This window comes from Streptococcus sp. HMSC073A12, from assembly GCF_001812815.1.
Lineage (GTDB): Bacteria > Bacillota > Bacilli > Lactobacillales > Streptococcaceae > Streptococcus > Streptococcus vaginalis.
Genome location: NZ_KV810530.1, coordinates 1 through 57,671, shown reverse-complemented (window position 1 = coordinate 57,671; position 57,671 = coordinate 1). Strand labels below are relative to the sequence as shown.

Sequence of the window (57,671 nt, the reverse complement as noted above, 5' to 3'; positions counted from 1 at the left end):
TAAAGGGGATATTGTTCTTGTTCTAATTCTGGATAGGTGTAGTCTTCTTGATAGGGCTGATATTTTCTTGCAGTCATGTTCTCTCTCCTTACAGTACTCTCTTATTTTATCATGATTTTAATTAGATAAATATTACATAACGGTTACAAAAAGGCTAAAAATGCTTTTCAAATTAAAAAATAGAAGAGAAATCAAAAATATGTTATAATTTTGCTATGAAAAAGATTATCATTACAGCGACAGCTGAGAGCGTTGAACAAGTAAAAGAGCTTTTAGAAGCAGGCGTAGATCGCATTTATGTAGGTGAAAAGGAGTATGGTCTTCGGTTACCCCATACTTTTTCTTATGATGAATTGCGGCAGATTGCAGCCCTTGTACATGAGGCGGACAAAAAGTTGACAGTTGCTGTCAATGCTTTGATACATCAGGAAATGATGAATAAAATCAAGCCATTTCTTGATTTTTTAGTGGATATTCAGGCGGATTATATTACTGTGGGAGATGCCGGTGTCTTTTATGTGTTAAAACGCGATGGTTATCCGTTTAAGACGATTTATGATGCCTCGACTATGGTTGCTAGCAGTCGTCAAGTGAACTTCTGGGGGCAAAAAGCTGGCGCTTCTGAGGCTGTTTTAGCACGGGAAATTCCATCGGCAGAATTGTTTAAAATGCAGGAAGTGTTAGAAATTCCTGTTGAGATTTTGGTTTATGGTGCTAGCGTCATTCATCACTCTAAGCGTCCGCTTTTGCAAAATTATTATAATTTCACTCATATTGATGACGAAAAGAGTCGTGAGCGTGATTTATTCCTTGCAGAGCCGAGTGACCCAGATAGCCATTATTCTATTTTTGAGGACAATCATGGGACGCATATTTTTGCAAATAATGATTTGGATATGATGACGAAACTTGGAGAGTTGGTAGAACATGGCTTTACACATTGGAAATTAGAAGGGATTTATACGCCAGGACACAATTTTGTTGAAATTGCCAAACTCTTTGTGCAAGCGCGTGAGCTGATTGAGACCAATCAATTTACACATGATCAGGCTTTCCTTTTGGATGAGCAGATTCATCAATTGCATCCCCAAAATCGTTTCTTGGATACTGGATTTTATGAATATGATCCAGACCAGGTGAAATAAGGAATACAGGTGGTCGCGAGTTGTGACTGCTTGTTTAACATTCACAATCTGCTACCTTTAGTTTGCTTTCAAGCCTTTTTTGCTATAAAATAAAAAGGCTAAGTATTAGAATATGGAAAAGAGCGAGAATATGACAAAAACTTTGAAAAGACCAGAAGTTCTGGCGCCTGCTGGAACGTTGGAAAAATTAAAAGTCGCCATTCGCTATGGAGCGGATGCTGTCTACATTGGCGGACAAGCCTATGGTTTGCGCAGTCGTGCTGGAAATTTTACGTTTGAAGAAATGGAAGAGGGCGTTCAATTTGCTCGTGAACATGGCGCAAAAGTCTATGTGGCTGCGAACATGGTAACCCACGAAGGAAATGAAGAAGGAGCTGGGGAATGGTTCCGCACTTTGCGAGATATTGGCATTTCTGCCGTTATCGTATCTGACCCAGCATTGATTGCCATTGCTTGTACAGAAGCGCCAGGTTTGGAAGTACACTTGTCAACACAAGCTAGCGCAACAAACTATGAAACCTTAGAATTTTGGAAAGATTTGGGGTTGACACGTGTCGTTTTGGCGCGTGAGGTTTCTATGGAAGAACTAGCAGAAATCCGCAAACACACCGATGTGGAGATTGAAGCTTTTGTTCATGGTGCTATGTGCATTTCTTACTCAGGGCGCTGTACTTTATCTAATCATATGAGCATGCGGGATGCCAATCGTGGGGGCTGCTCTCAATCTTGCCGCTGGAAATATGATCTCTACGATATGCCCTTTGGACAAGAGCGCAAGAGCTTAAAAGGCGAAATTCCAGAAGAATTTTCTATGTCGGCTGTGGATATGTCCATGATTGACCATATTCCAGATATGATTGAAAATGGAGTAGACAGCTTGAAAATTGAAGGGCGCATGAAGTCTATTCACTATGTATCTACTGTTTCAAATTGTTACAAGGCGGCAGTAGATGCTTATCTTGAAAGTCCTGAAAAGTTTGAAGCAATCAAGCAAGATTTAGTAGATGAAATGTGGAAAGTTGCGCAACGTGAGTTGGCAACGGGATTTTACTATCATACACCAACTGAAAATGAGCAGCTTTTTGGAGCACGCCGCAAAATTCCGCAATATAAATTTGTGGCAGAAGTGGTGGCTTATGACCCTGATACGCAAACAGCGACTATTCGGCAACGAAATGTCATCAATGAGGGCGACCCAGTTGAGTTTTATGGTCCTGGTTTCCGTCATTTTGATGCAGTCATTACAGATTTATATGATTCAGATGGAAATAAAATTGATCGGGCTCCAAATCCGATGGAACTATTGACGATTTCCTTGCCATATCCGGTTTATCCAGGTGATATGGTACGCAGTCGTAAAGAAGGTTTGATAAATCTTTATAAAGAAGACGGCACAAGTGTCACAGTACGAGCATAAAAATCTACATTGAGAAGAGGTTTGAATGGTTAATTCTGTCTCTTTTCATTTGCAAAAAATATTTTAAAAATTTGGATGTAAACGCTTGCTTTTTTAAAAAAGAAGGTGTACAATATAATTAAAGAAAGATAAGAAAGGGCTGATTCCAATGGGTATCGGAACGTTCATATTTTAAATCGTTTATGATGTATTAGTTTCTATTTGCTAATTGTTTTTCTTAATTGGAGGTATTTGATAAATATTTCTGAAGATGTCATGTAGTGGTTTGTAGAATTGCATCGCGTATAAAGAACGCAAAGTAAGAATAAATAAGAATGTTATTTGATGCAGTCGGTAGAAGCTTTTTAATGATTTTCACGCTTTGGTATAAAACCGCTATTGTTTTAGATGAAAAAACTTGTTTTTGATATATTGTGGACAAGAAAATCATTCTTTAATAAAATAACGATGGAAACATCATAAGAATCTCTTTTCAGATAATTACTTTCTGAAAGTCTATCTATCACTTATTAGCAAATAGAGACGGCTCCTAGCTTTCTGTAGGTAAACAGTAACTAGGAGTTTTTTGTATGCTCTGTTCTTTGAAAAAAATCATGAAAAGTAGTATAATAAATTGGATATGCAAAAGATTTGCAAAACTGTAATTCGACTTGGGATTCCAAGGACCGTTAGTAAGAAAAATTTGAAAAGGAGAATCAATGAGCAATATTAAATTGATTGCTTTGGGCGGTGTACGTGAAAATGGAAAAAATCTTTACATCGCTGAAGTGGATGAATCTATTTTCGTCCTGGATGTCGGATTAAAATATCCAGAAAATGAACAGCTTGGTGTGGATTTTGTTATTCCAAATATGGACTATTTGTTTGAAAATAAGGACCGTATTGCAGGGGTCTTTTTGACACACGGGCATGCAGATGCAATTGGTGCCTTGCCTTATTTACTTGCTGAAACGAAAGTTCCTGTATTTGGCTCAGAATTGACGATTGAGTTGGCTAAGTTATTTGTCAAAGGAAATGATACGGTCAAAAAGTTCAATGATTTTCATGTGATTGATGAAGACACAGAGATTGATTTTGGTGGTACGGTTGTATCTTTCTTTAAAACAACGCACTCTATTCCAGAGAGTTTAGGGATTGTTTTGAAAACGTCTGAAGGCAATATTGTTTACACAGGTGATTTCAAGTTCGACCAAACGGCTAGTCAGTCTTATGCAACAGATTTTGCTCGCTTGGCGGAAATTGGTCGTGAAGGCGTTCTAGCTCTTCTTAGTGATTCTGCAAATGCGGATAGTACGATTCAAGTGGCAAGTGAGAGCGAAGTTGCAAAAGAAATTAGCAATACGATTGGTGATTGGGAAGGGCGCGTGATTGTTGCGGCGGTTGCAAGCAATCTTTCTCGTATTCAACAGGTTTTTGAAGCTGCTGCTAGGACAGGTCGTCGTGTTGTGTTGACGGGGTTTGACATTGAAAATATCGTTCGGACGGCTATTCGCTTGAAGAAATTATCACTTGTGGATGAACGTCTGTTGATTAAACCTAAAGAAATGTCCAAGTTTGAAGATTATGAATTGATTATTTTGGAAACTGGGCGTATGGGTGAACCAATCAATGGCTTGCGCAAGATGTCTATTGGTCGTCACCGTTATGTAGAAATCAAAGAAGGCGATTTGGTTTATATTGTTACAACACCGTCTATCGCAAAAGAAGCTTTGGTGGCGCGTGTAGAAAACATGATTTACCAAGCAGGTGGTGTTGTCAAACTAATTACGCAAGATTTACGAGTGTCTGGACATGGAAATGAGCGCGATTTGCAATTGATGTTAAACCTCTTGCAGCCGAAATTCTTGTTCCCAATTCAAGGAGAATATCGTGAATTGGCAGCACATGCTAAAGCTGCAATGGCAATTGGTATGTTGCCAGAGAACATTTTTATTCCAAAACGTGGTAGCATTATGGAATATGAAAAGGGTGATTTTGTACCTTCTGGTGCGGTATCTTCTGGTGATGTCATGATTGATGGAAATGCGATTGGTGATGTCGGAAATATCGTTCTTCGTGACCGTAAAGTTCTGTCTGAAGACGGTATCTTTATCGTCGCCATTACAGTAAACCGTCGTGACAAGAAGATTATTTCCAAAGCCAAGGTTCATACGCGTGGATTTGTTTATGTCAAAAAAAGCCGTGATATTTTGCGTGAAAGTTCTGACTTAATCAATAAAACAGTGGAAGATTATCTTGCAAAAGATAACTTTGACTGGGGTGAACTGAAAGGAGCTGTACGTGATAATCTTGCGAAATACCTCTTTGAGCAAACTAAACGTCGTCCAGCGATTTTACCCGTTGTAATGGAAGTGCGTTAAGCAGGTTAAATTAGCACATTTTATATAGTGACAAAATAGTGGGGTCAGGACATTTGTTCCACCCCCTTTCTTACATTTATATGAAAAGGAGACAAAATGGCATTTTTTGAAATAGAATATCATTCAGCAGTACTAGAAATGGAGCGTCGTGTCAATGTCATCTATCCCGATGCGGATACAGTAGCTCCCAGTCAGGTAGTAGATACGGATATTCCCGTTCTTTACCTTTTGCACGGTATGGGAGGCAATGAAAATTCGTGGCGAAAACGGACGAATATTGAGCGTTTACTGCGCCATACAAATTTAATTGTCATTATGCCATCAACAGATCTTGCTTGGTACACCAACACTGCTTATGGGTTGAATTATTATGATGCCATAGCAAAAGAATTGCCTGAGGTTATGCAGCGATTCTTCCCCAATATGAGTCGGAAACGGGAGAAAACATTTATTGCAGGCCTGTCGATGGGAGGTTATGGAGCTTATAAAATAGCCTTGACGACAGATCGATTCTCTTATGCAGGGTCATTTTCAGGTGCTATTGGGCTCGGTTTGGATGATGTGGATATAGAGGAACTTCCAGGCGGAACGCTTAACTATTGGCAAGGTGTGTTTGGCGATTTGAAAGCAGCTGATGTTAAGCGACATTTTTTGACGACAATGGCAAAGAAGTCAGATAAAAAGACTAAATTTTACGCTTGGTGTGGGGAGCAAGATTTTCTCTATCAAGCAAATGAAGTAGCTGTTAAACAATTGCGCGAATGTAGCTTAGATATCACCTATCATCATAATCTGGGAAAGCACGAGTGGTATTACTGGGAAAAACAATTAGAGGAATTCCTGAAATGGCTGCCGATTGATTTTGAAGTAGAAGAGCGCTTGTCCTAAAGTTGCTTGAGAGATGCCCTTTTTGATAGGAAATTACATTTTCCTATCAGTGATTTGTTATTTCTTTTACAAGCACCCATTTTAAGAATTTTTTAAGCGAATCTCATTATACTTACTCTTTATATTTTAGATTAGGAGGAGAGTATGAGATTTCTATTTCGATTGATTTCTGGGTTATTTCGATTGCTCTGGCGATTGGTTTACACAGTTGCATTAACAGCACTCTTTTTAGTGGGAATCTTGTATATCATGAGTCCTTCTAAAAGCAATTTTTCGACAACACTTCAGTAAGATGTCAGTCAAATTTATCGATATGTAAGTGGTCAAGATAGTCAACTAGGCCTTGGACAAAATGTAAAAGACCTGACCAAACAGCTATCGGACAATCATGTTCACCAAACTTCTGGTGCACGCTGGGATAAAGCGAGTGCTACGGTTTATATTGATACACAAGATGAGATATTTCGCTCAGCTTATCAGGAAGCCATTCGTACTTGGAATCAGACAGGTGCTTTTACTTTTCAGATTGTAAATGATAAAAGTCAAGCCAATATTGTGGCTACAGAGATGAATGATGGTACGGTGAGTGCGGCAGGTGAGGCAGAATCACAAACTAATTTATTGACAAAACGCTTCACAAATGTAACGGTTCGACTAAATCGTTATTATCTATTGAATAGTCAATATGGCTACTCTTATGAGCGAATCGTAAACACAGCAGAGCATGAACTGGGACATGCGATTGGATTGGAGCACAATGAAGAAAAATCCGTCATGCAGTCCGCTGGATCGTTTTATGGTATTCAAGCAGTAGATGTTCAAGCAGTAAAGGAGTTGTATCAAGCATAAAATGATAAGAAATATGTTTAAAATCATCAGACGTTTCCCAGAGCAAGTTTTCTTGTTTGTCTTTAATTCCAGCATTTTTGCCTGGCTTTGGCAAAGTGGTTCTGATATTGCCGTTCGTATCGGTGTGACAGCTGCATGACAAGAACATGTTCCGACACCCATTCAGAATTTCTTTGGTCAAAGCAGTCAAGCTGTTCAAGGATTTTTCAATCATTCAGCCGTGATGTGGCTGATTGGTTCGATGATGATTCTTTGGGTCATTCGTTTTGTAAAAGGAATCATCAAATTAGGGCTTTTTGCTTTGATTATTCTATTAGGTGTTTACCTTGTGATGCAAAATCAAGAAATTTTAAATAGTTTTAAATGAAAATGCGGTAAAAATGAACCGTATTTTTGTTTTCTAAGATAGCCGTTGGGATAGGAATCTGCTATAATAGGGTTATGATTATTTTACAAGCAAATAAGATTGAACGCTCTTTTGCAGGGGAGGTTCTTTTTGATAATATCAACCTGCAAGTGGATGAACGAGATAGAATTGCCTTAGTCGGGAAAAATGGAGCTGGGAAGTCAACCCTGCTCAAGATTTTAGTGGGTGAGGAAGAGCCTACTTCTGGTCAAATCAATAAAAAACGAGATCTTTCCCTGTCCTATCTGGCTCAGGACAGCCGCTTTGAGTCGGAGAATACCATCTATGACGAGATGCTGCATGTTTTTGATGATTTACGTCAGCAGGAGCAGCGATTACGACAGATGGAGCTGTCTATGGGGGATTTGACTGGGACGGATCTGGAAAAACTGATGACAGATTATGACCGCTTGTCAGAGAATTTCCGTCAGGCAGGCGGATTTACCTATGAAGCAGATATTCGTGCCATTCTCAATGGTTTCAAGTTTGATGAGTCCATGTGGCAAATGAAGATAGAAGAGCTTTCGGGCGGGCAGAATACTCGGCTGGCTCTAGCGAAAATGCTGTTGGAAAAGCCAGATTTATTGGTACTGGATGAGCCTACTAACCACTTGGATATAGAGACGATTGCTTGGCTAGAGAACTACTTGAGCAACTACAGTGGAGCTCTCATCATCGTCAGTCACGACCGTTATTTCCTAGACAAGGTAGCCACTGTGACGCTGGACTTGACCCAGCATTCGTTGGATCGCTATGTGGGAAATTACTCTAGTTTTGTTCAGCAAAAGGAGCAGAAGCTCTTGACAGAGGCCAAGAATTATGAAAAGCAGCAGAAGGAAATTGCTGCTTTGGAGGATTTTGTCAATCGCAATCTGGTTCGGGCATCTACAACCAAACGCGCTCAATCCAGACGCAAACAGCTGGAAAAAATGGAGTGTCTTGACAAGCCAGACAGAGGCAACCGTTCTGCTAATATGACCTTTCGCTCAGCTAAACCTTCTGGAAATGTCGTTCTGACGCTGGAAGATGCGGCTATCGGTTATGATCATCAAGTGTTGGCCGAGCCTATCAATCTGGATATTCGTAAATTTAACGCAGTAGCTATTGTCGGACCAAATGGTATTGGCAAAACAACTCTTATCAAGTCCATTGTGGGACAAATTCCTTTTATCCGTGGTCAGGAGCATCTGGGAGCAAATGTGGAGCTGGGCTACTATGACCAGACCCAAAGCCGATTGACACCGAGCAATTCAGTCTTGGACGAGCTTTGGAATGATTTTAAACTAATACCAGAAGTGGAAATCCGCAATTGTCTGGGCGCTTTCCTCTTTTCAGGTGATGATGTCAAAAAGTCTGTCAGTATGCTGTCAGGTGGGGAACGAGCGCGGCTTTTACTGGCTAAGTTGTCTATGGAAAACAAGAATTTTCTGGTGCTGGACGAGCCAACCAACCACCTAGATATTGATAGCAAAGAGGTGCTGGAGAATGCCTTGATTGACTTTGACGGTACTTTGCTCTTTGTCAGCCATGATCGCTACTTTATCAACCGGGTTGCCACGCAGATTATCGAGCTTTCTGATACTGGATCTACTCTTTATCTGGGCGATTATGACTATTATCTGGAGAAAAAAGCAGAGCTGGAAGCTTTGAGAGAGGAGAAAGCTACTGCGGCAGAGCCCGCTCAGTCTCAGCCAGTCACCAACTATCAACTCCAGAAAGAAACACAGAAAGAAGCTCGGAAATTAGCTCGCCGTTTGGAGCAGTTAGAAGCTGAAATCGAAGAGCTGGAGATGCAAACTACCGAGTTGACAACAGCTATGCAGGCAACCAATGACGCAAGCGAACTCATGGAGCTTCAGCAAAAGCTAGACCAGCTGACTGAACGACAGGAAGCTGCCATGACAGAGTGGGAAGAAGTGGCAGAACAGGTGTGAGCGAGCTATTTTTAAGTCAAGAAAGTTTGTTCGAGACGGAGAAATTCCTCCCCAAGAGTAAATACCGAACGTTTAAAATGGGAATGAGAGTTTTTTGAGCAAAAAACCTCATCCTTCATGAAGGATGAGGTGACTTTTAAGTAATTTGCCATTTTTTACATTTTGGACGAGGAGTTTTAGGGTAAAATGGCTTTGTCCAGTTTTCGGAAGGAAGTTTTTGGAGCAAATTCCGAATATTCTCGTTTCGGACAAAGCTTTTTTGAAAAAATAATGTCGTCCGATTTTTGGACAAGAAGATTTTGATAAAAAAAGACGTATCCGAAAGTAAAATCCGAACTTTAAAAAACCAGGCTGGATTTCCAGCCTAGTTTTTATTTTTGAGTTCTTTTTTTGCTTTGGCTAATTCATTTCTGAGAGAGAAATTCTTCGGCATACTAATGAGGATAGTAGTGATAGCTCCAAGTAAGACAGAGAGTAAAATTAAGAAAATCAGTGGAATTTTAAAGCGAAAGAGAATAAAATTGACGGTGACGCTTTGCATATTAGCTAAGGACAATCCAGCGGTTAGGAGGATTGCGAGCAACAGTAAAATGTAGTTCATTCTTTCTTTCATCATTAGTCTCCTTTTGTATTTTATATCTCTATTCAAACTCTGCCTTGCTCTTGACGTCTCCGTATTCTTCTGGGACTTCTTGAGCTAGAATGTCCTCGTAGTTGGCGAGTGGAGTATCTTGGCCATATTTATTCTTCAGGGCGGTTGTCACTAGGCGGTAAGCTAGATTGGCATTGCGGGATAGGATAGGACCGTGGAAGTAAGAGCCAAAGACATTCTTGTAGTGCACGCCTTCGCTTTGGTCTTCCTTGTTGTTTCCATTCCCATAAATAATTCTGCCGAGCGGTTTTTCGTCTTCAGATAGGAATGTCCGTCCTTGGTGATTTTCAAAACCATAATAGGTTTCGTCAAATTCATCGTTATGAATCTTGATGTCGCCGATGTAGCGGTTATTTTTTTGATTGAGAGTATAATGTCCCATAATTCCAAGTCCCTCAATCCGCCGACCAGAAGCTTCAATGTAGTATTGACCTAGAAGCTGAAAGCCACCACAAATAGCTAGCACTACGCCGTTATGATTGATAAATTCCTCCAAGCTATCTTTTTTTGCAGGCAGATCTCGTGCCACAATGGTTTGCTCGTAGTCTTGCCCTCCGCCGAAAAACGCCAAATCATAGTAATCTTTATCAAACTCATCTTCAAGTGATACAATATCAATCTGAACGCGAGCGCCTAGCTTTTCAGCTACATATTTGAGCATGAGAATATTACCATTATCACCATAGGTATTCATGAGATTGCCATAGAGATGGGCAATTTTTAAATAATAAGTATAATCCCGATTTTCAGGAGAAGTTAGTGATGTATAAACCATTAGTTCATCTCCTTTCTGACGACTTGATGAGAAGCCAGCAATTCGCGAAACTCTAGCATGGCGGTGTAAGTAGCTAGGATATAGGCATGCTTGGTTTCTTGGTTTTTAATTTTTTCAAAGACCTGGCTTAAATCAGCTACTTCACTGATTTGTTCAGCATTATAGCCAGTCACCCGCAAGCGTCGGGCAATCTCAGAATGACGAACCCCGCCAGCAATCATATGCGGGATATCCATGTTTAAAATCTGCTCAAAATCTGCATCCCAGATCCAGCTCGTATCGATACCGTCCGCATAATTAGCATTGAGCAGAACTGACAAGCTAAATGGATAAGGAGCTAGTTTAATCATTTCTAGAGCTTGCGTGGCTCCAACAGGATTTTTAATGAGAACTAGCGTACACTCCTTGTCGCCAATCTTGAAAGTTTCCTGACGTCCGAAAACAGCTCTGCTCTTGTCAAAACCAGTCTTGATAGTAGTCGGCTCAACTTCAAAGAATTGAGCAACGGAAACGGCAGCTAAAGCGTTGTAGATATTGTAGAGACCACCGATATTGATGTGATAGCTTTGACCGTCAATGACAAAATCCGAACTGTTGTGACGAAGACTGGTCAATTGGGTTAGTTTGTAGTCTAATTCAGGGCGCCTAAAGCCACAGTGCTCACAAATATAATCACCTAGATTGGCATAAGTGTTGAGCTTGTATTTTAGAATGTGCTGACATTTAGGACAGAGAATACCCTCCGTATTGTAATGAGCTAGTTTTGGCTCTCCTTTTTCTGTATCAAAACCATAATATTGAACCGGATTTTTGAGAGTAACAGAGTTAAACAGCGGACTGTCTCCATTTAGCAAGACGGTTGCCGTAGGAACCTTTTGAGCAGCATCCAAAATCATTTGGTAGGTCGTGTAAATTTCTCCGTAACGATCCATTTGGTCGCGGAAAATATTGGTAAAGACGAAAAGGCTCGGTTTAATGTAGTCGCAAATGCGTGAGAGGCTAGCTTCATCAATTTCCAGTACAGCGATATTCTTGCCAGATTTTCCTTTTTTTGCGGTTAGGAAAGTGGTTGTAATGCCGCTAATCATATTGGCTCCGCTGGGATTGGTCACTACTTCGTCAAAAGCGTCTTTGAGGATTCCAACTGTCAGAGCAGTAGTCAAGGTTTTCCCGTTTGTCCCTGTAATCACCACTACTTCGTAATCACGTGCTAGTGTATTTAAAATGTCGTTGTCAAATTTCAGGGCAAGTTTTCCAGGCAGAGTTGAACCACGTCCCAGTTTGCTTAAAACAAAATGGGAGGATTTCCCTGCAAGAGTGCCCAACATAGTATTTATCTTCATAAGAAATATTTTATCATAAAAACTAAAGAAGGTTACAGAAAAATATCTTGAAAAGTGATATAATAATTAAGAATGTTTTTAGGTTGAGAAAGAGAGGACACTGGAAATGAATTTTCAGCAATTGTCCAATCTCCAATATTGGTCTAGTTTATTTTCTAGTCCTTGGAGTATTGTCATCAATATTATCGATATTGCACTAGTTGCTTGGATTTTATTTTATTTTACAAAAGCAATCGCTGGCACTAAGATTATGATTCTCGTTCGAGGGGTTTTAATTTTTGTACTGGCTCAGATTCTTGCCAATGCAATTGGTTTAACAACGGTTTCTTGGTTAATCAATCAAGTCATTACCTATGGAGTTATTGCGGCTGTTGTGATTTTTACACCTGAGATTCGTACAGGTCTGGAAAGGCTGGGGCGTGCTACCAATTTGTTTTCGACAGCACCCATTAGCTCAGAAGAAAGAATGGTGCAGGCATTTGTCAAAGCAGTGGATTATATGAGTCCGCGGAAAATTGGGGCTCTCGTTGCTATCCAAGGTAGCAGAACCTTGCAAGAATACATTGCAACAGGGATTCCTTTAGATGCCGATGTATCAGGTGAGTTGTTAATCAATATCTTCATTCCTAATACACCGCTACATGACGGAGCTGTCATTGTAAGAGACAATAAAATAGCCGTTTCTTGCGCTTATCTTCCGCTCACAGAAAACACAGGGATTTCTAAGGAATTTGGAACGCGTCATCGTGCAGCAATCGGTCTTTCAGAAGTGTCAGACGCTCTTACTTTTGTAGTGTCGGAGGAAACGGGAGGGATTTCAATTACACATAATGGAGTTTTCAAACACGATTTGACCTTAGAAGAATTTGAAGCAGAATTGCGGAAAGTGCTGATTTCAGATGAACAACCAAAATCACCATTTAGAAATCGTGTGCTAGGAGGTCGGAAACATGAAAAATCGTAAACAGATTTGGTATATCGTTTCTTCCATTTTTTTTGCTGCTGTTTTATTTATTTATGCAACAACGACAAATTATCAAAATAATTCAAGTGCTAGACAAACTACGTCTGAAACGTACACTAATACCTTGCCTAGTGTTCCAATTGACATTAAATACGATAGTGAAAAGTATTTTATTAGTGGTTTTTCATCTGAAGTATCAGTGGTGTTAACTGGTTCTAATCGTGTGACTCTTGCTAGTGAAATGCAAGAAAGTACACGAAAATTCAAGGTTGTGGCAGATTTGACAAAATCTACAGAAGGAATGAGAGAAGTACCTTTAGCAATTAAAAATTTACCAAGTGGGTTAACTGCGACTGTCACACCAGCTAAGATTACAGTGAAAGTTGGCAAGAAAGCAAGCAAGACAGTTGAAGTGAAAACAACTATCAGTTCAGCCCAGTTAGCAGATGGGTTGATGGTTGATCGCGTGACGGTTGGTGACAGTAAGGTAACTGTTACAAGTGACGAAGATACGCTGGCTAAGGTCGATCATGTAGAAGCGGTAGTGCCAACTAGTGAAAAAATATCCGCTAACTATTCAGGAAATTCCCCACTACAAGCAGTTGATGCAAATGGCACAGTTTTGCCAAGTGTGATTACTCCTTATGAGACAACCATAAAAATTACTGTTAAATCATCAAGTTCGTCTTCGAGTTCTACGAGCTCATCCAAATAAAAGTATTGAAAGGATTTTATAAAAATGGGAAAATATTTCGGAACGGACGGAGTTCGTGGAGAAGCAAATGTGGAGTTAACACCAGAGTTAGCTTTTAAATTAGGGCGTTTTGGTGGTTATGTATTAAGCCAGCATGAGAAAGATGTACCCCGTGTCTTTGTAGGACGTGACACACGTATTTCAGGAGAAATGCTGGAAAGTGCTTTAGTAGCTGGACTTCTGTCTGTTGGGATTCGTGTTTATAAGCTCGGAGTTATTGCTACACCAGGCGTTGCTTATCTGGTGAAATCTGAGAGAGCAAGTGCTGGTGTCATGATTTCAGCTAGCCACAATCCAGCACTTGACAACGGTATTAAATTCTTTGGTGGCGATGGCTATAAATTGGACGATGAGCGTGAATTGGAAATTGAAGCTCTTCTTGATGCCAAAGAAGACGATTTACCGCGTCCAAGTGCGGAAGGTTTAGGAACTCTTATGGATTATCCAGAAGGATTGCGCAAATATCAACAATATCTCGTATCTACTGGTCTTGATTTAGACGGAATGAAAGTTGCTCTTGATACAGCAAATGGTGCTGCTTCAACCAGTGCTCGTCAGGTATTTGCGGATTTGGGAGCTAGATTGACGGTCATCGGGGAAAATCCAGATGGGCTAAATATCAACTTGAATGTTGGCTCTACACATCCTGAAAAATTGCAAGAAACAGTCCGTGAATCAGGTTCAGCACTTGGTCTGGCATTTGACGGCGATAGCGATCGCTTGATTGCAGTTGATGAGAACGGTGAGATTGTCGATGGCGATAAAATCATGTATATCATTGGGAAATACCTCTCTGAAAAAGGTTTGCTTGTTCAAAATACAATTGTAACAACTGTTATGTCAAATCTTGGTTTCCATAAAGCTTTGGATCGTGAAGGCATTAACAAGGTGATTACAGCTGTTGGTGACCGCTATGTTGTAGAAGAAATGCGCAAATCTGGTTACAATTTGGGCGGTGAGCAATCTGGTCACGTAATCATCATGGATTATAATACGACGGGTGACGGTCAGCTGACAGCCGTTCAATTGACAAAAGTGATGAAAGAAACAGGTAAACCTTTGTCTGAATTAGCGTCAGAAGTAACGATTTATCCACAAAAATTGGTCAATATCCGTGTTGAAAACAGCATGAAGCACAAGGCCATGGAAGTACCTGCTATTAAAGCGGTGATTGAAAAAATGGAAGCGGAAATGGCTGGCAATGGTCGTATTCTTGTTCGTCCAAGCGGAACAGAACCACTTTTACGGGTCATGGCAGAAGCACCAAGCCACGAAGAAGTAGACTATTACGTTGATACAATTGCAGATATTGTGCGCGCTGAAATTGGTATTGAATAAAGTAAAGAAGCTCTTGTTTGTACGGCAAACGAGGCTTTTTTCTTTCTATTGCAACTTGTTTTGTCAATCAATTTTTTATATAATACAAGCAATATATGAGGTGATGATGTGAAAACAAGAGGATTATTGGTACTGGATGTAGACAGTACCTTGATTAGAGAAGAAGGAATCGATTTGCTAGGTGCTGCAGCAGGAGTTGGTGAGCAAGTCGCAGCTATTACAGAACGGGCTATGCAAGGGGAATATGATTTTGAAACGGCTCTGATAGAACGTGTGACTTTGCTCAAAGGACTTCCTGAAACAATTTTTAAACGAGTTTCTAAGAAAATTCATTTTAGCAAAGGTGCTCAAGAGTTGATAGAGGAAATGCATCAGCGTGGATACAAGGTTGGCATTGTATCAGGCGGATTTCATGAAATGGTAGACGAATTAGCCACGAAATTGAACGTAGATTATGTAAAAGCTAATCGTTTAGAAGTGAAAGATGGTAAGCTAACCGGCAAAGTTTTAGGAACAATTGTCACAAAAGAAGTCAAAAAAGCAATACTAAGACAATGGGCGGGGGAAAATAATTTGACTCTTGCTCAAACCATTGCTGTAGGAGACGGTGCCAATGACCTACCGATGATATTGACGGCAGGAATCGGGATTGCTTTTAATGCCAAGCCTTTTGTGAGAGAACAAGCGCCGTATCAAATCAATCAAACGGACTTGTATCAGGTCATAAAACTTTTGGAAGAGATAGAAAGTGAGGACTAAGCCATGCATATTTTAATTGTACCGGATTCTTTTAAAGAAAGTTTATCAGCCCAAAGTGTTGCAGAGGCTATAAAAGCAGGTTTTTCCAAGGCACTCCCTGAAGCAACATTTGACTTGCTACCCATTGGAGATGGTGGTGAGGGAACAATGGCAGCTCTAACTGCAGCCTTGCAGTTAGACACTTATACTCACATCGTAACTGGGCCTTTCGGAGAACCTGTTTCGATGAAATATGCTCGTAAAGGCGATGTGGCTCTCTTTGAAATGGCTGACTTGATTGGGTTGGCGAGTATCTCATCAGAAAAAAGAAACCCTTTGACTCTTGATACCAGAGGATTAGGAGAGTTAATTTTGTATCTAGCCAAGGAAGGTGTGCGGCAGATTTATATTGGTGTAGGGGGCTCAGCTACCAATGATGGTGGAATTGGAATGGCAGCTGGACTGGGTTATGAATTTTTTGATAAAGACAATCACCTGCTTCAAGCAAAGGGTATCTCTTTAGACCGTGTGGCTCGCATTTCAGCTGATAATGTTCCTGCAATTTTGGAAAATCTGGACATTCAGATTTTGACAGATGTCACGAATCCTCTCTGTGGTGAAAACGGCGCCACATACGTCTTTGGAGGACAAAAAGGTTTGCCCGCTCTGCTATTTTCTCAAGTGGATCAGGCAATGGCAACCTTTTATAAACAAGCTAATCCAACAATCTTTTCACTGGCTGGTGCAGGTGCCGGAGGAGGAATGGCGGCTGGTCTGGTGACATTTGCGCATGGAAAAATCGTTTCAGGAATTGACACTTGTCTTAACTTGCTTGATTTTGATAATCGTGTCAAAAAGGTTGATTTAGTCATCGTGGGTGAAGGACGAATGGATCAGCAAAGTCTGGCAGGCAAAGCTCCGATTGGAGTGGCAAGAAGAACACCAAGGAATGTCCCCGTTATTGCTATTTGTGGTAGTTTAAGCGATGACTTACCTTATTTTCCGGCAGAAAACATTCAAGCTGCTTTTCCAATCATTTCTCAAGTCGAACCTCTAGCTATTACTTTAGCCAAGGCAGAAGAAAATCTCATCCGAACAGCTCAAAATATTGGAAATCTATTAAAAATGAAAATATAAGATTTAACTCTATCGGCTGAATCTTGAGAAAGTGGAATTTGACCTATTTTCATTTTCGTTGAGGCGATTATCTCTATCACATCTGCCATTTTCGACTAATTTAATAAGGGATTAGAGCTAGTATTCTTTCACTTCCTTAATTTTTTCTTTTGTTGTCCAATCTCACTCCCATTTTTCTTTTTTTTATGATAAACTATATAAGAGGGGGTGTAGACATGATAAAGATATTTGGTCAGTTGCGCTATCATTGGCAACCAGATCTTTCTCTTCTAATCATTTATTGGTCTTTATCGGTCATTCCGATTTTTATAGGTTTTGCATTTTTATTTGAGAGTTCAGAAGTTCCATTTTTAGTTCTTTTCTCTTTCTTTTTGTTCATGGTATTATTGGGGATTGGTGTACATAGATATTTTGCGATATATGACAACGGGATTTTAAGAATTACTACGGCAAATCCATTTACACCTTCGAAGATTGAAATTTCAACAATTCGTAAAGTAGAAGTGACAAAAACTTCTATTACTCTTTTATTTGATGGCAAAGAAAAAGGCCGTACGTTTTGTATGCGTAAGTGGCCTAAGAAGTATTTTGTAAATGCTTTGGCTTTGAATGATCATTTTAAAGGTGAAGTTGAACTAATGGACAACTTCACCCACGTAGACTATTTTGAAACCTATTATGCTCATCCTAAAAAAACTACTCTTTCTTAAGAGCTTTTGTAGGACAGTTTTTGATAGCTTCAATAACATCAGGTGTTTCAGGAATTTCTTTTTCCAGAAGTTCATCGTCTTGATGAAATTTAACAATGCCATTGTCATGATAATCAAATAGTTCAGAATAGGTTTGGCAAAGCCCGCAGGCAATGCATCGTTCAGGAATGAGTGTCACTTTCATACTCATATTGTAATCGGAATTTGGAAAAAATACAAGGAGGAAGTCATGGCAAAGGATCCATGGGAAGAAGATATTTACGACAAGGGAGAAAAAGAATTGACGAGAAGTAAAAAAACGAGCGATGTAGCGGCCAATCGTGTGTTGACAATTTTAGCGGTTATTTTTTTCATCATGGTGATTACCATTGTAGGTATGATGATTTATTTATCAACTGGCGGAAGCAGCAAAAAAGCAGCAACACAGGGCTTTTATAATACTAAGGCTACCAGCAAACCAAGTGAAAGTTCTAGCGTTCCAGAGTCTTCTAAGGCAACAAGTGATAGCAGTCAAACGCAATCATCTGAAGGAACGCTTACTGTTCAAGCTGGAGAAGGTGAGGCGGCCATTGCTGCGCGTGCAGGGATTTCGATTGCTGAATTGGAGCGTTTGAATCCTTCTCATATGACAACAGGCGCTTGGTATGCCAATCCAGGTGATGTGGTGAAAATTCGATAGGAGTGTAGAATGAAACAAATTCAAATTGCCATTGATGGTCCGGCTTCAAGCGGAAAGTCAACGGTTGCTAAGATTATTGCGAAAGATTTCGACTACACTTACTTGGATACAGGCGCTATGTATCGTGCGGCGACGTACTTAGCTTTACAAAATGATTTATCTGCAGAAAAGTGGTCTGAAATTGTCGCATTATTAGACACTTATCCAGTTAGTTTTGGGCGTGATAAAAATGGGGAGCAGCTTGTTTTTGTGGGAGATGTAGATGTGACGCATCCGATTCGTGAAAACGAAGTGACCAACAATGTCTCTTGGGTATCTGCAATTCCAGAAGTACGAGAAAAGTTGGTGGATTTACAGCGAGAAATTGCATCTCAAGGTGGTATTGTCATGGACGGCCGTGACATTGGAACGGTTGTGCTACCTCATGCGGAATTAAAAATTTTTCTCGTAGCCTCAGTTGACGAAAGAGCTGAGCGCCGTTATAAAGAAAATCTTGAAAAAGGCATTCCGACGGACTTGGAAACTTTGAAAAAAGAAATTGCAGAGCGGGACTATAAAGACAGTCACCGAGCGGTTTCTCCTTTAAAACCAGCAGTTGATGCCATTCATTTTGATACAACGGGTATCGGAATTGCTGAAGTTGTGGCTTTTATCGAAGAAAAAGCTAAAAAAATCCTTGACAAATAATCTGAAACTTGATATTATATAAAAGTTGAGAAAAGCAGAAGTGAGAGCTTCTCGCCTTGCGACTAACGTTGTCTGGCTCTACGGATTAAGTTTCAGAGATGAAATACTATCATGTAGTGCGGGCTTGCGTTAGCAAGTCCGCTCTTGTTTTTCTCTAAAAATAAAAAAGAGGTGAAAACCATAGCAAAACAAGACTTATTCATCAATGATGAAATTCGTGTGCGTGAAGTTCGTTTGATCGGTCTTGATGGTGAGCAATTGGGCATTAAACCACTTAGCGAAGCACAAGCAATTGCTGACGATGCAAATGTGGACCTTGTTCTAATTCAACCACAAGCTAAACCGCCTGTTGCGAAAATTATGGACTACGGAAAGTTCAAATTTGAGTATCAGAAAAAACAAAAAGAACAACGCAAAAAGCAAAGTGTTGTTACCGTGAAAGAAGTTCGTCTCAGTCCAACGATTGACAAAGGTGATTTTGATACAAAACTTCGCAACGCACGCAAGTTCCTTGAAAAAGGAAATAAAGTGAAGGTTTCTATTCGCTTTAAAGGGCGGATGATTACTCACAAAGAAATCGGAGCTAAAGTATTAGCCGACTTTGCTCAAGCAACGCAAGACATTGCGATTATTGAACAAAGAGCTAAAATGGATGGACGTCAAATGTTCATGCAATTAGCACCAATCCCTGACAAAAAGTAATCTGTCAGAAGTTAGAAAAAGGAGAAAAATATCATGCCAAAACAAAAAACACACCGCGCATCAGCTAAACGTTTCAAACGTACAGGTTCTGGTGGCTTGAAACGTTTCCGTGCTTACACTTCTCACCGTTTCCACGGAAAAACTAAAAAACAACGTCGTCATCTTCGTAAAGCAGCAATGGTGCATTCAGGAGATTTCAAACGTATCAAAGCAATGCTGACAGGTCTTAAATAAGAGATTTTGTAGCAGATTATTCTAGGAAATATTGGAGGAAATATAAATGGCACGTGTTAAAGGTGGCGTTGTATCACGCAAACGTCGTAAACGTATTTTAAAATTAGCTAAAGGTTACTATGGTGCAAAACATATCTTGTTCCGTACTGCAAAAGAACAAGTAATGAATTCTTACTACTATGCATACCGTGACCGTCGTCAAAAGAAACGTGATTTCCGCAAATTGTGGATTACACGTATCAATGCGGCAGCTCGTATGAATGGTTTGTCATACTCACAATTGATGCACGGTTTGAAATTGGCTGAAATTGAAGTAAACCGTAAAATGCTGGCTGACTTGGCTGTCAACGATGCAGCAGCTTTCACAGCTCTTGCAGATGCAGCTAAAGCAAAATTAGGTAAATAATGAAAATAGGCTGGGAGAATGTTTTCAGCCTTAAATCATACTGTGTCATAAAATAACGATGCAGTGGTTGATTGTTCAAAGTATAGCTTTGAAGTTGCAAGATAGAATTTGCGAAACAAGTCTCAAGACTGTTCGTTTTTCAAACTCAGCAACTTTACAGGAGTGGGATGGAACTAAATGCTATCTCACTCCTTATTTTTTTAGCTAAAACTGGAGAAAATTCGTGATTTAGGATATAATGGAAAAAAGCAAAGGAGGATGCTATGGCTTCTAAAATGTTGCATACGTGCTTGCGAGTGGAAGATCTAGAAAAATCTATTGCATTTTATGCAGATGCATTTGAATTTAAAGAATTACGGCGCAAGGACTTCCCAGAACATCAATTTACAATTGTTTATTTGGGACTTGAAGGTGATGATTATGAGTTGGAATTAACTTATAATTATGGACACGGACCTTATGTGATTGGCGATGGTTTTGCTCATGTGGCTTTGAGTACGGCTGATTTGCTACAGCTTCACGCTGAACACACTGCTAAAGGATATGAGGTTACACAGCCAAATGGACTTCCTGGAACAAAGCCGAATTATTACTTTATTAAGGATCCGGATGGTTATAAAGTTGAAGTGATTCAAGAAAAAACTTTATAAGTTTGTAAATAATTGAAAATGAAAGGCTTGAAATTATTTTAGCCTTTTTTAGTAGGTAAAGTCTTTTTTAAACGAAAGAGACGAGGTAGAAAGGTAGTGTAGTGAAAAAAATACTTCTCATTGTCCTAAATGTCGCTTTTTTAATGATTATTATTTTTGGGAGTTTTCGGATTAGAAAATTGCTACAAGAAAGAAAATTAAATCGACAAATTTCACAAGTTCTGAAAAGGACAGATACAAAATATCATTATGGTTCAGTACGAAAGCAGACAGGACGTGTAGGAAGTCAGCTCATTACGTCTTACTATCCATTAACAGAGAGCAAGCAAGATATTGGTGTTATTAAAGAGAAAATCAATGCCGATATTCAGAAATTTTCAGATAAACAAAGTCAAGTATCGCAATACGATAACCTTATTTTTTATGTGAGTCATTTTACAGAGACAAATTTTTCTGGAGTAAAGCAAGTTGACATCAAGCGAATCTCTTATCCAGTGTTAACTACGAAAGTTGGAAAGGCTAGAGAAGAGGTTTTGGACTCGCTTTACATGTCGTCTGACAATAAATTGTTTAGCTTAAATCGACTTTTTAAAAATGTTGAGCAAGCCAAAAAGTTATTGCTAGAAGAAATGCAGCAGAAAATCACCGCTCTCCATAAAACAGAAGGACAGAAGATTCTACAAGCATTTCAAACAAGAGATATCTCCCAATGGACATTCAGTTATGAAAAAGGAAAACTCAATCTATTTTATAAAAACAATGAGCGAGTTTCAAAGGTGGAAATCGCCTTACCAGCCTTATATGAGGTAATTGATGAGCATTATTTAAAGGGAGAGGATTTGGCAGCTTATCAGTCCTATCAAGCTAAAAAACAGCAAAAATTAGTAGCTTTGACGTTTGACGATGGTCCCAATGCAGCAACGACACCGCAGGCTTTGGATATTTTAGCCAAATACCATGTCAAAGGAACTTTTTTCATGTTGGGGAAAAATGTAGCTGGAAATGAGCAACTTGTCAAACGTGTTCATGATGAGGGGCATGAGATTGGCAATCATAGTTGGAGTCATCCACAATTACCAACTCTTGCTCTTGAGCAAGCAAAAAAACAGATTGAGGATACACAAGCAGCACTTCGGGCTGTTATCGGAGAGAGTCCAAAAATGATGCGTCCACCCTATGGAGCTAGCAATGATGCAATCCGAAATGCTGTTGATATGTCTTTTATCATGTGGAATGTGGATAGCTTGGATTGGAAAAATCGCAATACTGGGTCTATCATGGAGCAAGTGAAAAAGCAGACTTGTCCAGGATCAATCATTTTAATGCATGATATTCATCAAACAACCATTAATGCCTTGCCGAGTGTGATTGAATATTTGCAAAAGAATGGGTACACTTTGGTTACAGTTAGTGAACTTCTGAATCATCAATTGGAAGGACATCGGCTGTATTACGGTGCAAATTAGATAGAAAAAAAGGATAGAAATGGTTACTTCCTATCCTTTTTCTATACTCTTTTTATTTCACATAGAGTTCACGATTTTTTAAGATAATTTCTTGAACGTGGGCATATTTTTTTAGTGTTTTTAATTCTTCTGGGTGGCTGATGAATGTAATGACATATCCCTCTTTGCCCATACGACCGGTTCGTCCGGCGCGGTGGGTATAGGTTTCAAAATCGCGAGGCAGGTCATAGTTGATGACACATTCGAGAGAATCAATGTCAATTCCTCTAGCTACCAAGTCAGTAGCAAGTAAGAGTGTAAGTTCGTCGTTTTTAAATTGCCCCAAGATGACTTTGCGGAATTTGACATTGACATCACTTGCCAGAGACACAGCTTGAATGTGACGATATTGTAGTTTTTCCTCAGCATTTCCTAAGTCTGAGAGGGCATTGAAAAAGATAAGCGCACGAAATTCTGAGACATAAGCGAGCTTTCGCAAATATTCAACTTTGTCGCGCTGTTTAACTTGCATATAAAAATGACGAATATTATCAAGTTGTTGATTTTCTGTTTTGATTTGGATTGTATTTTCAACAATTTTATCCTGCTCAAATTTAGCAGTAGCACTCATATAAATCAATTGATGTTCACGAGGTACATAGTGAATAATTTTGTCAACAAAGTGATATTGTGAATCACTAAGCAATTGATCAAATTCATCCAGAATGATTGTATCAACATTCATCATTTTGATTTTTCTTAGTTTGATGAGTTCAAAAATGCGTCCTGGCGTCCCGATGAGAATTTCAGGGCCTTTTTTTAACCGTTCAATTTGTCGTTTTTGGCTAGAGCCAGATAGAAAGAGCTGAGCTGTTAAGCCAAGTAGTTCAGCCCATGTTTTGGTGACGTCGAAAATTTGTCCAGCTAGCTCAGTATTGGGAGCCAAGATAAGTAATTGCTGGGATTTCTTAGGCTTTAGTTTTAGAAGACTAGGAAAAAGATAGGCAAGTGTTTTTCCAGTTCCGGTAGGGCTTATTCCAAGGACATTTTCACCCTCTGTAATAGGTTGAAAGAGTTGTTCTTGAATGGGAGTTAAATACTCAAAGCCAAGTTTGGTAAGTTGGTCTTGCCAACTTTGAGGGAAATTAGTTGTTGTCATGATCAGCCTCAAATCTAATACCAGCATCTTGCCGCATGCTAAACAGAGTTTTATGCACGGCAGCAGCAGCGTCTAGCCAGTTTTGGTAAATTTCTTGTTTTATCTCACCGCTCAATACTTGAGCGAATCGTTTGGCTTCTTCTGCCATGGTGTGAGAAGAGCGCACAATTTCAAGAGTCTTTTTCTCTTTATTTAAATCTTGAAAAACAGCCGAAGTAATGAATTCAATCGAATTTAAGGTCAGTGTACCGTCTGTTGTATAAATTTCAGCAGGGAAAAAACTATTGATATTTTTTCCGGTTTGGATAGTTACTTGAAATTCTGGATAGATTAAGCTTCCTACTCCATTTAGATCAACAGTATTTGGTAACTGCTGAGCGGTGTAACAGGCATTTTCTGGTGCTCCAAAAAGTCGTATGGCTGTATAGACAGGATAAATGCCTAAGTCCATTAGAGCACCGCCTGAAAATTTCGCCGAAAAGACGTTTGGCTTTTGTCCAGCTAACAGAGCTGGCATTTTGGAAGAATACTTCGCATAGGTGAAATGCGCTCCAAGAATGGTTTTGTTTTTGAGAAACTCTGAAATGACGTCAAATGATTGCTCATGATAGTTTCGAGCCGCTTCAAAAATGTACACATGTTGTTCTTGAGCTAATGCTACCAATTCAGCCCATTCTTCTGGGCGTGAGACAGCAGGCTTTTCCACAATCACATGTTTGCCTGCTAAAATAGCAGCTTTTGCTTGTGGGAAATGCAGAGAGTTGGGGCTTGCAATATAAATAATGTCTACATCACTAGTTAAAAAATCAGCCATATCTGTGTAGCAATCTACATTTTCATAATGACTGGCAAATGCTTGAGCAGCTTGTATCGTCCGTGAATACACCGTAGTCAATTGGTACTCTTTTGTAGCATGAGCAGCCTTGACAAATTGGTGAACAATGTCTCCAGTTCCAATCGTTCCGAGTTTTAACATCGTTTTCTCCTTATTTTTTATCTTGTCATTTATTTTGATTTACCTCTTTCATTATATCATGATTTGTTGTAAAATAGATAAGATGAGAAAAAATGGAGTGAATAATGCAAAATAGACCGATTATTATTGGCGTGACTGGTGGATCTGGTGGTGGAAAAACCAGTGTTTCGAGAGCTATTCTATCAAATTTTCCAAATGAAAAGATTGCTATGATTGAGCATGATTCTTATTATAAGGACCAATCTCATTTGACATTTGAAGAACGAATCAAGACCAACTATGACCATCCTTTTGCTTTTGATACAGATTTGATGATTGCGCAAATCAAGGAATTATTGGCAGGACGTCCGGTAGATATTCCGACGTATGACTATACAGCTCATACACGCAGTGATAAAACGTATCGTCAAGACCCACAGGATGTCTTTATTGTAGAAGGAATTATGGTTTTAGAGGACAAACGCTTACGTGATTTAATGGACATTAAGATTTTTGTGGATACAGATGATGATGTTCGGATCATTCGCAGGATTAAGCGAGATATGGATGAGCGTGGACGTAGTTTAGATAGTGTCATTGAGCAATATTTAGGTGTGGTAAAACCCATGTATCATCAATTTATTGAGCCTACCAAGCGCTATGCGGATGTGATTATTCCAGAAGGAGCTTCTAATACAGTGGCGATTGATTTGATTACAACGAAAATTGAAAAAATCTTGCAAGAAGCAAGAGAGCAATAGAAAGGAAGTCTAGTGAGGGAGTGCTAGACTTTTTAGGTGATGATGATAAATAATGTAAAAAGAAAAAGAGAGTTTCATTCGCGCTCGAAATTTTTTGCCTGTCTGCTGACTTTTTGTGCGGGATTTATTGATGCTTATACATTTATTGAAAGAGGCGGGATATTGGTTGCGGGCCAAACAGGAAATGTTGTTTTCTTGTCAGTTGAATTGATTCATCATGAGACAAGGGAAATAGAAGTGAAGTTGGCAACGATGCTGGCTTTTATGCTAGGCATTTTTGTGCTAACTATTTTCAAAAATAACTTTGAAAATTCTTTATGGCGCTTATCCAGCATTCTCCACTGATTTTGTTTTGTGGGCTTACAGGATTTCTACCAGCAACCGTGTCTAATCTTTTCATTGTTCCGCCGATTGGTTTTTGTATGGGGTTGGTGGCAACAGCTTTTGGTGAAGTGGACGGCATTGTCTACAATAATTCTTTTATGACAGGCAATATCAAAAAAACAATGGTAGCTTTTGGTACTTATGTGCGGACAAAAGAAAAAACTTGCTTAGCAGAAGGCATTTTCTTCGTTGCTTTATTAGGAAGTTTTGTGACAGGAGCGATTGTTTCCACTTATTTGATACAATTTTATTTGTTGAAAACAATCTGGCTCGTAGCTATTATTTTACTAGCATTTTTAACTTTTAGAATGGTGCAATACATTCGCAGAAGATAAATTAAAATTGCAACTCAGCTTTGATGAGAGTTGCAATTTTTTGATAGAGTTATGGAATGTTAGTCTTTGTAAGAAACGATACCAATAATAGTATCAACGGCGTGTTCCATTGTTTGCAGACTGACATATTCAAAGCGTCCATGCATATTTTCACCACCAGCAAAGATATTTGGTGTCGGAATGCCCATAAAGGAAATCTTTGAGCCGTCTGTTCCGCCACGAATAGGTTCGATAATCGGTTTGATGTCCAATTTTTCCATAACAGCCTTTGCAATATTGATAGGTGTCATGTCTTTTTCAATGACTTGGCGCATATTGTAGTATTGATCTTTAAGCTCTAACTGAACACGTTCGCCTCCAAGCGTTGCATTCATCTTATCGGCAATAGAGCGCATCAGTTCTTTGCGTTGCTCAAAAGTTGCTGTGTCGAAGTCACGAATGATATAACTTGCTTTTGCTTCTTCGACAGTTCCTTCTACATTCATAAGGTGGTAGAAGCCCTCGTAGCCGTCTGTCAGCTCTGGTCGAGCACCTTCTGGCAATTGATTATGAAAGTCAATGGCTAATTGCAGAGCGTTAATCATTTGTCCTTTGGCAGTGCCTGGGTGGACATTGCGTCCTTGGAAAGTAATGTCAGCTGCGGCTGCGCTAAAGGTTTCAAATTGAAGTTCTCCGAGCGGTCCACCGTCAATCGTATAAGCAAAATCCACATCGAAATCTGCCGCATCAAACTTGTCAGCTCCGATACCGATTTCTTCATCTGGACCAAAGCCAACTCGAATTTCGCAGTGTTTGATGTCAGGATGAGCTGCTAGATATTCAATTGCTGTCATAATTTCAGCAATACCTGATTTATCATCAGATCCAAGAAGAGTCGTTCCATCGGTTGTAATCAAGGTTTGTCCTTTGTATTTTTTCAAACTAGCAAAATCAGCAGGGTCAAGATTAAAACCAGACTGCCCAAGCGGAATCACTTCACCATCATAATTTTCAATAATTTGTGCATTGACACCTTCTGCGTTGAAATCTGCGGTGTCCATGTGGGAAATGAGACCAATCTTGTGTGTGAAACTTGAGTCATTTGCAGGAAGAGTACCGATAGCGTAGCCATTTGGTAAGTAGTAGACATTTTCCAAGCCGACCCGCTTCATCTCAGGGATAAGGATATTAGTCGCAAAGTCCACCTGACTCTGGGTGCTGGGAGTAGTAGCGGAGGTCTCGTCTGAGCGCGTATTTACTTTTACATAAGTCAAAAAACGTTCTAAAAGAGTAGGGTAGTTCATAAGTTCTCCTTTTTGCATAGATGTAATTAGTGTATCATATTTTGAGAGGGAAGGCTATTTACAAATAGTGAAAGAATGACAATATTCTCAATAAAAATCATGAACTTGAAAAGAATCTCATGATTCATCCTATTAGTTATTTAAAATGAGTTTTTCAATAGCTGTGGCAACACCGTTTTCATCATTGCTATCTGTAACGTAATCAGCGAGTTTTTTGACATAGTCGCTAGAATTTCCCATAGCTACACCAAAACCTGCAAACTCTAACATTTCGATGTCATTATTGGCGTCACCAAGTGCCATAATTTCTTGGGGCTTGATATCTAATCGTTGAGCTAATTCCCTAAGAGCAGTCGCTTTAGTAGTGCCTTTGGGCATGGCTTCGTAAATGACTGGTTGGGAACGAACGCCACTGAAATGCTGGCAAATCTGGCTTGCAAATTGCTTTTCAAAGGTATCTAACTCATCAGGCTGTGCTAGAAACATAGCTTGAAACATGATATTCTTGCCACTGATAGCTTCTTTGAGGCTGATTTCTGTGGGGGTTGTAAAAACAAGGCTAGCGTCATAAGTGACTAACTCACTTGGCTTTTCGTCTACTACTAAATAACGTTCTTCATCAAAAAGAGTCAATTGGACAGGAGTTTGCTTGGAAATTTTATCCAAGTAAAGAATGTCTTCCACACTCAACTCTTTCCAAGCAACAAGCTTCCAATCCTTTGTTTGATGAGTGGAGCAGCCGTTATTGATAATGACATATTCATTATCTCCACTCAGTCCTAATTGTTCATAATAAGGTTTCACTCCGACTAGAGGGCGACCTGTACAAAGAACCAGCTTTACTCCATGTTCGACAGCTTGATGAATTGCTTGAATATGTGCCTTGGGAATTTCTTTTTGACTATTTAAAAGCGTACCGTCCATATCTAATGCGATTAGTTTAATCATAGCATTCTCGTTTCTGTAAATATATTTATTTCTATTATAGCACAAATGAAACGGGATATAGAATGCTTTTTCAAGACTGGTAAAAGTCACCTTTCTTATGTTATAATAAATAGAATACCCGAAAAGGATGAGAAAAATGAACTTAGATGAATTAAAAAAGCGGCAGGAGAAAATTCGAAATTTCTCCATTATCGCGCATATTGATCACGGTAAATCAACTTTGGCAGACAGAATCTTGGAAGCAACGGATACGGTTTCGAGTCGAGAAATGCAGGCTCAGCTTTTGGATAGCATGGATTTGGAGCGGGAGCGGGGCATTACCATTAAGCTCAATGCGATTGAACTCAACTATACTGCTAAGGACGGCGAAACTTATATTTTCCACTTGATTGACACACCAGGGCATGTGGACTTTACTTATGAGGTCTCTCGTTCTTTGGCAGCTTGTGAAGGAGCTGTTTTGGTGGTTGATGCAGCACAAGGCATTGAAGCACAAACTTTAGCCAATGTCTACCTCGCCTTGGATAATGATTTAGAAATTTTGCCGGTTATCAATAAAATTGACTTGCCTGCTGCTGATCCAGAGCGAGTACGGACTGAGATTGAAGATGTCATTGGTTTGGACGCAAGCGAAGCTGTGTTGGCTTCGGCTAAAGCTGGTATCGGGATTGAAGAGATTCTAGAGCAAATCGTGGAGAAAGTTCCTGCGCCGACAGGAGATGTGACCGCTCCACTCAAAGCCCTTATTTTTGACTCGGTTTATGATGCTTATCGTGGAGTTATTCTGCAAGTACGCGTGATGGACGGAGTTGTGAAGCCAGGTGATACCATTCAGCTCATGAGCAATGGCAAGACCTTTGATGTGACTGAAGTTGGTATTTTTACTCCAAAAGCTGTTGGACGAGATTTCCTCGCAACAGGTGATGTTGGTTATATCGCAGCTTCGATCAAGACCGTTCAAGATACTCGGGTTGGCGATACGGTGACCTTAGTGGACAATCCAGCAGATGAACCACTTCATGGCTACAAGCAGATGAACCCGATGGTTTTTGCTGGACTTTATCCGATTGAGTCCAATAAATATAATGATTTGCGGGAAGCTTTGGAAAAACTTCAGCTTAATGATGCTAGTCTTCAATTTGAGCCCGAAACTTCTCAAGCTTTAGGTTTTGGCTTCCGCTGTGGCTTCTTGGGCTTGTTGCACATGGACGTCATTCAGGAGCGTTTGGAGCGTGAGTTTAATATTGATCTGATTATGACGGCACCGTCGGTTATCTACAAGGTTAATATGACAGACGGCGAATCCCTTGATGTTTCCAATCCGAGCGAATTTCCAGAACCGACCAAGATTGATTCCATTGAAGAGCCTTATGTCAAAGCACAGATTATGGTGCCGCAGGAATTTGTCGGAGCGGTAATGGAATTGGCTCAGCGTAAACGCGGTGACTTTGTGACTATGGACTATATCGATGAAAATCGAGTCAATGTCATCTACCAAATCCCGTTGGCAGAAATTGTCTTTGATTTCTTTGACAAACTAAAATCCTCAACTCGTGGTTATGCTAGCTTTGACTATGAAATCTCAGAATACCGCAAGTCGAGTCTCGTTAAAATGGATATTCTCCTTAATGGTGACAAAGTAGATGCTCTTAGCTTCATTGTTCACAAGGAATTTGCCTATGAACGCGGAAAATTGATTGTTGAAAAATTAAAGAAAATTATTCCGCGTCAGCAATTTGAAGTGCCGATTCAGGCAGCAATTGGTCAGAAAATTGTGGCACGGACAGATATTAAAGCTTTGCGCAAGAATGTCTTGGCAAAATGTTATGGTGGAGATGTTTCCCGTAAACGTAAGCTCTTGGAAAAACAAAAGGCTGGTAAGAAGCGGATGAAAGCCATCGGATCTGTTGAAGTGCCACAAGAAGCGTTCCTCAGCGTCCTCAGCATGGATGATGAGTGATATTGTACCAAAGCTATAAAGAGAGTGGAATGCTCGCTTTTCTTGTGCCGTAAAATAGTTGTGAACTTCAAATAAATATGCTGAAATAAAAATATAGAAGGAATTGGTTATGAAGAAGAAAAAGAGCTGGCTGATTTTATTTTTAGCAGTACTCCTTATCTTTACACTAGAGGCATGTAGTTCAAGCGGAGGGAATAAACCAAAATCATCACAACAGTCATCTTCGTCAAGTAAAGTATCTGCAAAAGAAAGCAGTAGCTCAAGTTCATCAAATGTTATGAAAAAAGATGTGAAGATGGAAGAAATGCAACGTGTAGGCTCAGATGATTATGGCTATATTGACATTCCAAAAAATTGGTTGAAATTTAGGGATGTTGATGGTGGCGACAGTATTCAATATACGGATGGTTCTGGCTACAATATTGTAACTATGAATGCTTACACGAAAGAAAAAGCTAAGATTCAAGAAAGAGAAGAGTTTACAGCTCAGACAATTGCCAATCGTATTTATTATAATTGGCAAAACAATAAAAATGTAAATAGAGTTTGTGGCTCAAAAGGAGCGGTTGCAGGTAACGAAGCCTATCAAGTAAATATCATCATGAAATCAGGGCAGTATCTGGTTAGTTGAATTTTCAAAAAGGACGAGAAAGTTTATCTTATTGCACTTGAAGGCAATCGAGAAACCCTAATAAAGCTTCCTCCTTATATTGAAAAGACATGGAGTTTACGTAAATAGAAAGTTTAAAAGAAACCTTTAAGAACTGAGAGAATGTGATATTCAAACTTAAATTGAAAAGAGTGAGAAGAAGTTGGTTTCTATGCAATAACAGCTTCCCCGCTCTTTTTTCATAGCTCATAAAAATCACGAATAAGGACGTACAAGCATTTTTCGGATTCGTAAGGGAAATATTTTTCTTTATTCTATCGTAAATATTTGCTAAATTTGGTATAATAGATTGAATTTTGTTTAAGAGAGAGAAAAAATGTCAACTTTAGAAATGTTAAAATCAGAATTGAACGGAATTGATATCCGTTTTGATGAACCTTTGAAACAATACACTTATACAAAAGTAGGTGGAGCTGCCGATTATCTGGTTTTTCCGCGAAATCGTTATGAATTGGCACGAGTGGTGAAATTTGCTAATCGGGAGCAGATTCCTTGGATGGTACTAGGAAATGCTAGCAATATCATCGTTCGTGATGGTGGTATTCGTGGTTTTGTGATTATGTTTGATAAATTAAATGGTGTTGCAGTGGATGGCTACACCATTGAAGCAGAAGCAGGTGCTAATCTCATCGAAACGACACACATTGCACTTCATCATAGCTTAACAGGTTTTGAGTTTGCTTGCGGGATTCCAGGGAGCATTGGCGGAGCTGTCTTTATGAATGCTGGTGCTTATGGTGGCGAAATTGCTCATATTTTACTTTCTTGTAAGGTGCTGACACGTGATGGAGAAATCAAAAATATCAGTGCACAAGATATGAAATTTGGTTATCGCCGTTCATATGTTCAACAGACAGGTGATGTGGTGATTTCTGCCAATTTTGCCTTAGCACCAGGTATGCACCGTGTGATTCGTCAAGAAATGGAACGTTTGACCCACCTTCGTCAATTGAAGCAGCCTTTAGAGTATCCTTCTTGTGGCTCTGTTTTTAAACGTCCGGTGGGGCATTTCGCAGGGCAATTGATTAGTGAAGCAAATTTAAAAGGGTACCGCATTGGTGGGGTAGAAGTTTCGACAAAACATGCAGGTTTTATGGTCAATGTTGATAATGGAACTGCAGCAGATTATGAAAATTTGATTGCACATGTGATTGAGACAGTGAAAGTTCATTCTGGTGTGACTTTGGAAAGAGAAGTCCGCATTATTGGCGAGAAATGAGTGTCTCTAGCGGCAACATTCATATTATTCTCTAAAAAAATCAGTCAGGACAAGACTTTAATCTGTCAATCTATGAAAAAGAAGGAATTTATGGCAATTGAACAAACCAATCATTGAATTTAAAAACGTATCAAAAGTTTTTGAGGATAATAATACAGTCGTCTTAAAAGACATCAATTTTGAATTAGAAGAAGGGAAGTTTTACACTCTTTTAGGTGCTTCTGGATCAGGAAAATCAACCATTCTAAATATCATCGCTGGCTTGTTGGATGCGTCCAGCGGTGATGTTTTTCTTGACGGCGTCCGAATCAACGATATTCCGACCAACAAACGTGATGTGCATACGGTGTTTCAGTCCTATGCCCTTTTTCCGCACATGACTGTTTTTGAAAATGTGGCATTTCCGTTGCGTTTGCGTAAAGTTGAAAAACAAGAAATAGAGCGACGGGTTGCAGAAGTCCTGAAAATGGTGCGTTTGGATGGTTTTGAGAAACGCTCTATTCGTAAATTGTCCGGTGGACAACGCCAACGGGTTGCTATTGCGCGTGCTATTGTCAATGAACCGCGTGTCGTTTTGCTAGATGAGCCTTTATCTGCACTGGATTTGAAGTTGCGAACAGACATGCAGTATGAATTGCGGGAATTACAGCAGCGTCTAGGGATTACTTTTGTCTTTGTCACCCATGACCAAGAAGAAGCACTGGCCATGAGCGACTGGATTTTTGTGATGAATGACGGGGAGATTGTGCAGTCAGGGACACCTGTTGATATATATGATGAACCTATCAATCACTTTGTAGCAACGTTTATCGGGGAATCCAATATTCTTCCTGGAAAGATGATTGAAGACTATTTGGTTGAATTTAATGGCAAACGATTTGAAGCCGTTGACGGAGGAATGCGTCCTAATGAGCAGGTGGAAGTCGTCATTCGTCCAGAAGATTTGCGGATTACACTTCCGGAAGAAGGAAAACTGCAAGTTAAGGTTGATACGCAGCTTTTCCGTGGCGTGCATTATGAGATTATCGCTTATGATGAATTGGGCAATGAGTGGATGATTCATTCGACTCGCAAGGCCATTGTCGGAGAAGAGATTGGGCTGAACTTTGAACCAGAAGACATTCATATCATGCGGCTTAATGAAACAGAGGAAGAGTTCGATGCTCGAATTGAAGAATATGTGGAAATGGAAGAGCAAGAAGCTGGCTTAATCAATGCCATTGAGGAGGAGCGCGATGAAGAAAACAACCTCTAATCTTTTTGTTGCTCCTTATATTCTTTGGATTTTATTATTTGTATTGGCGCCTGTTGCCATGATTGTTTGGCAGTCGTTTTTCAATATCGAAGGTCATTTCACCCTTGAAAACTACAAGACTTACTTCACTTCGCAAAATCTGACTTATCTCAAAATGAGTTTGAACTCTGTTTTATATGCGGGGATTATCACAGTTGTCACTTTAGTAATCAGTTACCCAACTGCATTTTTATTGACGCAACTAAAGCACAGACAGCTTTGGTTGATGCTCATCATCTTGCCGACCTGGGTCAATCTGCTTCTCAAAGCTTATGCTTTTATTGGGATTTTCGGACAAAATGGCTCTGTCAATCAATTTTTAAGTTTTATTGGGATAGGTGCTCAACAAATCCTGTTTACAGATTTCTCTTTTATTTTTGTAGCCAGCTATATTGAGCTGCCCTTTATGATATTGCCGATTTTTAATGTTTTAGAGGATATGGATCAAAATCTGATCAATGCTAGCTATGACCTTGGTGCCAATCGTTGGGAAACCTTCCGTCGTGTCGTTTTTCCTTTATCTATGAATGGCGTGAGAAGTGGTGTGCAGTCTGTCTTTATTCCCAGTCTCAGTCTTTTTATGCTGACGCGTTTGATCGGTGGCAATCGCGTTATTACGCTAGGTACAGCCATTGAGCAGCACTTTCTGACTACACAAAATTGGGGCATGGGCTCAACCATTGGTGTTGTCTTGATTGTAGCCATGCTCGTTATCATGTGGGCAACGAAAGAAAGGGGAGAACGATGAAAAAAACTGCTAGTATTTATTTAACAGTCGTCTTCTTAATTCTTTATTTGCCGATTTTTTATTTGATTGGCTATGCGTTTAATGCTGGCGATGATATGAGCAAGTTTACAGGCTTTAGTCTGACGCATTTTCAAAATATGTTCAGTGATACTCGCCTGATGCTCATTTTGGCACAAACTTTTTTTCTAGCTTTTCTATCTTCTTTGATTGCAACAGCAATCGGAACGTTTGGTGCCATTTATATTTATCAAGCCAAAAAGAAATACCAAGATGCCTTTTTATCGGTTAATAATATCCTTATGGTAGCGCCAGATGTCATGATTGGGGCTAGTTTCTTAATTCTTTTTACAACTATCAAATTTCAATTAGGTTTTCTATCTGTTCTGGCGAGTCATATTGCCTTTTCAATTCCTATCGTCGTCTTGATGATATTGCCACGGCTAAAAGAGATGAATGATGACATGATTAAGGCAGCCTATGATTTAGGGGCAAGCCAAGTTCAGATGTTAAAAGAAATCATGTTGCCCTATTTGACACCAGCCATTATTGCAGGGTATTTTATGGCTTTTACCTATTCCTTGGATGATTTTGCAGTGACTTTCTTTGTGACAGGAAATGGCTTCTCAACCTTGTCTGTTGAAATTTACTCGCGGGCTCGGCAAGGAATTTCGCTAGAAATCAATGCTCTTTCTGCTTTGGTATTTCTGTTTAGTATTCTTTTAGTGATTGGCTATTACTTTATTTCTCGTGAGAAGGAGGATGCGGTATGAAAAAGCTCTATTCATTTTTAATGGGCATTGTTGCCATTATCCTTGTTCTCTGGGGAGTGAGTTATCACATTGAAAGTCGGACAAAAAGTGGCTCTGGTGACAAATTGGTCATCTACAATTGGGGAGACTATATTGATCCAGAGTTGCTGACGAAGTTCACCAAGGAAACGGGCGGCCAAGTCCAATATGAAACTTTTGATTCCAACGAATCCATGTACACCAAGATTAAGCAAGGCGGGACAACTTACGATATTGCCATTCCTAGTGAATACATGATTTCTAAAATGATGTCGGAACACTTACTAGAAAAGTTGGATCATTCTCAGATTAAAGGACTAGAAAATATTGGCAAACGGTTCTTAAATCAATCATTTGATCCTAAAAATCAATACTCTATTCCTTACTTTTGGGGAACGCTAGGCATTGTCTACAACACAGAATTAGTCAAAACAGCTCCTAAGCATTGGAGTGATTTGTGGCGACCTGAATATAAAAACTCTATCATGATGATTGATGGAGCGCGCGAGGTAATGGGTGTTGGGTTAAATGCTTTAGGTTATAGCCTCAATTCTAAAAATACTAAGCAATTACAAGAAGCAGTTGATAAGCTTTATACGTTGACACCAAATATCAAAGCAATTGTAGCAGACGAAATGAAAGGCTATATGATTCAAAACAATGCGGCGATTGGCGTTAGTTTTTCAGGTGAAGCACGGCAAATGTTGGAAAAGAATGACAAGCTTCGCTATGTTGTCCCAACAGAAGCCAGCAATCTTTGGTTTGATAATATTGTCATTCCTAAAACGGTCAAAAATAAAAAAGCTGCTTATCAATTTATTAACTTTATGTTAAGACCTGAAAATGCCTATAAAAATGCTTTGTATGTTGGTTACTCAACACCTAACATGCCTGCTAAGGCGATGTTGCCAAAAGAAATTCAAGAGGACAAAGCCTTTTACCCAGATGAAGAAACAATGAAGCACTTAGAGGTCTATCAACAACTCGGCGCTAAGTGGTTGGGAATTTATAATGACTTGTATCTTCAAGTGAAAATGTATCGGAAATAATGCTCCGTGAAAATTGTTTCGAGCCTTGTTAGCCACCGGACTGTTAAAGTCTGCGGATAGAGAAACTGAGGTTTCCATCAAAAACCTTCTGGAAGCCAGTTGGAGTTGTAGGACAGGATTCACGCAGTGAATCTTATTCAGACTTTTTGATTTTCATTGAGAGTATAAAATTAAATATAAAAAATAACGGAAGTTGAGCAACTCCTAGACCTTGGTCTGATTGGTTGTCTCGCTTCCGCTTTTTTAATTGCTAGAGCTTGAAGTAGTTGTATTTGTGTCGTTGTCAGTCGTTGTGCTGCTTGTCTGGCTAGAGCTAGTGTCGCTTGATGTATTACTAGACTGCGTGGTGTCAGAACTAGCGCTACTCGTTTCTGTCTCGCCTTGACTTGCAGCTGTTGTGTCGCTAGATTTAGCCCCGTCTGTTGTTGTTTCTTTCTGAATTTCTTTGATAATAGTTGTTTGTGTCGTCTGGCTACTTTTTGTCTTGGTATCAGATTTATTATTGTTCATGAAAGTCAAGATTGTAATTGTTGCAGTGATAATCCCAAGAATACTCCCAATCGTAGCAAGGGTCTTCTGAAAAGCAGAAAGTCCTTTTTTGATATGATGACGAGTAGGCGTTTTTTCTTCTTTTGTATTTGAAGTTTTGTTTTTTCGAGAATAATTTTCCATTGTGAGTTGCTAATCTCCTTTCTCATCTCCATTATACCCTCTTTATTTAAAATTGTCTTAAAAAAATTCAAAATGTTGAAAATTCCATGTAAAGCAATTGAAAATTGATTGAAAAAATTACCTTTTACAAAAAATCAGCTCCATCCTTGTCTGTCCTGTTAGCAGATAGAAAGAGCTGATTCACTCATAAGGAAGGAACTAGAAAAGATGTGCTTGCGCAACAGCTAATCGTGCAGCAGGAACGCGATAAGGTGAGCAAGAAACATAAGTAATGCCAATCTCTTGGAAGAAAGGAATAGAAGCTGGATCTCCTCCGACTTCACCACAAATGCCAATTGGAAGTTCTGGCTTCACTTGATGAGCTTTAGAAATAGCTATTTTCATGAGCTCGCCCACTCCAGCTCGGTCAATGGTTTGGAATGGATCAAATGACATGATTTCTCCCTCTTTGTAATGCTGGATAAATTTTCCAATATCATCACGAGAAAAACCATAGGTCATTTGCGTCAAATCATTGGTACCAAAACTAAAGAAGTCTGCTTCCTCGGCTAATTGATCTGCGATGAAACAAGCGCGTGGCAGTTCAATCATTGTACCGATTTCATAAGGGAATGGCTGCATGTGATGTTTTTTGAAAATGTTATCAATATGCTGACAAAGAGATGTTTTGATTGAAACCAACTCTGCCTTTTCTGCGATTAAAGGAATCATGATTTCTGGTTTAATGACCATGCCTTCTTTTGCTAGTCTTATAGCGCTATTAAAAACGGCTTCTACCTGCATTTTATAAATTTCAGGCTGTGTAATTCCCAAGCGGCAACCACGATGTCCCAGCATTGGATTCGTTTCTTGTAGAGAAGTGATTTTCTGCGTTAGTGTATCAAGAGGTACTTGCAATTTCCCGGATAATTGCTCAATTTCCTGTTGTGTTTTTGGCAAAAATTCGTGCATAGGCGGATCTAGTAAACGGACAATCATCGGTTTATCTTGAATGGTTTGATACATCTGATAGAAATCTTCTTCTTGGAAAGCTAAAAGTGTCATTAAAGCAGACTTAGTTTCGATTTCATTCGTTGATAAAATCAATCTGCGCATTTCTAAAATCCGTTCCTCACCAAAGAACATGTGCTCTGTACGAGCCAGACCAATTCCCTTGGCACCAAATTGAACAGCTGTTTTCAAATCTTGAATGGTTTCAGCATTCGCTCGAACGGTTAGCTGTGCAATTTCATCTGCCCAAGAAAGGAACATCTGTAATTCGTCATTATTATCAATCATAGTGGTTGGAATGCTTCCAATGTAGAGTTTGCCGGAAGTGCCGTCTACAGAAAGGATGTCTCCCTCTTTTAAGGTTACCTTACTGCATACAAGTGTTTTTCCGTCTTCATTGATAGATAATTCTCCGCATCCTGCGACACAACAAGTGCCCATGCCACGAGCTACAACAGCTGCATGAGAAGTCATGCCACCGTGACTGGTCACGATTGCTTGACTAACTACCATTCCTTCAATGTCTTCGGGAGAAGTTTCTTGGCGAACCAAAATCACTTTCTTTCCAAGTGCATGAAATTCTTTGGCGCGCTCGGCAGTAAAGACAATTTCTCCTGTTGCGGCACCTGGACTAGCAGGAAGTCCCTGAGTTAAGTGATGAGCTGATGTTAAAGCTTTTTCTTCAAAAACAGGGTGAATCAGTTGGTCAATGGTAGAAGGACTGACTCGTAGGAGAGCTTCTTGCTTTGAAATCATTTTTTCGTTCACTAAATCCAAAGCAATTTTTAAGCTTGCTTTAGCCGTCCGTTTTCCGTTTCGCGTTTGCAGAATATAAAGCTTTTCTTTTTCAATGGTAAATTCAATATCCTGCATATCTTTGTAGTGTTTTTCAAGAATCTTGGCGTAGTTGCAAAAATCTTCATAGGCCTGTGGTAAGATTCGTTTAAGAGAGTCAATCGGTTCTGGAGTCCGAATACCAGCTACGACATCTTCTCCTTGGGCATTGAGGAGAAATTCCCCAAACAGATGAGGTTCACCAGTAGCAGGATTTCTGGTGAAAACAACGCCTGTGCCACTTTTTTGATCGCTATTGCCAAACACCATACTCTGAACATTGACGGCCGTACCTAAATCATGTGGAATTTGGTTCAATTCGCGGTAAACTTTAGCGCGTGGGTTGTTCCATGATTTGAATACCGCTTTGATAGCAGCGTAAAGTTGCTCTTTAGGGCTTTGTGGGAAATTTTGATAGTGTTCCTGATAGACTTCTTTATATTGTTGAATAAGTGATTGGTGTTCTTCTTTTGAAAAGTCATTGACCTTCTTATTCAATTGTTTTTCGGTTTTTTCTAAACATTGGTCGAATTCTTCTTTGGGGATGCCGTAAACGACATCAGCAAACATCTGCAATAAACGCCGATAACAATTGTAAGCGAAATTGGCATTTGTCGCATCTGCTAAAGTCTGAACACGCAAGTCATTTAGTCCAAGATTGAGAATCGTGTCCATCATACCAGGCATAGAAATTTTAGCTCCGCTACGGACAGAAACCAGTAGTAGTGAGGGTTCATTCCCCATGAAAAATTTATTTGTTTTGGTTTCTAGTTTAGTAACCGCTTTCAAAACTTCCTCTTTTAAAATAGATTCGAAAAAGGAAGGAGTTTCTAAATAACGTAGACAACTTTGAGTTGTAATTGTGAATCCCTCAGGTACAGGCAGCTCCAAATGGGTCATTTCTGCCAAATTGGCACCCTTACCACCTAGTAGTGCCTTGTCTTCAGCGCGTCCTTCTTCAAAAGAATAAATCCATTTATCCATTTTTGCCTCCAATTTATTAAATATATGTCATAATAAAAGACAAATACATTGTAATATACATCATATATGTTTGTCAACAGAAAAGAATCAGTCATAAATCATTGACAATCAGAATCTATTTGTTATAATATGACACATAATGATGATTATTAAAGATTGAAGTTTTTAAAAGGAGTAACAGTTGAAATTAACAAAACGACAAAAAGAGATCGTTGAGATTGTAAAGAAAGATCAACCGATTAGCGGTGAAAAAATCTCAGAACTGTTAGATGTGTCTAGGGCAACTTTGCGCTCAGATTTATCCTTTCTAACCTTAGTAGGGATTTTAAAAGCAAGTCCGAAAGTTGGCTACACTTATGCTGGTTCGGATTTGGAAATGCTCTTTTTCTTTGATACTTTTCAGAAGAAAGTTGAAGATGTCATGACATCACCAGTATTGGTGGCGCACGATTCGTTTATTCAAGATGCCATTATTACTTTATTTATGTATGATGCAGATGTTCTCTATGTGATAGATGAAAAAAAGCAGCTACTAGGTATTTTGTCGCGAAAGGATTTGTTAAGAGCAGCGCTCAATGCCAATATTGATGTGACACCGGTAGCCGTTTGCATGACCAGAATGCCGCATATAAAAACCTGCCATAAAGATTTGAATATCCTTGAAGCTGCGGCACTTTTGCAGGATTTTGCCATTGATTCCTTGCCTGTTGTGGAGGAGCAAAATGAAGGTCATATTATCGGAACAATTACGAAGTCAGCCTTGTTGGACTTTATTATCCAAGAAGCTAGAAATGCAGAAGTGAATAGATAAAAAAGGAGTTTTCATGAAACAAGAGATTACCATTTACGCTATTTCTGATTCTTTGGGAGGAACATCCCAAAAATTACTGTCAGCCGTTATGGCTCAATACCCAGATTTGATTTTTAATAATAGCTATCGTTTCCCTTTTATAAATAAGGAGTCTGAATTGTTGGATATTTTGCAGGACGCTATCAAAGATGACGCAGTTGTGATTAGTACCTTAGTAGACAGTCATTTGGCAGCAACTGCGAGGGAATTTAGCAGAGTCAATCATTTGTCTTATCTGGATTTGATGAATCCATTTTTTGAAATCATCAAAGAAAAAACAGGCACGCAACCGATTGAAGTTCCGGGAGTTCTGCACCGTTTGGACACGGAATATTTCAATAAAATTTCAGCTATTGAATTTGCTGTTAAATATGATGATGGCAAGAACCCGCAAGGATTTTTGGAGTCAGATCTTGTGATTCTAGGAGTTTCTCGAACTTCCAAGACTCCGCTCAGTATCTATTTAGCCAATAAAGGTTACAAAGTGTCCAATCTTCCCTTGATTCCAGAGGTTCCGCTACCGCAAATCTTGGATAAAGTAGATAGAAGAAGAATGATTGGGCTGGTTTGTGAACCGGATAAATTGGTCAAAGTAAGAAGTAACCGTTTGGATGCGCTCGGTTTGACACAAGCTACAAGCTATACAGATGTAGAAAAAATTTATGAAGAATTGGATTATTCTAAAAAAGTATTTCAAAAATATCAAGCACATGTTATCAATATGACAGATAAATCTATTGAAGAAACGGCTTGCATCATTGAAGAACATTTAAAATCTCTGGCTTCAAAATAAGAATTAAAGTCCTAAGGTGCTGTATTTAAACGAGGTGAACGAATGGAACAATACAAACGAATTTTATTAAAAGAGTTTGATTCCAAGCAAAAAGTCATTACAGAGTTAATCAATCTGGAAGCTATTTTAAATTTGCCAAAAGGGACAGAATTGTATCTTAGCGATATTCACGGTGAGTTTGAGGCTTTTGACTACATCTTAAGAACCTGTGCGGGGAATCTGAATGAAAAAATCAATGACTGCTTTAGAGAGGATTTATCAAAATCGGAAAAAGACAAGCTGACCTTGTTAATTGCTTACCCTCAGGAAGTTTTGAGTGATGGTTTTCTTTATCCTTTGAAAGACAAGAGTTGGTATGGAGAAATTATTCAAAACTTGTTGACTTTGCTAACTTTTGTGGCAGCAAAATACACTCGTTCCAAAGTGAGAAAGGCGTTGCCACCACAATATGCTTATGTGATTGAAGAATTGCTCTATACAGATCGCAATCTGCCGGATAGCAATATTTATTTTGAAACGATTCAGAACTATTTGATTGATCTAGGCGAGGCAAGTCAGTTTATTTCGGCATTAGCAAAGGTCATTCGGCAGTTAATCATTGATCATCTTCACATAGTTGGTGATATTTTTGACCGTGGGGCAGCCGCAGATAAAGTAATGAATGAAATCATAGCTTATCATTCTGTTGATATTCAGTGGGGTAACCACGACATTATCTGGATGGGGGCTTTCTTCGGCTCAAAAGAATGTCTACTCATTCTCTTACGAATAGCTGCTAGGTACGGGTATCTTTACGATATTGAGCGAGCTTATGGTCTTAATCTAAGACCACTCGTCCTCTTTGCTGAAAAGACTTATTCGGAAAATGCAAAGTTCAAACCAAAATTAGGAAAAAGAAGCGATAGCTATTCTCCTAAAGAAATCCTCCAGCTGGAAAAGGTTCACCAAGCACTAGCAATCATTCAGTTTAAATTGGAAAATCAACTGATTAAAAGGCGACAGGAGTTTGATATGGCTCAACATCTTACTCTTGATAAGATTGATTATTGGGAAGAAAGTATTCTAGTTGGAGAAAAGAAGTATTTTTTAGCTAATACTTGCTTTCAAACAATCAATCCTCAACATCCAGATCAGCTGATAGCCGAGGAAGAAGAAGTGGTTGCTAGCTTGCTGGATTCTTTCCAACATTCTCTTCAGCTCAAGAACCACATCTCTTTTCTGATGAAGAAGGGCTCCATGTATAAGATTTATAATAATCATCTCCTATTTCATGGCTGTATTCCTCTAGAAGCGTCAGGAGAATTTCAACCCTTACAGATCAATGAAATCCGCTATGCTGGTAAAGAATTGCTCGACTTTTTTGAATACCATATTCGGGAAAGTTCTAAAAATCCAGAAATTCAGAACGATTTCTCAACGGATCTTATCTGGTACTGTTGGAATGGAAAACTATCTCCCTTGTTTGGCAAGGACAAGATGACCACCCTAGAACGTTATTTTATTGAGGATAAGGAAACGCACGTTGAAAAGGAAAATCCCTATTTCTCCTATCGGAATTCTGCTAAGATTTGCAAGTTGATTTTGGAAGAATTCGGTCTCTTTTCTGAAGATTCTAGGATTGTAAATGGGCATACACCTGTAAAAACATTGAAAGGCGAATCTCCAATCCGAGGAGAAGGCATGCTATTTGTCATTGACGGTGGGTTGTGTGAAGCCTATCAAAAGAAAACGGGTATTGCTGGTTATTCCTTGCTCAATAATTCATATGGTTTTCAAATTGTCACACACCAACCTTTTCAAAATGTGCAAAAAATGATTGAGAAGGCTGTGGATCTCTCATCCTTGAAGAAAGTGATTGAGCATGTCCGTGAGCGAACTTTGATAAAATCAACGACAATCGGGCAAAGCCTCATCGAACAACAACAGGAACTATCTGCTCTCTTGCATGAATTTTATGATTAACCTTTACGGCTCTCCAAGCCAAAACTTGGAGGGCCTTTTCATTTCAAGTTTTGCTGTTGTCCCCATTTCTTTTTCGTGTTACAATAGGAGTATTGAAATGGAGAGGTTTAAGATGATTTATTTTGACAATTCAGCAACAACCAAGCCTTACCCAGAGGCTTTGGCTAGCTATACAGAAGTTGCTTCTAAAATTTGGGGAAATCCTTCTAGTCTCCACAGTTTGGGCAATCAGGCGACCCGCTTGTTAGATGCATCTCGCAGGCAAATTGCGGAGCTTCTCGGTAAATCCTCTCAAGAGATTTTCTTTACGTCTGGCGGGACGGAAGGCGATAATTGGGTTATCAAGGGTGTGGCTTTTGAAAAAGCGCGTTATGGCAAGCATATCATTGTGTCTGCTATTGAGCATCCAGCAGTGAAAGAATCCGCTCTCTGGCTGATGCAGCAAGGCTTTGAAGTGGACTTTGCGCCTGTTGATAAAAAAGGTTTTGTAGATGTTGAAAAATTAGCTACCCTTATCCGATCGGATACGACTTTAATTTCAGTTATGGCGGTCAACAATGAAATCGGCTCTGTTCAACCAATTGCAGCTATTTCAGAACTTTTAGCGGACAAGCCAACTATTTCTTTTCATGTGGATGCGGTTCAAGCCATGGCCAAGATTCCAACGGAAAATTATTTAACTGATCGCGTAGACTTTGCAACATTTTCCAGTCATAAATTTCATGGCTTACGGGGTGTTGGTTTTGTCTATATCAAGTCTGGTAAGAAAATCAGTCCGCTGTTGAATGGTGGCGGTCAAGAATCAGACAAGCGTTCTACGACTGAAAATTTGGCGGGTATTGCAGCAACTGCAAAAGCCTTGCGCATATCTATGGAAAATTTGGAAACTTTCACCACACGAACCGCAAAAATGAAAGAGATTATCCTAGAAGAGCTAGCGAAATACCCTGATGTGACGATTTTTTCAGGAATAGATGAGTTTGCGCCCCATATCCTGACTTTTGGAATTAAAGGCGTACGAGGTGAAGTAGTGGTTCATGCTTTTGAAGAGTATGACATTTATATATCTACTACGAGTGCTTGTTCCTCTAAAGCTGGCAAACCAGCTGGAACATTAATAGCTATGGGTGTTGAAAAATCCCTAGCTCAAACGGCTGTGCGAATTAGTCTGGATGCCGATAATGACATGAGTCAGATTGAGCAATTCCTGACAACGTTTAAACTCATTTATGAAAAAACTAGAAAAGTAAGGTAAACAATGCAATATTCAGAAATTATGGTTCGTTACGGCGAGCTTTCAACCAAAGGAAAAAATCGCATGCGTTTTATTAACAAATTGAAACGCAATATGCAAGCAGTCCTCTCTGTTTACCCAGATGTGCATGTGAAAGCAGACCGAGATCGTGCACATGTCTATCTTCACGGAACGGACTATCAACCTGTTGCAGAATCGCTTAAACAAATTTTTGGGATTCAAAATTTCTCTCCGTCTTATAAGATTGAAAAATCAGTTCCTTCTTTGGTTGAAGCGGTGCAGACAATTATGAAAGAAATTTATAAAGAGGGGATGACTTTCAAGATTGCCAGCAAACGCAGTGACCACAATTTTGAATTGGATAGTCGTGAATTGAACCAGGCCTTGGGGAATGCGGTCTTTGATGCGATTCCACATGTTCAAGTCAAGATGAAAGCGCCAGATATTACACTGCAAGTAGAAATCCGCGAAGAAGCAGCCTATCTGTCCTATGAAACGATTCGTGGAGCAGGTGGTCTTCCTGTCGGAACATCTGGAAAAGGCATGCTGATGTTGTCGGGTGGGATTGATTCACCCGTTGCAGGCTATCTAGCTCTAAAACGCGGGGTGGATATTGAAGCGGTGCATTTTGCTAGCCCCCCTTATACAAGTCCCGGTGCTCTCAAAAAGGCGCAAGATTTGACGCGCAAATTAACCAAATTTGGTGGCAGTATTCAATTTATTGAAGTGCCATTCACGGAAATTCAAGAAGAAATTAAAGCAAAAGCACCAGAAGCTTATCTGATGACCCTAACTCGACGCTTTATGATGCGCATTACAGATCGCATTCGTGAAGAACGTGGTGGGCTCGTTATCATCAACGGAGAAAGTCTTGGTCAAGTTGCTAGCCAAACGCTAGAGAGTATGCAAGCGATTAATGCTGTCACCAACACTCCCATTATTCGCCCAGTTGTGACCATGGATAAGCTGGAAATCATTGACATTGCTGAAAAGATTGATACCTTTAATATCTCAATTCAGCCCTTTGAAGATTGCTGTACCATTTTTGCCCCAGATCGTCCGAAAACCAATCCAAAGATAAAAAATGCAGAGCAATACGAAGCACGTATGGATGTAGATGCTTTAGTGGAACGTGCTGTTGCTGGTATCATCATTACTGAAATTACACCAGAAGCAGAAACAGACGAGGTGGATGAAATGATTGAGGGATTGTTGTAATAAGAACGGATTTTGAGATTGGAAGTTATTCTGGGAAATTATTAAAAATTACTAAAAGCTACTGAGTTAGTCTTTTGATAAAAAATACTTGTCAAATAATTCTAGAAATGCTATACTTAGAGAGTTGACTATGCACAGCCTGTGCAACCGCTCGAACATCGTCATAAGTGGTTCGTCCCACGATGCTAGGCGAGTCTTCACAAAATTAGGGGAAACCCGTAAAATTCATAGGAGGTGCATAATGAGCACATACGCAATCATTAAAACTGGCGGCAAACAAGTTAAAGTTGAAGTTGGTCAAGCAATTTACGTTGAAAAATTAGACGTTGAAGCTGGTCAAGATGTAACATTTGACGAAGTTGTTCTTGTTGGTGGTGAAAACACTATTGTCGGAACTCCGCTTGTTTCTGGAGCTACTGTTGTTGGAACTGTTGAAAAACAAGGAAAACAAAAGAAAGTTGTTACTTACAAGTACAAACCTAAAAAAGGTAGCCATCGTAAACAAGGTCACCGTCAACCATATACTAAGGTTGTCATCAATGCAATCAACGCTTAATTTTTAAGGAGAGCACATGATACAAGCAGTCTTTGAACGAGCCGAGGATGGTGAGCTGAGGAGTGCAGAAATTACTGGACACGCCGAAAGTGGCGAATACGGCTTTGATGTCGTGTGTGCGTCGGTTTCTACGCTTGCCATAAATTTCATCAATTCGATTGAAAAATTCGCAGGCTATGAACCAATCTTAGAATTAAACGAAGAAGAAGGTGGATTCTTACGGGTAGAGATTCCTACAGATATTCCATCTCACCAAAGAGAAATGACTCAACTTTTCTTTGAATCATTCTTCTTGGGTATGGCAAACTTATCGGAGGACTCAGCTGAGTTCGTCCAGACAAGAGTTATCACAGAAAACTAACACGGAGGAAAAACATTATGTTGAAAATGAATCTTGCGAACCTGCAACTTTTCGCTCATAAAAAAGGTGGAGGTTCTACATCTAACGGACGTGATTCACAAGCAAAACGTCTTGGAGCTAAAGCAGCTGACGGACAAACTGTAACTGGTGGATCTATTCTTTACCGTCAACGCGGTACTCACATCTATCCAGGTGTCAACGTTGGACGCGGTGGAGATGACACTTTGTTTGCAAAAGTTGAAGGCGTTGTACGCTTTGAACGCAAAGGTCGCGATAAAAAACAAGTTTCTGTTTACCCAATTGCGAAATAAGAATTGAAAGTCCCTACCTCATGGTACGGGTCTTTCTTTTGGAAATGATAATTTGAAAACAACAAAAGAAATGTAGATAAAACGAACAATCTTCATCTCATTATAAGATAGCTGTAAACAATTTTGCAGCTATCTTTATTTTAAGTACATTTCACATGTGTTTTTTATGTATTTTAGTATCATATTAGTTGAATAATTACAGTTATCAAAGTATAATATATATTGTAGGTTTATTCAATTTTTAGGAATGGGTAATGGTTTTTTATTCTCAACTTTACCCATCAGATAAAAATTATATAGATATTTTACTATGGAAGGAATATACTAAGTTAAAAGTTTTAAACTTTATAATGGAAAACGTGATAAATTTTCTTTACGGAAGAAAAGCGTGGGTCTTGTTTCCGTTGCGATAGCCACTTTAGCAATGTATGGAATTGTGGGAGGAAGTCAGACGGTTCAAGCTGATGAGCAGAGTAGTATGAACAGTCAAGTTACTAGTGTTTCAGATTCATCAGAGAAAACGGAAACTGAAAAAGCTGTTGTTCCAACTCCAATATCAGAAGATGCTTCTTCAGTCAGTAGTTCTTCAGTATCAGAAAATGAAATAATGGATGCGGCTCAATCTGTTTCAGGACTTCAAAGCTCAAGTACAGAAAGCACGTTATCAGAAGATTCATCTCCATCAAGCAGCAATAGCTCATCAACGGAAGAAGAATCTTCTAAACCATCTCCAACTCCGTCTCAATCAGAAACAACTCCGAAGACAGAAGAAACGAATACAGCACCTCAAACAAGAGCAGCTCGCAGTCGCAGAAGTGTGACAGAAGCTCTTTCTCAGATTTCAGATTTCAAAGTGACTGTTACAACAAAAGATGGAACAACTATGAGTTCTGGGGATGAAAAAACTTTATCCAATCAAGAAATAGCATTTGAGCAAATTTATATGAAATTTACTCTGACTCAAGATGGGACTCTAAAGGCTGGTACAAAGATTCGCATTCCAGTTAAATTGGTAAACAATGCTTATAGAGCGTACTACTCTAATCTTGGTTCAGGAACAGAGGAACCAATAAACGGTGTTGGAACAATTAAATTTGAACATTCTGATCCAAATAATCTTGCTTATGTGATTACTTTAAATAATCAATTTGAAGGACAAAAAATTGTTGAAATTACTCAAAAAGCAGCAACTATTGGAAAATTTACAGCAAAATCAAGTTATGAAAATATTGTTTTAGAAATAAATGGGAATACATTTACGTTTAAACCTCAGCCTAGGACGTTTGAAAAAGCACAGGCTCCTTTTGCAGTTTATAATAGCGCTAGTAGTGATAAAGCTGATTCAATAAAATTAGGTACTTCAACTGGTGATGCTAACTATTATAATAATCTATTATCTAGCGATGGCAAAAATCCTGGACAAACAGGGATTCCTCAAGGAGATATCATTTCTATTTACCGTATAAAACCAGATAATGGATCGAAAATTATTAGTATCAAACCTGATCCGAAAAGATATACTTCTACCTTAGCTATTAGCGAAGATGGGAAGTATCTTGTTAAAGGAGATACTCCTAGCTCTATTAGTATAAAGTCAGATCCAGATAATAAGTTAATAGATCTACCTGCAAATTCAACAAATGATACTCTTCTTAAAGCATTAAAGCAAGCAGGCAAAAATTCTTCAGTTGTTATTGATAATGGAGATGGAACTTATACAGTTGCCATCAATTTAGGGAAAATGATAGGTGAGGGTGCAACTACCTATCATGAAATTTGGCCAACTGATGATTATGCTCAAATGGGAGATAAGTATCAGGAAATCAACAGAACAGAAGAAGTCAATAAAAAAGTTAGTGCTATTTTAAAGGATGCTAGTGTCATTCAAGGAACTGGACATTCAACACGAATTACTTTTGCAGATTCCTCAATTAAGAATACTATAACGAATGAGTCAAGAAGTTATAGTTATAACGTTGATGACAATGGTAATGTAACTAAGCTTAAAGAAGAAACGATTTCTGCCGCAACAACTCCATCAAATGCACGTGCAGAAGGTCAAAAAAAGATTACAATACACTATGTAGATACTACAGGTAAAGAAATAGAAACACAAGATTATCAATTTGGTTTCCCAGCAGGGGGGAGTGTTCCTAAATCACCAGATTATAAGGCTACTCCGAAAACGATTGCAGGATATACTCTTGTAACGACACAGAATCCTATTACTTCAATATCAGGAAAACAGCTTACTACTAGTCAGTCCATAGCTTTTGAAAATAACGATCAAGATTTTTACTATGTATACGCTGTAAATAAATCTAATGCAAAAGTAACGTATATTGATGATACTGATGGAAATAAAGTTCTTGAAACAAAAGAATTGACTGGCGACTACAACACTACTGATTCATATAGAACAACCGAAACTATTAAAAAGTATACAGATCAAAATTATGAACTGGTTAAAGATGAGTATCCACCAACAGGTGTAAAATATAATGATAAACTTCAAACATTTGAGGTTCATTTAAAACATAAGACAAAAACTGAAACTCAAAAGAGAACTGTCAAAGAGACTATCAGATATGTCTATGAAAATGGTACAGAAGCAAAACCAACCTATGTTGCTACATTAGATTTCACTAGAACAGCAACAACTGACCTTGTTACAAATGTTACAACTGGTGATTGGACAGCGGAAAATGGAACAAGTTTTGTGGCCGTAACATCACCAACAATCAAAGGTTACACTCCAGATTTGGCGGAGGTTCCAGCAGTTGACAATATTACGGCTAACAGTTACAATATCGAAAAGACAGTTGTTTACAAAGCTAATCCAGCTAGTGCAAAGGTAACTTATATCGATGACACAACAGGAGAAACGCTTGAAACGAAGAATCTGAATGGACGTTATGGGCGGACTGATCCTTATCGAACAGCTGAAACCATTAAGACGTATACTGATCGAAATTATGAACTCGTTTCAGATGGTTATCCAGCAACTGGTGTAACCTATAATGAAAATCTTCAAACCTTTGAAGTTCATCTACGTCATAAGATGGATTTAGTTGAAGACAGAAGGACTGTCTATGAGACCATCAAGTATGTTTACGAAGATAACACAGAGGCAGCGGATACGACGGTTCAGATTCTGGACTTTGTCCGGCTTATCAAAAAGGATCTGGTGACTAATAAGATTGTCCGTAAGTATTCTTGGATCCCGTCTACCAGAACCTTCCCAGAGGTAGTTTCTCCAAAGGTTGATGGTTATACACCAGATAAGGCAACTGTAGCAGCCGTTGAACAGATTACGGGAGATAGCGCAGATATTGAAGAAACGGTTACCTATAAAGCAGATAAGCAAAAAGTAACCTATACCATCATTGACGACACTGCTCAAAAAACGCTGAAAGATAAGGAAGTACTTACCAGCGGAGGCTCTGATACTCCTCTTTCAGCTAGTGCCCGAGAAAAATATGATTTAATGGTGAATGCTTATCTAGCTCAAGGTTATGAATTGGTTTCGAAAGACCAGCTTCCAGCTAAGTTTGACCTTGACAGTAGCCACGATCAAAATGTAGTTGTTCACTTGAAGCATGGTATCACTGATATCCAAGAAAGCAAGGATGTAAACTTGACTGTTCGTTACCACGGTGCCGGTGACCAGACACCAGAAGACAAGGTGCAAACAGCGACTTGGACTCGTACAGTAACCAAAGATAAAATCACAGGCACAGAAGTTTCTGCCACAGCTTGGACAAGCGATAAAGCCAACTATGATGCTGTGCCATCACCAGTGATTCCGGGCTACAGTGTTGACATTGAGACGGTTCCATCAGAAGCCGTTACTCAAGAAAACATTGTCAAAGATGTGCATTACACTGCGAATCCAGTGACTCCAGACAAGCCAACACCTCCAGTAGTTCCGTCAGTCTCGGACAAACCAGCACCTCCAACTTTGACGGTTGTACAAACACCTCCGACCAAACTAGCTCCAGCGAAAGAAAAGTTTTTGCCAAGCACAGGTGATGTACAAGATGGTTCAACTTTTACAATGCTGACAGGTATCGGTTTACTTTTATCAGCTTTGGGTTTAGTTGGTCGTTGTAAAAAAGAGGATTGATGAACCTTTTGTAAACATATAAAAGTGATCTAAAGGTTGAATCATTCGATAGAAAGGATAAGCTTCACAAGCAACCTAATGTGGTTGATTTGTGGGGCTTCTTTTTTTATAAAAATATTGAAACAAGATTCTTGACAAAAGAAAAAGCTTCATGGTTTAATATACCCCGCAAGGGTATAAACGGAGGTGCTTATGTTTCACTTATTTACGAAAATAGATAGTATTTCTACAAGTGAATTGGAACAAAAATTAAAAGAGAAGATTCAACTGCTAGATGTACGAACACCGTCTGAATATCGGCGTGGTCATATCAAAGGCGCAAAGAATGTCCCACTCAATGAAATCGCAAGATACACGCTAGCAACAAATGAAACACTGTATGTCATTTGCCATTCCGATGTGCGGAGCAAAATGGCAGCCAAAAAGCTAAAGAAAAAAGGCTACGATGTTGTCAATGTTCAAGGCGGTATGAGTGCTTGGACCGGAAAAGTTGTTTAAAAGTGATAAAGGAGGAAGTTGAATGAAAATTATCATTGTTGGTGGAGTTGCAGGTGGAATGTCTGCAGCGACGCGTTTAAGACGGCTAAAAGAAGACGCTGAGATTATTATTTTTGAAAAGGGACCATTCGTTTCCTTTGCGAACTGTGGTCTGCCTTACTATGTTTCTGGAGAAATTGCTAATCGGGAAGATTTGTTAGTGCAAACGCCTGAGAGTTTAAAGGCACGCTTTCATCTAGATGTTCGTCCTTTTCATGAAGTGACGGCTATCTCACCAGATCAACATACAGTGACGGTTCGGCATGATGGAAAAGAGTTTACAGAGAGTTACGACAGGCTGATTTTGTCTCCGGGAGCAAAGCCTTTTGTGCCTCCGATTGACGGTTTGGAAACAGCCGAAAACACCTATACTTTGCGCAATGTTCCTGACCTAGATGAGATTATGTTAGCTTTGGAGAAACAGCCAAAAGAAGCTGTGGTGATTGGGGCCGGATTCATTGGTCTTGAAATGGCAGAAAATCTTCGGAGGCGCGGTTTGAAGGTGACGATTGTTGAAAAAGCACCGCATGTTTTGCCACCGCTTGATGAAGAAATGGCTGCTTTTGTTCAAGCTGAATTGTTGAAAAACGGTATTCAAGTAATTACTTCTCAGTCTGCTACGCGGTTTGAGGACAAGGGAAAGGTCATTGTACTGGAGAATGGGCAAAAAATTGTTTCTGATGTGACCATTTTATCTGTCGGGGTGCAACCGGAGAATGCTTTGGCACAGGCAGCAGGTATTGAACTGGGACTGCGTGGCGGTATCTTAGTCAATGAGCGTTACGAAACCAATCAACCTGATATTTATGCAGTCGGTGATGCGATTGTGGTTAAGCAAGAGATTACAGGAGAAGACGCGCTGATTTCATTGGCTTCGCTTGCCAATCGTCAAGGTCGCCAAGTGGCGGACGTGATTGCTGGGGTAGCTTGCAAGAATAAAGGTAGCATTGGTACAGCTATCGTTCGGGCATTTGACATGACGGCTGCTTCGACAGGGTTGAGCGAGCGCATTCTTCGTATGAATGGCCTGCCTTATCAAGTTATTCATGTCAGTGGTAAGGATCATGCTGGCTACTATCCGGGTGCGACTGATGTGACCTTGAAACTCCTCTTTGAGCCAACAAGTGGCAAAATTTATGGTGCACAAGGTGTTGGGAAAAAAGGCGTTGATAAGCGGATTGATATTTTGGCAACGGCTATCAAAGGTAATCTAACCATTTTTGACTTGCCAGAGTTGGAATTACCTATGCGCCACCGTTTGGCTCTGCTAAAGATCCGGTCAATATGCTGGGATATGCAGCCTTAAACTTAGTAGAAGGTTTGAGCGACAATATCCAGTGGTATGAATTGGAAGATGAACTAGCTGCTGGTAAGAAGTTCCTAGATGTGCGGACGGCCAGTGAGCTTCAACAAGGTCGTTTGAAAGTGGATACGGTTCACATTCCTTTAAATGAATTGCGTGAGCGTTTAGGAGAGCTAGACAAGTCGCAGGACTACATCGTGAGCTGTCATAGTGGACTTCGCAGCTATATTGCCGAGCGCATTCTTAAACAAGCAGGATTTTCTGTTAAGAACCTAGACGGCGCTTTTGCCTTGTATAAAATGGTGAAACCAGAGGGAGTAGAATATGGAAATTAATATCACTATGTCTGAATTTTATAAGAAATACCAAGCAGAAAAGCTGTCCATTATTGATGTGCGAGAGGTTTATGAGTTCGTGTCAGGGCACGTTCCGACAGCACAAAATCTGCCATTAAGCACTTTTGAGACGGGCTACAAACAACTGAGCCAGCAGGAGAAATACTATGTCATCTGTTAATCTGGTGCACGTTCTGCGGCTGCGTGTCAGTTTTTAAGTGCGCAAGGATTTGATGTAACCAATGTAGCTGGGGGCATGAATTTCTGGCATGGCGAGGTGGAATAAGGAAAGAGAAAATAAACTGAATAAAAACCTTTCAAAAATAGTAAAAAGCTTAAAATCAAGTTATCAAAAACGTTGATTTTAAGCTTTTTCTTGTTCATTGCTTCATTTTGACTAGAAATTGAGTTTTTGTCCAACCTATAACTCAATAATATGTGGATCATAACCAATAGCTTCTAGGAATTTGAGTAAGTCCGTTGTGTCTAAAAAGAGTGTTTTTTCATTGGTATTGGGGTGAAAACTCATTCGTTTTTCCGACATGATTTCTTTGTCAAAATAAACTTGAATGTCTTTGTCGGCATTGTTTAACAATCCAAATGGAGAAACAACACCTGCTGGCAACATCATTTTTTCAAACAGACTGTCAGCGGATGCCATGCGGATTCTATTGGCTTTTACCAGTTCTTTAAACAAGTCCATGTCCAAGCGTTTTTTGTCGTCCATAATGAGCAAGTAGTAGGCGGTTTTCTTCTTGTTAGTGAGAAACATCGTTTTGGTGCGGACGCCTTCAATGCCTTCGATAAAGCTGTCTGCCTGCTCGGTCGTAAGTGCCGGTTCGTGTTCCACGATTTCAAATGGAATGTTTAACTTGTTTAAGGTTTCTTCTACTTTTGCGTATAAGTCCATTTTACTTGCCTCCTTTGATTTGTTTTATTACTCTTATTATACCATATTGAGGAGGACTTTTCTTTCAATGGTTGGCAACCTGCCCCCAAAAGCAGTTCATTCCGTCGACTGGGTCGCTAGTCTGTCCCAAAAGCAGTCCACTCCGTCGACCGGGTCGCTAGTCTGTCCTAAAAGCAGTTCACCTCGTCGACCGGGTCGATAATCTGTCCTAAAAGTAATTCACTCCGTCCGCCGGGCTGACAGCTTGCCTAGAAACAAGTTTGCTCTGTCCGTCGGGCTGACGACTTGCCTAGAAATAAGTTCACTCCGTCCGCCGAGCGGATGGTTTGCTTAGAAACAAGTTTGCTCTGTCCGCCGGGCTGACGACTTGCCTAGAAACAGGTTCACTTTGTCCGCTGGGCGACCACTCCTTTAAGAGCTGCTTTTGCCCATTGTGCAGTTCTATTTTTCTAAAAAAGTAATAGTTGGAATCATCTCTTATATTGTGTACCGTAAATAAACAAACCTCAGCAGTTTTCGTCGCCTGCTGAGGTTATTTTCGTTTGATAAGGTATTGGACGGCTTTTTCTAGTCGCTCTTTTTGAGCTTCGGGATCGTCTAAAGGGTGGTCGAGACATTCGGTGAGATTTTCGGTAATCATCAACTCAATGACCCGCTCGACACTAGAGCGCACAGCGGTTAATTGGGTGATAATGTCCGAACAGTCACGCTCTTCTCCTATCATTTTTTGAATGCCGCGCAGTTGTCCTTCAGAGCGTTTCAGCCGCGTAATAAGCTTTGAATTTGCCATGTCCTTGTCCTCTGTTTATTTTTTTACATTATATCTTGAATAGACCTCTTTGTCAAAGTTCTCGCTCTTTCTTTATGATATAATGGGGAGGTATGATGTGAATGGTTTGTGTCAAACTTGGATGTTCACCATGATAGAAGCCGTCTATGTCGGTCAGTAACAGGAGGGAAACATGTGTCAAGAATGTTATTCTAGGGAAAGTAGAAGAACGCCTTTACTGAATCCTTTGGATTGTTTGCAACACCACAGGCAGTATATTTGCGGAACATGTGGGCGGTGTATCTGCATTGAAAAAGACCCAAAGAGAGGATTGCAAAGGTGGCATTTTCCGTTTAAATCCTTAGAAATCTCAAAGCTATACTTGCGAACCGCTGATTATACGATGAAAAAGCCATGCGGTATTTATGAAATAGAAAATAGCAAGGGAAGGCTGTCTTATAAAATTTTTGCGGCAAAAGAAGATTTACAAATATTTTTAAAAAAGAATAAGGATAAAACATGCCCATTGCTGACACCTGTTTTTACCGTTCATGAATACAAAGAGTATCCCAATACAGAAGTGCGAAAATTGACAGCTGATGAGATAAGCCACTACATGAGTGAAAGAACTTGAATGTCACTTGTAGCAGCCAAAAACAACTTGTTTTATCTGCTTTATTAGGAAGATATGAAAGAAGCGACGACTGGATTTCATGGGTGTATGAAGGTTTAGTTATGCCTTGATTTATGGTATAATGATAAAACACTTGAAAGAGGATAAAAGGATGAATATTCAACAACTGCGCTATGTTGTAGCCATTGCCAATAGTGGCACCTTTCGTGAAGCCGCTGAGAAAATGTATGTCAGCCAGCCTAGTTTGTCCATTGCGGTTCGAGAATTAGAAAAAGAACTGGGTTTTAAAGTATTTCGCAGAACGAGTAGCGGTACATTTCTGACACGTCGAGGGATGGAATTTTACGAAAAAGCTCAAGAATTGGTTAAAGGATTTGATGTCTTTCAAAATCAGTATGCCAATCCAGAGGAAGAAAAAGCAGAATTTTCCATTGCGAGCCAGCATTATGATTTCTTGCCGCCTCTGATAACAGAATTTGCTAAACGCTATCCAAAAGGTAAGAATTTCCGAATTTTTGAATCTACAACGGTGCAGATTTTAAACGAAGTTGCACAAGGACACAGCGAGATTGGCATTATCTATCTGAACAATCAAAATACCAAGGGAATGATGCAGCGGATGGATAAATTGGGGCTGGAAGTGGTAGATTTGATTCCTTTTCAGACACACATTTATCTGCGGGCGGATCACCCCTTAGCTGGGAAAGAGGAGCTTACTATGGAAGATTTGGCAGATTTGCCGACGGTTCGTTTTACACAGGAAAAGGACGAATATCTCTATTATTCAGAGAATTTCGTGGACACCAGCGCCAGTTCGCAGATGTTTAATGTGATGGATCGTGCCACTTTAAATGGTATTTTAGAGCGGACAGATGCTTATGCAACAGGATCTGGATTTTTGGATAGTAATAGCGTAAACGGCATTACGGTGATTCGATTACAAGACAACTTGGAAAATCGCATGGTTTATGTTAAACGCGAAGAAGTAGAGCTTTCACCAGTCGGTGCAGCTTTTGTTGCTGTTATGGAAGAATATTTTGCAAAAAGAGGTAAAAAATGAAACGAAAAGTGACCGTGCCGATTGTGATTGTGGCTTTGATTGCGCTGGATCAATGGGTCAAGTTTGAAATTGTCAAAAACATTCAATTAGGCGGAGTGAAGCCTTTCATTCCAAAGATTTTGAGTTTGACTTATTTGCGAAATACAGGAGCGGCATTTTCAATTCTGGAGAACCAGCAATGGTTGTTTGCGGTAATTACTTTAGTGGTGATTGGCGCTGCTATCTGGTATTTGAGCAAGCACATCAAAGGTTCTGTCTGGCTGCTGTCTGCTTTGAGTTTAATTATTGCAGGTGGAATTGGAAATTTTATTGACCGCATGCGCCAAGGTTTTGTTGTGGATATGTTTCAGCTTGATTTTATCAATTTTGCAATTTTTAATGTTGCGGATAGTTATCTGACGATTGGTGTGCTTGTACTGATAGTGATGATGTTAAAGGAAGAGGGCAATGCAAGTTAAAGTAGAGATTGGCGGTGTACGGTTGGACAAGGCGGTTGCTGATTTGACACCATTATCCCGCAGCCATGCCAATGAACAAATCAAAAATGGGCAAATCTTAGTCAACGGGCAAGTCAAGAAAGCAAAGTATGCTGTCAAGGCAGGTGATGTGATTACTTATGAATTGTCCGAACCAGAAGCGCTGGAGTATGTTGCAGAAAATCTGCCGCTAGATATTGTTTATCAGGATGAAGATGTCGCAGTGGTGAACAAGGCTCAAGGTATGGTGGTGCATCCAAGTGCGGGGCATACGAGCGGAACACTGGTCAATGCGCTGATGTACCATATCAAGGATTTGTCCGGTATCAATGGTGTTTTGCGCCCTGGAATTGTCCATCGGATTGACAAAGATACATCAGGATTGTTGATGATTGCCAAGAACGATGATGCGCATATCAAGCTTGCTAAGGAATTAAAAGATAAAAAATCCCTGCGGAAGTATTGGGCTATTGTGCATGGTAATCTGCCGAATGACAGAGGCGTTATTGAAGCACCGATTGGACGCAGTGAAAAAGATAGAAAAAAACAAGCTGTAACGGCAAAAGGAAAGCCAGCTGTTACACGTTTCCATGTTTTAGAACGTTTTGGCAATTATACGCTGGTGGAGTTGCAACTGGAAACAGGTCGTACACATCAAATTCGTGTGCACATGGCTTATATTGGTCACCCAGTGGCAGGTGATGAAGTATATGGACCACGTAAAACGCTAAAAGGGCACGGTCAATTTTTACATGCCAGAACGCTTGGATTTACTCATCCTAAGACGGCAGAAGTCATGGAATTTACAGCAGAAGCGCCAGCTATTTTCCAAGAAACACTAGAGAAATTGAGAAAAGGAATGGAGTGAGAGAATATCTCTTTCTGCTTCATTTCTTTTTTATTTTGCTCGAAATTTTGATATAATAATGTTATATTACCCGTGGTGCTATTTAATTTCAAAATACTATA

At 39.6% G+C, this 57,671-nt stretch carries 53 protein-coding genes, 6 pseudogenes and 2 other annotated features (1 of these 61 running past the window's edge); of the genes and pseudogenes, 46 read left to right on the top strand and 13 right to left on the bottom strand.

Annotated elements, in window-relative coordinates; translation table 11 throughout:
- Positions 1-77, bottom strand: partial view of a DUF3270 domain-containing protein gene (locus HMPREF2876_RS03145; protein ID WP_003032701.1) — the 5' portion only. It extends 217 nt beyond the left edge of the window; the window shows 77 of its 294 coding nt (coding positions 1-77); its start codon is at positions 75-77; its stop codon lies beyond the left edge, outside the window.
- A 138-nt stretch (positions 78-215) separates the two neighbouring features.
- Here HMPREF2876_RS03145 and HMPREF2876_RS03140 point away from each other — a divergent pair, with 138 nt between their 5' ends.
- From HMPREF2876_RS03140 to HMPREF2876_RS03110, 8 genes and pseudogenes are all read left to right on the top strand, one after another.
- Complete coding sequence (locus HMPREF2876_RS03140) at positions 216-1,145, top strand: peptidase U32 family protein (protein WP_024051831.1); 930 nt, start codon at positions 216-218, stop codon at positions 1,143-1,145.
- A 130-nt stretch (positions 1,146-1,275) separates the two neighbouring features.
- Positions 1,276-2,562, top strand: a complete 1,287-nt coding sequence (locus HMPREF2876_RS03135) for a peptidase U32 family protein (protein WP_024051830.1) — start codon at positions 1,276-1,278, stop codon at positions 2,560-2,562.
- 698 nt (positions 2,563-3,260) lie between these two features.
- Complete coding sequence (locus HMPREF2876_RS03130; protein ID WP_024051829.1) at positions 3,261-4,922, top strand: ribonuclease J; 1,662 nt, start codon at positions 3,261-3,263, stop codon at positions 4,920-4,922.
- 96 nt (positions 4,923-5,018) lie between these two features.
- Positions 5,019-5,810 (top strand): alpha/beta hydrolase, encoded by a 792-nt coding sequence (locus HMPREF2876_RS03125; RefSeq protein ID WP_024051828.1) that lies wholly within the window; start codon positions 5,019-5,021, stop codon positions 5,808-5,810.
- 144 nt (positions 5,811-5,954) lie between these two features.
- Entirely contained in the window at positions 5,955-6,101 is a 147-nt protein-coding gene (locus HMPREF2876_RS11115; RefSeq protein ID WP_024051827.1) for a hypothetical protein, read from the top strand.
- A 75-nt stretch (positions 6,102-6,176) separates the two neighbouring features.
- Positions 6,177-6,659: pseudogene (locus HMPREF2876_RS03120) on the top strand (matrixin family metalloprotease); the annotation flags it as partial.
- 1 nt (position 6,660) lies between these two features.
- Positions 6,661-7,026: pseudogene (locus tag HMPREF2876_RS03115) on the top strand (hypothetical protein).
- A gap of 74 nt (positions 7,027-7,100) precedes the next feature.
- Positions 7,101-8,999, top strand: coding sequence for an ABC-F family ATP-binding cassette domain-containing protein (locus HMPREF2876_RS03110; protein ID WP_070584152.1), 1,899 nt, complete (start codon positions 7,101-7,103; stop codon positions 8,997-8,999).
- Between the two features lie 364 nt (positions 9,000-9,363).
- On the opposite strand, the gene HMPREF2876_RS03105 is transcribed toward HMPREF2876_RS03110, so the two are convergent.
- The 3 genes from HMPREF2876_RS03105 to murT are packed head-to-tail and all read right to left on the bottom strand — an operon-like array spanning position 9,364 to position 11,769.
- Entirely contained in the window at positions 9,364-9,612 is a 249-nt protein-coding gene (locus HMPREF2876_RS03105; protein WP_024051822.1) for a LapA family protein, read from the bottom strand.
- Positions 9,613-9,640: 28 nt separating this feature from the next.
- Positions 9,641-10,426, bottom strand: a complete 786-nt coding sequence (gatD, locus tag HMPREF2876_RS03100) for a lipid II isoglutaminyl synthase subunit GatD (RefSeq protein WP_024051821.1) — start codon at positions 10,424-10,426, stop codon at positions 9,641-9,643.
- Positions 10,426-11,769 (bottom strand): lipid II isoglutaminyl synthase subunit MurT, encoded by a 1,344-nt coding sequence (gene murT, locus HMPREF2876_RS03095; protein WP_042753988.1) that lies wholly within the window; start codon positions 11,767-11,769, stop codon positions 10,426-10,428. The genes gatD and murT overlap by 1 nt, the downstream gene beginning before the upstream one ends.
- 106 nt (positions 11,770-11,875) lie before the next feature.
- Here murT and cdaA point away from each other — a divergent pair, with 106 nt between their 5' ends.
- From cdaA to HMPREF2876_RS03065, 6 genes are all read left to right on the top strand, one after another.
- Entirely contained in the window at positions 11,876-12,733 is an 858-nt protein-coding gene (cdaA, locus tag HMPREF2876_RS03090) for a diadenylate cyclase CdaA (RefSeq protein WP_024051819.1), read from the top strand.
- Positions 12,720-13,448: a CdaR family protein gene (locus tag HMPREF2876_RS03085; protein WP_024051818.1), complete on the top strand. Its 729-nt coding sequence runs from the start codon at positions 12,720-12,722 to the stop codon at positions 13,446-13,448. The genes cdaA and HMPREF2876_RS03085 overlap by 14 nt, the downstream gene beginning before the upstream one ends.
- 24 nt (positions 13,449-13,472) lie before the next feature.
- Positions 13,473-14,825 carry a phosphoglucosamine mutase gene (glmM, locus tag HMPREF2876_RS03080; protein WP_070584149.1) on the top strand — a complete coding sequence of 451 codons (1,353 nt, stop codon included), beginning with the start codon at positions 13,473-13,475 and terminating at the stop codon, positions 14,823-14,825.
- 108 nt (positions 14,826-14,933) lie between these two features.
- Positions 14,934-15,584 (top strand): phosphoserine phosphatase SerB, encoded by a 651-nt coding sequence (gene serB, locus HMPREF2876_RS03075; protein WP_024051817.1) that lies wholly within the window; start codon positions 14,934-14,936, stop codon positions 15,582-15,584.
- A 3-nt stretch (positions 15,585-15,587) separates the two neighbouring features.
- Positions 15,588-16,700, top strand: coding sequence for a glycerate kinase (locus tag HMPREF2876_RS03070; protein WP_024051816.1), 1,113 nt, complete (start codon positions 15,588-15,590; stop codon positions 16,698-16,700).
- A gap of 215 nt (positions 16,701-16,915) precedes the next feature.
- On the top strand, positions 16,916-17,410 hold the full coding sequence (locus HMPREF2876_RS03065) for an EbsA family protein (protein ID WP_024051815.1): 495 nt from the start codon (positions 16,916-16,918) through the stop codon (positions 17,408-17,410).
- On the opposite strand, the gene HMPREF2876_RS03060 is transcribed toward HMPREF2876_RS03065, so the two are convergent.
- On the bottom strand, positions 17,397-17,594 hold the full coding sequence (locus tag HMPREF2876_RS03060) for a ferredoxin (protein WP_106079221.1): 198 nt from the start codon (positions 17,592-17,594) through the stop codon (positions 17,397-17,399). The genes HMPREF2876_RS03065 and HMPREF2876_RS03060 overlap by 14 nt on opposite strands.
- 45 nt (positions 17,595-17,639) lie before the next feature.
- On the opposite strand from HMPREF2876_RS03060, the gene HMPREF2876_RS03055 reads away from it, so the two are divergent.
- From HMPREF2876_RS03055 to HMPREF2876_RS03025, 7 genes are all read left to right on the top strand, one after another.
- Positions 17,640-18,089 (top strand): SAG1386/EF1546 family surface-associated protein, encoded by a 450-nt coding sequence (locus HMPREF2876_RS03055; RefSeq protein WP_024051814.1) that lies wholly within the window; start codon positions 17,640-17,642, stop codon positions 18,087-18,089.
- A 9-nt stretch (positions 18,090-18,098) separates the two neighbouring features.
- Positions 18,099-18,776 carry a (d)CMP kinase gene (cmk, locus tag HMPREF2876_RS03050; protein ID WP_024051813.1) on the top strand — a complete coding sequence of 226 codons (678 nt, stop codon included), beginning with the start codon at positions 18,099-18,101 and terminating at the stop codon, positions 18,774-18,776.
- 26 nt (positions 18,777-18,802) lie between these two features.
- Positions 18,803-18,932: a sequence feature (ribosomal protein L20 leader region), on the top strand.
- A 15-nt stretch (positions 18,933-18,947) separates the two neighbouring features.
- Complete coding sequence (infC, locus tag HMPREF2876_RS03045; RefSeq protein ID WP_003025051.1) at positions 18,948-19,478, top strand: translation initiation factor IF-3; 531 nt, start codon at positions 18,948-18,950, stop codon at positions 19,476-19,478.
- Positions 19,479-19,511: 33 nt separating this feature from the next.
- Positions 19,512-19,712: a 50S ribosomal protein L35 gene (gene rpmI / locus HMPREF2876_RS03040; protein ID WP_003025048.1), complete on the top strand. Its 201-nt coding sequence runs from the start codon at positions 19,512-19,514 to the stop codon at positions 19,710-19,712.
- Between the two features lie 46 nt (positions 19,713-19,758).
- Positions 19,759-20,118, top strand: a complete 360-nt coding sequence (gene rplT, locus HMPREF2876_RS03035; protein WP_000124834.1) for a 50S ribosomal protein L20 — start codon at positions 19,759-19,761, stop codon at positions 20,116-20,118.
- Between the two features lie 263 nt (positions 20,119-20,381).
- Positions 20,382-20,768 (top strand): lactoylglutathione lyase, encoded by a 387-nt coding sequence (locus tag HMPREF2876_RS03030; protein ID WP_021001558.1) that lies wholly within the window; start codon positions 20,382-20,384, stop codon positions 20,766-20,768.
- A 101-nt stretch (positions 20,769-20,869) separates the two neighbouring features.
- Positions 20,870-22,234, top strand: coding sequence for a polysaccharide deacetylase family protein (locus tag HMPREF2876_RS03025; protein WP_042753984.1), 1,365 nt, complete (start codon positions 20,870-20,872; stop codon positions 22,232-22,234).
- Positions 22,235-22,286: 52 nt separating this feature from the next.
- On the opposite strand, the gene HMPREF2876_RS03020 is transcribed toward HMPREF2876_RS03025, so the two are convergent.
- Together HMPREF2876_RS03020 and HMPREF2876_RS03015 are read right to left on the bottom strand one after the other, a co-directional pair.
- On the bottom strand, positions 22,287-23,372 hold the full coding sequence (locus HMPREF2876_RS03020) for a DEAD/DEAH box helicase (protein WP_024051810.1): 1,086 nt from the start codon (positions 23,370-23,372) through the stop codon (positions 22,287-22,289).
- Positions 23,359-24,348, bottom strand: coding sequence for a Gfo/Idh/MocA family protein (locus HMPREF2876_RS03015; RefSeq protein ID WP_024051809.1), 990 nt, complete (start codon positions 24,346-24,348; stop codon positions 23,359-23,361). Before HMPREF2876_RS03015 ends, HMPREF2876_RS03020 begins: the two co-directional genes overlap by 14 nt.
- A 104-nt stretch (positions 24,349-24,452) precedes the next feature.
- Here HMPREF2876_RS03015 and udk point away from each other — a divergent pair, with 104 nt between their 5' ends.
- Positions 24,453-25,088, top strand: coding sequence for a uridine kinase (gene udk / locus HMPREF2876_RS03010; RefSeq protein WP_003032866.1), 636 nt, complete (start codon positions 24,453-24,455; stop codon positions 25,086-25,088).
- Between the two features lie 39 nt (positions 25,089-25,127).
- Positions 25,128-25,807: pseudogene (locus HMPREF2876_RS03005) on the top strand (YoaK family protein).
- 59 nt (positions 25,808-25,866) lie between these two features.
- Here the strand turns inward: HMPREF2876_RS03005 and pepT are convergent.
- Together pepT and HMPREF2876_RS02995 are read right to left on the bottom strand one after the other, a co-directional pair.
- Complete coding sequence (pepT, locus tag HMPREF2876_RS03000) at positions 25,867-27,090, bottom strand: peptidase T (protein WP_024051806.1); 1,224 nt, start codon at positions 27,088-27,090, stop codon at positions 25,867-25,869.
- Between the two features lie 132 nt (positions 27,091-27,222).
- Positions 27,223-28,038, bottom strand: a complete 816-nt coding sequence (locus tag HMPREF2876_RS02995; protein ID WP_024051805.1) for a Cof-type HAD-IIB family hydrolase — start codon at positions 28,036-28,038, stop codon at positions 27,223-27,225.
- A 136-nt stretch (positions 28,039-28,174) separates the two neighbouring features.
- Here HMPREF2876_RS02995 and lepA point away from each other — a divergent pair, with 136 nt between their 5' ends.
- The 7 genes and pseudogenes from lepA (at position 28,175) to HMPREF2876_RS02960 (ending at position 35,766) form a co-directional block, all read left to right on the top strand.
- Complete coding sequence (gene lepA, locus HMPREF2876_RS02990) at positions 28,175-29,998, top strand: translation elongation factor 4 (protein WP_024051804.1); 1,824 nt, start codon at positions 28,175-28,177, stop codon at positions 29,996-29,998.
- Positions 29,999-30,107: 109 nt separating this feature from the next.
- A pseudogene (locus tag HMPREF2876_RS02985) lies at positions 30,108-30,737 on the top strand (hypothetical protein).
- Positions 30,738-30,984: 247 nt separating this feature from the next.
- Entirely contained in the window at positions 30,985-31,887 is a 903-nt protein-coding gene (gene murB, locus HMPREF2876_RS02980) for a UDP-N-acetylmuramate dehydrogenase (protein WP_024051802.1), read from the top strand.
- Between the two features lie 97 nt (positions 31,888-31,984).
- Complete coding sequence (locus tag HMPREF2876_RS02975; protein ID WP_024051801.1) at positions 31,985-33,142, top strand: ABC transporter ATP-binding protein; 1,158 nt, start codon at positions 31,985-31,987, stop codon at positions 33,140-33,142.
- Complete coding sequence (locus HMPREF2876_RS02970; RefSeq protein ID WP_024051800.1) at positions 33,123-33,929, top strand: ABC transporter permease; 807 nt, start codon at positions 33,123-33,125, stop codon at positions 33,927-33,929. Before HMPREF2876_RS02975 ends, HMPREF2876_RS02970 begins: the two co-directional genes overlap by 20 nt.
- Positions 33,926-34,699, top strand: coding sequence for an ABC transporter permease (locus HMPREF2876_RS02965; protein WP_022525953.1), 774 nt, complete (start codon positions 33,926-33,928; stop codon positions 34,697-34,699). The genes HMPREF2876_RS02970 and HMPREF2876_RS02965 overlap by 4 nt, the downstream gene beginning before the upstream one ends.
- Complete coding sequence (locus HMPREF2876_RS02960) at positions 34,696-35,766, top strand: ABC transporter substrate-binding protein (RefSeq protein WP_070584147.1); 1,071 nt, start codon at positions 34,696-34,698, stop codon at positions 35,764-35,766. Before HMPREF2876_RS02965 ends, HMPREF2876_RS02960 begins: the two co-directional genes overlap by 4 nt.
- A 243-nt stretch (positions 35,767-36,009) precedes the next feature.
- Here HMPREF2876_RS02960 and HMPREF2876_RS02955 read toward each other — a convergent pair whose 3' ends face one another.
- On the bottom strand, positions 36,010-36,438 hold the full coding sequence (locus tag HMPREF2876_RS02955; protein WP_003034958.1) for a DUF6556 family protein: 429 nt from the start codon (positions 36,436-36,438) through the stop codon (positions 36,010-36,012).
- 198 nt (positions 36,439-36,636) lie between these two features.
- Positions 36,637-39,246, bottom strand: a complete 2,610-nt coding sequence (gene ppdK, locus HMPREF2876_RS02950) for a pyruvate, phosphate dikinase (RefSeq protein WP_070584145.1) — start codon at positions 39,244-39,246, stop codon at positions 36,637-36,639.
- A gap of 181 nt (positions 39,247-39,427) precedes the next feature.
- On the opposite strand from ppdK, the gene HMPREF2876_RS02945 reads away from it, so the two are divergent.
- The 12 genes and pseudogenes from HMPREF2876_RS02945 to HMPREF2876_RS02890 all read left to right on the top strand — a co-directional run bounded on the left by HMPREF2876_RS02945 (position 39,428) and on the right by HMPREF2876_RS02890 (position 53,139).
- Positions 39,428-40,057: a CBS domain-containing protein gene (locus HMPREF2876_RS02945; protein WP_024051796.1), complete on the top strand. Its 630-nt coding sequence runs from the start codon at positions 39,428-39,430 to the stop codon at positions 40,055-40,057.
- Between the two features lie 13 nt (positions 40,058-40,070).
- Positions 40,071-40,889 (top strand): pyruvate, water dikinase regulatory protein, encoded by an 819-nt coding sequence (locus HMPREF2876_RS02940; RefSeq protein WP_003032860.1) that lies wholly within the window; start codon positions 40,071-40,073, stop codon positions 40,887-40,889.
- 42 nt (positions 40,890-40,931) lie between these two features.
- The gene (locus HMPREF2876_RS02935; protein WP_024051795.1) at positions 40,932-42,851 is read left to right on the top strand and encodes a fructose-bisphosphatase class III; all 1,920 of its coding nucleotides are present in this window, start codon (positions 40,932-40,934) and stop codon (positions 42,849-42,851) included.
- 112 nt (positions 42,852-42,963) lie between these two features.
- A complete protein-coding gene (locus HMPREF2876_RS02930; RefSeq protein ID WP_042753980.1) occupies positions 42,964-44,106 on the top strand; it encodes a cysteine desulfurase family protein in 1,143 nt (380 codons plus the stop codon).
- 3 nt (positions 44,107-44,109) lie between these two features.
- The gene (thiI, locus tag HMPREF2876_RS02925) at positions 44,110-45,324 is read left to right on the top strand and encodes a tRNA uracil 4-sulfurtransferase ThiI (protein ID WP_024051793.1); all 1,215 of its coding nucleotides are present in this window, start codon (positions 44,110-44,112) and stop codon (positions 45,322-45,324) included.
- 135 nt (positions 45,325-45,459) lie between these two features.
- Positions 45,460-45,531 (top strand) — a sequence feature (ribosomal protein L21 leader region).
- Positions 45,532-45,565: 34 nt separating this feature from the next.
- Positions 45,566-45,880: a 50S ribosomal protein L21 gene (gene rplU / locus HMPREF2876_RS02920; protein WP_024051792.1), complete on the top strand. Its 315-nt coding sequence runs from the start codon at positions 45,566-45,568 to the stop codon at positions 45,878-45,880.
- Positions 45,881-45,896: 16 nt separating this feature from the next.
- The gene (locus HMPREF2876_RS02915) at positions 45,897-46,241 is read left to right on the top strand and encodes a ribosomal-processing cysteine protease Prp (protein WP_003032850.1); all 345 of its coding nucleotides are present in this window, start codon (positions 45,897-45,899) and stop codon (positions 46,239-46,241) included.
- 17 nt (positions 46,242-46,258) lie between these two features.
- A complete protein-coding gene (gene rpmA / locus HMPREF2876_RS02910; RefSeq protein WP_003032879.1) occupies positions 46,259-46,552 on the top strand; it encodes a 50S ribosomal protein L27 in 294 nt (97 codons plus the stop codon).
- A gap of 388 nt (positions 46,553-46,940) precedes the next feature.
- On the top strand, positions 46,941-50,678 hold the full coding sequence (locus HMPREF2876_RS11050) for a mucin-binding protein (RefSeq protein ID WP_083306991.1): 3,738 nt from the start codon (positions 46,941-46,943) through the stop codon (positions 50,676-50,678).
- 192 nt (positions 50,679-50,870) lie between these two features.
- Complete coding sequence (locus HMPREF2876_RS02900) at positions 50,871-51,176, top strand: rhodanese-like domain-containing protein (RefSeq protein WP_070584143.1); 306 nt, start codon at positions 50,871-50,873, stop codon at positions 51,174-51,176.
- A gap of 22 nt (positions 51,177-51,198) precedes the next feature.
- Positions 51,199-52,853, top strand: a pseudogene (locus HMPREF2876_RS02895) (FAD-dependent oxidoreductase).
- Positions 52,843-53,139 (top strand): annotated as a pseudogene (locus HMPREF2876_RS02890) (rhodanese-like domain-containing protein). Before HMPREF2876_RS02895 ends, HMPREF2876_RS02890 begins: the two co-directional pseudogenes overlap by 11 nt.
- A 135-nt stretch (positions 53,140-53,274) precedes the next feature.
- Here HMPREF2876_RS02890 and HMPREF2876_RS02885 read toward each other — a convergent pair.
- Both HMPREF2876_RS02885 and HMPREF2876_RS02880 read right to left on the bottom strand, forming a co-directional pair.
- On the bottom strand, positions 53,275-53,763 hold the full coding sequence (locus HMPREF2876_RS02885) for a prolyl-tRNA synthetase associated domain-containing protein (protein ID WP_024051785.1): 489 nt from the start codon (positions 53,761-53,763) through the stop codon (positions 53,275-53,277).
- Positions 53,764-54,295: 532 nt separating this feature from the next.
- Positions 54,296-54,553 carry a metal-sensitive transcriptional regulator gene (locus HMPREF2876_RS02880; RefSeq protein ID WP_024051784.1) on the bottom strand — a complete coding sequence of 86 codons (258 nt, stop codon included), beginning with the start codon at positions 54,551-54,553 and terminating at the stop codon, positions 54,296-54,298.
- Between the two features lie 172 nt (positions 54,554-54,725).
- On the opposite strand from HMPREF2876_RS02880, the gene HMPREF2876_RS02875 reads away from it, so the two are divergent.
- The 4 genes from HMPREF2876_RS02875 to HMPREF2876_RS02860 all read left to right on the top strand — a co-directional run bounded on the left by HMPREF2876_RS02875 (position 54,726) and on the right by HMPREF2876_RS02860 (position 57,570).
- Positions 54,726-55,166, top strand: coding sequence for a hypothetical protein (locus HMPREF2876_RS02875; RefSeq protein ID WP_024051783.1), 441 nt, complete (start codon positions 54,726-54,728; stop codon positions 55,164-55,166).
- Positions 55,167-55,317: 151 nt separating this feature from the next.
- Entirely contained in the window at positions 55,318-56,226 is a 909-nt protein-coding gene (locus HMPREF2876_RS02870; RefSeq protein ID WP_024051782.1) for a LysR family transcriptional regulator, read from the top strand.
- Positions 56,223-56,684: a signal peptidase II gene (gene lspA / locus HMPREF2876_RS02865; protein ID WP_024051781.1), complete on the top strand. Its 462-nt coding sequence runs from the start codon at positions 56,223-56,225 to the stop codon at positions 56,682-56,684. Before HMPREF2876_RS02870 ends, lspA begins: the two co-directional genes overlap by 4 nt.
- Positions 56,674-57,570 carry an RluA family pseudouridine synthase gene (locus tag HMPREF2876_RS02860; protein ID WP_024051780.1) on the top strand — a complete coding sequence of 299 codons (897 nt, stop codon included), beginning with the start codon at positions 56,674-56,676 and terminating at the stop codon, positions 57,568-57,570. The genes lspA and HMPREF2876_RS02860 overlap by 11 nt, the downstream gene beginning before the upstream one ends.
- Positions 57,571-57,671 lie beyond the last annotated feature (101 nt).

What these genes read in the sequence shown, in the direction of transcription:
- lepA (WP_024051804.1), top strand. Translation starts at nt 28,175, where the DNA reads ATGAACTTAGATGAATTAAAAAAGCGGCAGGAGAAAATTCGAAATTTC.
- pepT (WP_024051806.1), bottom strand. Translation starts at nt 27,090, where the DNA reads ATGAACTACCCTACTCTTTTAGAACGTTTTTTGACTTATGTAAAAGTA.
- HMPREF2876_RS02965 (WP_022525953.1), top strand. Translation starts at nt 33,926, where the DNA reads ATGAAAAAAACTGCTAGTATTTATTTAACAGTCGTCTTCTTAATTCTT.
- ppdK (WP_070584145.1), bottom strand. Translation starts at nt 39,246, where the DNA reads ATGGATAAATGGATTTATTCTTTTGAAGAAGGACGCGCTGAAGACAAG.
- HMPREF2876_RS03060 (WP_106079221.1), bottom strand. Translation starts at nt 17,594, where the DNA reads ATGAAAGTGACACTCATTCCTGAACGATGCATTGCCTGCGGGCTTTGC.
- HMPREF2876_RS02930 (WP_042753980.1), top strand. Translation starts at nt 42,964, where the DNA reads ATGATTTATTTTGACAATTCAGCAACAACCAAGCCTTACCCAGAGGCT.
- HMPREF2876_RS03085 (WP_024051818.1), top strand. Translation starts at nt 12,720, where the DNA reads ATGAAAAATCGTAAACAGATTTGGTATATCGTTTCTTCCATTTTTTTT.
- HMPREF2876_RS02860 (WP_024051780.1), top strand. Translation starts at nt 56,674, where the DNA reads ATGCAAGTTAAAGTAGAGATTGGCGGTGTACGGTTGGACAAGGCGGTT.
- HMPREF2876_RS02880 (WP_024051784.1), bottom strand. Translation starts at nt 54,553, where the DNA reads ATGGCAAATTCAAAGCTTATTACGCGGCTGAAACGCTCTGAAGGACAA.
- HMPREF2876_RS03105 (WP_024051822.1), bottom strand. Translation starts at nt 9,612, where the DNA reads ATGAAAGAAAGAATGAACTACATTTTACTGTTGCTCGCAATCCTCCTA.
- HMPREF2876_RS03030 (WP_021001558.1), top strand. Translation starts at nt 20,382, where the DNA reads ATGGCTTCTAAAATGTTGCATACGTGCTTGCGAGTGGAAGATCTAGAA.
- HMPREF2876_RS02915 (WP_003032850.1), top strand. Translation starts at nt 45,897, where the DNA reads ATGATACAAGCAGTCTTTGAACGAGCCGAGGATGGTGAGCTGAGGAGT.
- HMPREF2876_RS02940 (WP_003032860.1), top strand. Translation starts at nt 40,071, where the DNA reads ATGAAACAAGAGATTACCATTTACGCTATTTCTGATTCTTTGGGAGGA.
- HMPREF2876_RS03125 (WP_024051828.1), top strand. Translation starts at nt 5,019, where the DNA reads ATGGCATTTTTTGAAATAGAATATCATTCAGCAGTACTAGAAATGGAG.
- HMPREF2876_RS03140 (WP_024051831.1), top strand. Translation starts at nt 216, where the DNA reads ATGAAAAAGATTATCATTACAGCGACAGCTGAGAGCGTTGAACAAGTA.
- HMPREF2876_RS02995 (WP_024051805.1), bottom strand. Translation starts at nt 28,038, where the DNA reads ATGATTAAACTAATCGCATTAGATATGGACGGTACGCTTTTAAATAGT.
- HMPREF2876_RS02885 (WP_024051785.1), bottom strand. Translation starts at nt 53,763, where the DNA reads ATGGACTTATACGCAAAAGTAGAAGAAACCTTAAACAAGTTAAACATT.
- rpmI (WP_003025048.1), top strand. Translation starts at nt 19,512, where the DNA reads ATGCCAAAACAAAAAACACACCGCGCATCAGCTAAACGTTTCAAACGT.
- HMPREF2876_RS02970 (WP_024051800.1), top strand. Translation starts at nt 33,123, where the DNA reads ATGAAGAAAACAACCTCTAATCTTTTTGTTGCTCCTTATATTCTTTGG.
- udk (WP_003032866.1), top strand. Translation starts at nt 24,453, where the DNA reads ATGCAAAATAGACCGATTATTATTGGCGTGACTGGTGGATCTGGTGGT.
- cdaA (WP_024051819.1), top strand. Translation starts at nt 11,876, where the DNA reads ATGAATTTTCAGCAATTGTCCAATCTCCAATATTGGTCTAGTTTATTT.
- HMPREF2876_RS03070 (WP_024051816.1), top strand. Translation starts at nt 15,588, where the DNA reads ATGCATATTTTAATTGTACCGGATTCTTTTAAAGAAAGTTTATCAGCC.
- HMPREF2876_RS02900 (WP_070584143.1), top strand. Translation starts at nt 50,871, where the DNA reads ATGTTTCACTTATTTACGAAAATAGATAGTATTTCTACAAGTGAATTG.
- cmk (WP_024051813.1), top strand. Translation starts at nt 18,099, where the DNA reads ATGAAACAAATTCAAATTGCCATTGATGGTCCGGCTTCAAGCGGAAAG.
- glmM (WP_070584149.1), top strand. Translation starts at nt 13,473, where the DNA reads ATGGGAAAATATTTCGGAACGGACGGAGTTCGTGGAGAAGCAAATGTG.
- gatD (WP_024051821.1), bottom strand. Translation starts at nt 10,426, where the DNA reads ATGGTTTATACATCACTAACTTCTCCTGAAAATCGGGATTATACTTAT.
- HMPREF2876_RS03110 (WP_070584152.1), top strand. Translation starts at nt 7,101, where the DNA reads ATGATTATTTTACAAGCAAATAAGATTGAACGCTCTTTTGCAGGGGAG.
- HMPREF2876_RS03130 (WP_024051829.1), top strand. Translation starts at nt 3,261, where the DNA reads ATGAGCAATATTAAATTGATTGCTTTGGGCGGTGTACGTGAAAATGGA.
- murB (WP_024051802.1), top strand. Translation starts at nt 30,985, where the DNA reads ATGTCAACTTTAGAAATGTTAAAATCAGAATTGAACGGAATTGATATC.
- thiI (WP_024051793.1), top strand. Translation starts at nt 44,110, where the DNA reads ATGCAATATTCAGAAATTATGGTTCGTTACGGCGAGCTTTCAACCAAA.
- HMPREF2876_RS03135 (WP_024051830.1), top strand. Translation starts at nt 1,276, where the DNA reads ATGACAAAAACTTTGAAAAGACCAGAAGTTCTGGCGCCTGCTGGAACG.
- HMPREF2876_RS02935 (WP_024051795.1), top strand. Translation starts at nt 40,932, where the DNA reads ATGGAACAATACAAACGAATTTTATTAAAAGAGTTTGATTCCAAGCAA.
- rplU (WP_024051792.1), top strand. Translation starts at nt 45,566, where the DNA reads ATGAGCACATACGCAATCATTAAAACTGGCGGCAAACAAGTTAAAGTT.
- HMPREF2876_RS11115 (WP_024051827.1), top strand. Translation starts at nt 5,955, where the DNA reads ATGAGATTTCTATTTCGATTGATTTCTGGGTTATTTCGATTGCTCTGG.
- HMPREF2876_RS03065 (WP_024051815.1), top strand. Translation starts at nt 16,916, where the DNA reads ATGATAAAGATATTTGGTCAGTTGCGCTATCATTGGCAACCAGATCTT.
- HMPREF2876_RS03055 (WP_024051814.1), top strand. Translation starts at nt 17,640, where the DNA reads ATGGCAAAGGATCCATGGGAAGAAGATATTTACGACAAGGGAGAAAAA.
- lspA (WP_024051781.1), top strand. Translation starts at nt 56,223, where the DNA reads ATGAAACGAAAAGTGACCGTGCCGATTGTGATTGTGGCTTTGATTGCG.
- murT (WP_042753988.1), bottom strand. Translation starts at nt 11,769, where the DNA reads ATGAAGATAAATACTATGTTGGGCACTCTTGCAGGGAAATCCTCCCAT.
- HMPREF2876_RS03015 (WP_024051809.1), bottom strand. Translation starts at nt 24,348, where the DNA reads ATGTTAAAACTCGGAACGATTGGAACTGGAGACATTGTTCACCAATTT.
- HMPREF2876_RS02955 (WP_003034958.1), bottom strand. Translation starts at nt 36,438, where the DNA reads ATGGAAAATTATTCTCGAAAAAACAAAACTTCAAATACAAAAGAAGAA.
- HMPREF2876_RS02960 (WP_070584147.1), top strand. Translation starts at nt 34,696, where the DNA reads ATGAAAAAGCTCTATTCATTTTTAATGGGCATTGTTGCCATTATCCTT.
- rpmA (WP_003032879.1), top strand. Translation starts at nt 46,259, where the DNA reads ATGTTGAAAATGAATCTTGCGAACCTGCAACTTTTCGCTCATAAAAAA.
- rplT (WP_000124834.1), top strand. Translation starts at nt 19,759, where the DNA reads ATGGCACGTGTTAAAGGTGGCGTTGTATCACGCAAACGTCGTAAACGT.
- HMPREF2876_RS03020 (WP_024051810.1), bottom strand. Translation starts at nt 23,372, where the DNA reads ATGACAACAACTAATTTCCCTCAAAGTTGGCAAGACCAACTTACCAAA.
- HMPREF2876_RS02875 (WP_024051783.1), top strand. Translation starts at nt 54,726, where the DNA reads ATGTGTCAAGAATGTTATTCTAGGGAAAGTAGAAGAACGCCTTTACTG.
- HMPREF2876_RS02870 (WP_024051782.1), top strand. Translation starts at nt 55,318, where the DNA reads ATGAATATTCAACAACTGCGCTATGTTGTAGCCATTGCCAATAGTGGC.